This is a genomic window from Photobacterium sp. Alg240-V54 (assembly GCF_900537155.1).
In the GTDB taxonomy this organism is placed as follows: domain Bacteria; phylum Pseudomonadota; class Gammaproteobacteria; order Enterobacterales; family Vibrionaceae; genus Photobacterium.
This window is the reverse complement of sequence record NZ_UNRL01000005.1, coordinates 173014-213817: the sequence shown is the minus strand read 5'-3', so window position 1 is coordinate 213817 and position 40804 is coordinate 173014. Positions and strand designations below refer to the sequence as shown.

Below are 40804 nucleotides of genomic sequence, written 5' to 3'. Positions count from 1 at the left end.
GTCCAGGACAGTCTACGTGTGCGTAGTGACGAGTAGGAGTATCGTACTCAACGTGAGAAGTTGAGATTGTGATACCACGCTCGCGCTCTTCTGGAGCGTTATCGATAGATGCGAAGTCTTTAGCAACACCACCGTACACTTTTGCAAGTGTAGTACAGATAGCAGCAGTTAGAGTTGTTTTACCGTGGTCAACGTGACCGATAGTACCAACGTTAACGTGCGGTTTATTACGTTCAAATTTTTCTTTAGACACGATTGTGTTCCTTCCTAGTTAAGATACGCCCCCTACTAGGTCGGGGACGGCTCCGAAGTTGTGTATTTTATGCGTCAATAGCCATTGACGCAATAATGAAATTAAATACGTTCTGCAATTATTTTATCAGTAACGTTCTTTGGCATTTCAGCATACTCGCTAAACTCCATCGAATAAGACGCGCGGCCTTGTGTTGCTGATCTTAAATCAGTTGCGTATCCGAACATTGCTGATAGTGGAACTTGCGCACGAATAATTTTAATACCCGCGTTGCCTTCTTCCATACCCTCGATCATACCGCGGCGACGGTTAAGGTCACCAACGACATCACCCATCCAATCTTCTGGCGTGGTAATTTCAACTTTCATCATCGGCTCAAGCAATACTGGAGTTGCATCAAGTGCACCCTGTCGTAATGCCATTGAACCTGCGATTTTAAATGCAATTTCGCTTGAATCGGTGTCGTGGTAAGAACCATCAACTAACGTCGCTTTAACGTCAATCATTGGGTAGCCTGCAAGCACGCCACTCTTCATTTGTTCTTCGATACCTGTAGCAACAGCACTAATGTATTCTTTAGGTACGCTGCCACCGACAATTTCATCTACGAATACGAAACCTTCACCTGGCTCTGATGGTTCAAGCTTTAGCCATACATGACCATATTGGCCACGGCCGCCGGTTTCACCCGCCTGACGAATGAATTTACCTTCAACTTTAGTGGTGCCACGAATGGTTTCACGGTAAGCAACCTGAGGTTTACCTACGTTACAGTTGACGTTAAATTCGCGTTTCATACGATCGACGATGATATCTAGGTGAAGCTCACCCATGCCAGAAATTAAAATCTGACCTGATTCATCATCAGTTTCGACGCGGAAAGATGGATCTTCTGCAGCTAGTTTATCTAGCGCAATGGTCATCTTATCTTGGTCTGCTACAGAGCGTGGTTCAACCACAATCTGAATTACTGGTTCAGGGAAATCCATGCGCTCTAGAATCACTTTATGATTTTGATCGCACAGGGTATCACCTGTTGTCGCAAATTTAAGACCAATGGCTGCGGCGATATCGCCAGCACGCACTTCTTTGATCTCTTCACGTTTGTTAGCATGCATCTGAACGATACGGCCTAAACGCTCGCGTTTTTCTTTGATGGTGTTGAAAACAGTATCACCTGAATTAACAACGCCAGAGTATACGCGCATGAAAGTCAATGTACCTACGAACGGGTCGGTTGCGATTTTGAACGCTAGTGCTGAGAATGGTTCGTCATCGCTTGAATGACGCTCAACAGGGTTACCGTGTTCGTCTTCACCTGTAATAGCTTTTACTTCAGTTGGTGAAGGTAGATAATCAACAACGGCATCTAGTACGGCTTGAACACCTTTGTTCTTAAATGCAGAACCACAAGTTGCCAATACGATTTCGTTGTTTAGGGTACGTTGACGCAGACCAGCTTTAATTTCAGCTTCAGTCAGTTCACCTTCTTCAAGGTATTTATCCATTAGTTCATCATTAGCTTCTGCTGCTGATTCAACTAAGTTCATGCGCCACTCATCTGCTAACTCTTGCATGTCAGCAGGAATATCTTCATAGGTGAAACTCGTCCCTTGATCAATATCAGACCAGTTAATGGCCTTCATTTTGATCAGGTCAATTACACCTTTAAATTCATCTTCAGCACCAATATTTAATTGCAGTGGCACTGGTGTTGCACCAAGACGGTGTTTGATCTGCTCGATAACGCGGAAAAAATCTGCGCCCGTGCGATCCATCTTGTTGATAAAAACGATACGCGGAACTTCATATCGATCGGCTTGACGCCATACAGTCTCAGACTGAGGCTCTACACCTGAAGCACCACAGAACACAACTACAGCACCATCTAATACACGTAATGAACGCTCAACTTCAATGGTGAAGTCTACGTGTCCAGGAGTATCAATGATGTTGATTCGGTGCTCGTCGAACTGCTTGTCCATACCGCGCCAAAAGGTGGTCGTTGCAGCAGAGGTGATCGTGATACCACGTTCTTGCTCCTGCTCCATCCAATCCATAGTAGCAGCGCCGTCGTGTACTTCACCAATCTTATGAGATAGGCCTGTATAAAACAGGATGCGCTCAGTAGTGGTTGTTTTACCGGCGTCAACGTGAGCACAGATACCGATATTACGGTAGCGCTCGATGGGCGTTTTGCGAGCCACGATTGTATCCTCTTACTAAGGTGAACCTTAGAAAATGGTTTAGGCACAGCAGGATAACCTGCTGTGCCCAAGCGGTATTACCAGCTATATTACCAGCGGTAATGTGCGAACGCTTTGTTCGCATCTGCCATACGGTGAACGTCTTCACGTTTCTTAACAGCAGAACCTTTGTTGTCAGCCGCATCAAGCATTTCGCCTGCTAGACGCTGAGCCATAGATTTTTCACCACGCTTACGCGCAGCTTCAACTAACCAACGCATAGCTAGTGCATTACGACGTACTGGACGTACTTCTACAGGCACCTGGTAAGTTGAACCACCCACACGGCGAGATTTAACTTCTACCGCTGGACGTACATTTTCAAGAGCTTTTTCAAATACAGCTAGGTGTTCTTCACCAGAACGCTCAGCCATAGTTTCTAGTGCAGAGTAAACAATTTTTTCTGCAGTAGATTTTTTACCGTCAACCATTAGGATGTTAACGAATTTTGCCAGCAATTCTGATTTGAATTTAGGATCTGGAAGGATCTTACGCTGACCGATTACGCGACGACGTGGCATGGATTATCTCCGTTGTCTTCTTCAGGTTATCCAAAACTTTTCAGTTTCTTCAAAATTAAATAATTTTAGTGTTTGGCCTTACTTAACGGAATCCATTAAGACTTAGGACGCTTCACACCGTACTTAGAACGACCTTGTTTACGGTCATTAACGCCTGCACAGTCAAGTGCACCACGAACAGTGTGGTAACGAACACCCGGTAAGTCTTTAACACGACCACCACGGATAAGAACAACTGAGTGCTCCTGAAGGTTGTGACCTTCACCGCCGATGTATGATGTTACTTCGAAACCGTTTGTTAGACGAACACGACATACTTTACGTAATGCTGAGTTCGGTTTTTTAGGTGTAGTAGTGTAAACACGAGTACATACACCACGTTTCTGTGGGCACGCTTCTAGTGCTGGCACGTTGCTTTTTACAACTTGCTTAGCACGTGGCTTACGTACCAACTGGTTAATAGTTGCCATTAAATAGCTCCTGATTGTTACTTTCGTAAGGTGAAAAATCTGCCTCCCAACAACAGGAGGACGCGAAATTTTAGGCATCGCACCTAAAGGTGTCAAGATCTAACCAACGATCAATTAAGTGATCATTTCTTAAACAGTCACTTTTTTGTTCATATATCGTTACTAATAATGGCTTTTTATGCCCATTTCATATGTTGGGCATGTTGTTCAGTGAGAAAAACAAAACCTTTATAATCAATAACATCTAGACTTTTATCACATTTATCCTGCAAACCGCGCGCAATAATGTCAGCTTCCAGTAAATAAATTTTTACGCCAATATTTTTTATTAAATCAAAGTAAATATTTTCGCTTACGGCGACATTTACAGCATCTTCAAGCAATAAGATCTCATCGCCAGGGCAAATAAACTGTAAACATTGTGCCAATGCGTGGCTTTGAAATGGCGAACGGGTCACAGTATGTAACATCGATACCTCAAAAAGTAAGGATCTGACGACAACCATGTAATGTTGTCACCAATTCGGTACGAGGACGGATAATAGCGTCAATTAATAAGTCTTCACGGCATAATCCGCGCTCAGCTAATGACTGCTGACAGACATAAATATTTTCGATGTCGTACAATGGCAACATTTTAAAGGTCGCACTATAGTTACGGCTCAAAATCGCATTTGGCTGCTGATGTTTCACCAGCTGCAATACTCCATCACCAATAAAAAAGACACTCAGTGCTTCGGTATACGCAGAAGCGGCTAATAATGCATCAAGTCCTTCACGACCACTCGTCGTACCGTGAGGTGGTTGACGAAACACAAAGCCTAAGTCACTCACTTATTTCACCTCAAAATTGAATAACACGATCAGTGCTAAGTAAAACCTCAGCCAGACCACCTAACCCTGCTAGTTCAAACTCTGAGGCTAAGTTATGGTTTGGTAATTGATTTTGTTGCGCTTCTTGCTCACTGACAATACCACGGCGTAACGCAGCTGCGACGCAAGTATGTAATTCGACATTATGGGCCTGCGCTAACTGTTGCCATGCTGCCACTAGATCAAATTCATCGGATGCGGGTGCTGTCAATGCATTACCATTTAACACTCCGTCTTGATAAAAGAACACGCGGGTTAAAGTATGGCCGACCTCAATAAGTGTAGATGCAAATTGATAAGCAGAGCGTGCGGCTTGAGTACCATAAGCGGGGCCATTAACAACAATGGCGTAAGTTAGGCTCACTTATCACCATCCTCTGTTTTGCGCTGACGAATATAAAGATAGACAGTGTGCTTAGAAATATTCAATCGATCAGCAACACGATTAATCGCATCTTTAATGTCAAAAATACCTTTATCAAACAACTCCATCACTATCTGACGATTCTTAGCATTGTTAGATACATTTTTATCGGCATTAATTTCTTCAATGGTACGCTCAACGGTTTGATCGACCAATTCATCAACATCACTGGCAAAGTTGACTTTTGATGCGGCTTGCTTAGCTTCATCGGTTGGCATAAACGATTGCAAAATTTGGGTAAATGGCACATCAAGATTGACGTTAATACACAACAAACCAATCACTTTATTATCACCATTACGAATAGCGATAGTGATTGATTTCATCAAATCTCCCCCTTTAGCGCGGGTGAAATATGCACGCGAGAAATTACTCTCTGAATTTTGAATATCACGTAGCGAGCGTAACGCAAGATCGGTGATCGGTGAGCCAACTTTACGGCCAGTATTTTGACCATTAGCTATTTTAATTGCCGAGGTATTTAAATCAGCTAAGGAATGCAGAACAATTTCACAAAATGGTCCAATCAATGCGGCTAAACCATCAACGACAGCCTCATATGCGCGCAGAATATTATCGTCGTGCTCAGAAAAAATTCGTCTGTCAACGATGTCACTATCAACAATTATCTCTGTTCCAAAATCATCTACTGAAATCACGATATCACCTTCCATTTTGCTGCTTATCTACAATGCGATCGCCCTGATCTATCACTACAAGCATTCAATATAATTGATAAAATTTAAAATCTTCTCAGTAAGTTTATCAGATTATTGAACAAAAAAGACCCGACATATGCCGGGCCTAGATCAACTGTTACGCTTTTTTGTCACTAAAACCTGACAAATTACTGCGCTGGAGTTGCTGTCGCTGCTGCTTTTACTGCTTCAATAGCAGGCTGCTTCGCTTGCTTATCACCTTTAATGCTCAGTAATTCTACTTGGAAAACCAAGGTAGAGTTAGCTGGAATGCTTGGATTAGCTTGCGCGCCATAAGCAAGTTGTGGCGGAATAACAAATTCAAACTTAGAACCTACAGGCATTAGTTGTACGCCTTCAGTCCAACCTGGAATCACTTGATTTAGTGGGAACGTTGCTGGTTGGTTACGCTGGTATGAACTATCAAATACAGTGCCGTCTGTTAGCATGCCTTTGTACTGTACTTCAACAGTATCAGTTGCTGCAGGTTTAGGACCTGTACCTTCTTTTTCAATTTTGTACATTAAGCCTGATTTAGTGGTTACCACGCCGGCTTCTTTAGCAAATTTAGCGCGGTACTCTTCACCGACTTTAATGTTCTTTTCAGCGTCAGCTTTTGCTTTTTGCTCAACAATTTTAGCAACACGCTGATCAAGTGACTGTAGCGCTTGTTGTGTTTGCTCTTGGGTCATAAGGCTCTTGCCTGCAAACACATCTTCAACACCTTGAAGTACATCTTGGCGATTAAGGTTTAGACCTAACTCTTTTTGTTGATCAAGGTTAGCTGATAAGTATTGCGCCAGTGATGCACCAATTGCATAAGCTGCTTTTTGATCTTCAGTTTTAAATTCAACTTTAGCAGCGTCTGTTGTTGCAACTGCAGCAGAAGCGGTTGTTTGCTCAACTTTTGCAGGCTCAGCAGGCTTGTTGGTGTCTGCTTTATTATCGTCCTGACAACCCACAGCAAGGAAGATTGTTGCTGCTAATACAGACATCTTTAAAATCGGCTTCATGTATTTCTCCATCAGTCATTGAGGTCATGCCTCACTTTTACACTGTGCTTATTAGTATGAGTATGAAAACAAAATTATATCAATATACTACTACCAGTCTGATTAAGTAACTGTAAAAACTAGCACTGCAGTTATTTAATCAGATTCTTTTCTTTCATCTAGTTACCCTAAACAAGCGGAACCAGAGCTTAATGTACAAGAAATTTTTGTCGGTTAGTCTATTTTTATCTAGTTTTGCCTTAAGCGGTTGTTGGTTGTTTGATTCAGAAATCGAACGTTGGCACTTAGCTCAACAAGGTAGTACCAGTTTTAGCCTTAGTCGTGATGGCCGTTTTGCTCTTGTTAGCACCAAGCTACAAGGTATCGCGCTATGGGATTTACAGCAAAACAAAAAGTTAGCAGATTTTGGTTCTCAAGATCAATATCACAATAGTGTGATAACTAGTCAAATATCAGATAACAATCGTTATGCAATCACCGCAACAACTCAAAATTTTGCAGTCTGGGATCTGGGGTGGTCACAGGCTCAAGGTTTATGGTCAATTGATGATGCTGCCATTCAAGATGTTGCGATTGCCAATAATGGTACTGAGGTCTTGTTGGCATTATCCAACGGCAAAGCACTGTTTATTGATTTGACTGATGGTCGCCGTCTAGAATTTTTAGCTCATCGTGACAACGTCAACAGTGTGGCTCTTTCTGCTAATGGCCATTATGCGCTTTCTGGTGGTAATGATAGCCACGCCTATTTATGGGACACTCGCAGTGGCCAAATAATCTATTCTTTCAAGCATAGCAGCCGTGTTAGCCAAGTCGCATTACAACGCGATGGAAAATTGGCTTTTTCTGCTGATAGCAACAATGATCACATTATTTGGGATTTAACCACAGGCAAAAAAATCACTCAATTAGCGGTAAAATTACGTCAATCGCCACTCTCAAGCGTACGTTTTTCAAATAATGGTCAATGGTTAGTGACAGGAAGTCCCACTCGTCGAGTTGAATTATGGCGTACTGATAATGGTAAAAATATCGGCTCTTGGCGTGCAGAAATATTATCAGGGACTCGACCCGCCACAGCAGTGGTGTATGATGTCGCTATTAGCCCTACAGGTAACATCGTCGCTGGCTCATCCGCTGGTTACGCTCAAACCTGGTCAACCGACTGAAAGATATCCCATGACTGAGATACAACAATTGCAAAGCCGTCTTGATGAACTTGAGATGAAACTCGCTTTTCAAGAGCAAACCATTGATGAATTAAATGATGCGTTAACGAAGCAGCAATTCCTGATTGATCGAATGGAAGTACAACTGAAGTTTATGGTCGGTAAAGTGAAAGGCATGCAAACCTCTAATATGGCTGATGAGTCAGAAGAAACACCACCGCCGCATTATTAAGTCGAGGTTCAGTAGAACAAAAATATCAAAAACAAAAAAGGAAGCCGAGGCTTCCTTTTTTTATATCGCGTTAAGCAATATTAGTGAGAACAGCCACAGCCGCCCTTCTCTTCGCCACCACAACAACCTTCGTCATCGTGATCGCCACAGCCGCCTTCGCCGCCACAACAACCGCCACCTTGGTGTAGGTGACCGTGCTCGATTTCTTCTTCAGTTGCAGCGCGTACAGCAACAACTTCAACGTCAAAACCTAGTGTTTGGCCTGCTAGCATGTGGTTGCCATCAACAACAACTTCGTCGCCGTCAACTTCTGTTACTTCAACAGGGATTGGTCCTTGATCGGTATCAGCAAGGAAACGCATGCCAACAGTGATCTCATCAACACCTTGGAATACATTTGCAGGAACACGCTGAACCATTTCGTCCATGTGCTCACCGTAAGCTTCTTCAGGAGCAACTGTGATTTCAAACTTGTCGCCTGCCACGTGACCTTCTAGCGCTTTTTCCAGACCAGGAATAAGGTTGTTATGACCGTGTAGGTAATCAAGAGGAGCTTCAACTGTTGATTGATCAACAACGATACCTTCTTCAGTTTTCACTTGGTAAGCTAAGCTTACTACTGTGTCTTTAGCGACTTTCATGTTAACTCCAAAATTTAAGCTTGGGGTGATAGTTTTTGTTCCCATATCATACAGGATAATACCATTGAGATGCCATTATCACATTAGTCTGGTTTAAAAATCCCTATCACTTGTTGTTTGGTGGTTGAAGACAGTTGTTCACTCTCTTTCACTGCTTGTGGTAAACGTGTATCCAGATGCTGACACTTGACACACTCAATATGTTCAACATCATTTTGTTGCCACCAGCGTAAGGTATCTACAGCTTGGCAATGAGGACATATTGCTGCTGCAATAAATCGTTTTTTGATCATGCTCATCACTCCTTGATTAATCCCAACCTTGATGGCGCTGTTGCTCACCACGCATTTCACGATCAAAAATATCTTCAAGCTCTTTACGGGCTTCTTTTTGACGTGAGGCTAAGTTAACTTCTTCGCTATGTTGAGGTAGCAGATCTCGCAATGCTTGACTGTCTATTTTGCGAAAGTGTGCTTGAGCACGATTCGCTTTATAGGGATGCATACCCAAAGATATGAGGGCTTGGCGGCCTAAATCAAGGGCACCTTCAAATGTTTCACGTGAAAAGCATTCGACCCCATGGCTTAATAATTGATGCGCTTCAACACGACTGCGCGCGCGCGCCATTAATTTCAATTGCGGAAAGTGTTGCTGGCAAAGTGTTACCACCTCCATCACCTCGGTCGGATCATCGGTACAGATAATCAATGCTTCGGCATTATCGGCGCCTGCTGAACGTAATAAGTCAAGTTGGGTCGCATCACCGTAATAGACCTTATAGCCAAACTTACGTAAAAATTGAATTTGGCTCGGATCGCGTTCTAAAACCGTCACCCTAATTTTATTGGCAAACAGTAACCGCCCAACCACCTGCCCAAAACGTCCAAATCCAGTAATAATCACTCGTGGCTGACGATCAATCACACTTGATGGCGGTTGCTGAACTTGTTCCGCTTTAAAACTGCGGACATACCAACGTTTTTGTAATTGTAAAATCAATGGTGTGGTCATCATTGATAAGCTCACTACCACTAATAATAGTGGCGCTAATTCACCAGCTAATAACCCCCCCGTTTTTGCGGTAGTAAACAATACAAATGCGAATTCTCCACCTTGGCTTAAAATAGCTGCCATTTGACTTCGTGATTTTGAACTCACACCAAATACACGAGCCAATAAATACAACACCCCAGCTTTAATTGTCACGAGCGCAACAACAGCCGCTAAAATTTGTAATGGATACTGCCATAGCAAACCGAGGTTAACGGCCATGCCCACTGAGATAAAAAACAAGCCCAGTAATAAGCCTTTAAAAGGTTCTATTGCTATTTCAAGCTCATGCCGATATTCACTTTCAGCCAATAAAACACCTGCTAGAAAAGCACCTAATGCCATCGATAAACCAAGCATCTGCATGATCAATGCAATGCCGACCACCAGCAATAAAGCTGCAACATTAAATAATTCTCTAACACCACTCATCACCACATAACGAAACAGAGGTCGTAAAAGGAAATGACCGGTAACCAAGAAGGTCATTATCCCTCCTAGCATCCATACCCCATCAAGCCAACTACCGCTATTATTGCCGACCAATAATGGTAATAAGGCTAGCATCGGGATCACTGCTATATCTTGAAATAACAATACTGCAAATCCTGACTGGCCAGTTTCGCTACCACTTAATTGCTGTTCATCGATCACTCGTAATGCTATTGCCGTTGACGATAATGCCAGCCCCATTCCGATAACAATCGCATCACGCCAACTTAGATCAGGAAAAAATCGACTACAGCCTAATGCAATCGTCGCAATAACAATGCTAGTGATCACCACTTGGCTGCCACCCAAACCTAAAATCGGTTTACGCATTTGCCATAACTTTTTAGGGTTAAGCTCAAGACCAATCAAAAACAGTAACAACACCACTCCAAACTCAGAAAAATGCAAAATCGCATCAACATCAGAAATTAATCCAAGTCCCCATGGCCCAATACCGATTCCAGCAATCAAATACCCCAGCACCGAGCCTAATCCCAATCGTTGCGCTAACGGTACCGCAATAATCGCAGCGGCTAAAAAGACTACCATCACCAACAAAAAATCATTATCCATGCTTTACTCCTACGGCTAATGGTAATTGCGGAGCATGCTGATGCGGGTTGACTAACCACTGCCGATAACATGTGGCGTGCTGTTGTCGCTCAGATTCAGGGATCCGCCGCGCCCAGTGCAACACCAATGGCGATAACCATTGCATGCGACAAAGATCAGCGCACAATTCAAATGGTTTTAAAATGTCATCGATACTGCAGCGATTATAACCATCAGGGCTGTAAGCCTCCGCCGCACCACCCGTGGTGATCACTGACCGCCAATATTTGCCCTCAGTGGCTTTGCCTTCTCCATGCGCGAAGCCTTTACTTAATACTCGATCAAGCCACTCTTTAAGTAACGCTGGGCAAGAATACATATACAAGGGGTGTTGAAAAATGATCACATCATGCGCAACCACTAATGCCCGTTCAGCCTCTTCATCAATAAAAAAATCAGGGTAAGTGGCATATAAGTCATGCACTGTGACATGCGATAAATGTTTTATTTCACTTAACAGGGCCTGATTAGCAATTGACTCTTGAGGATCTGGATGCGCAAAGATAATTAATATTTTCAAATCAGTCATATTGTCCTTTGCACGTCATTTAATAAGCCGAGTAACACTAATCTAATCATTATTAGCATTAATTGTTAACTATAATACCTAATTGTTACTCAATATGGTGAGTTAGTTATAATTTCAATTTTAGACAGCTATTCATCACAGTCATGCCAACAGCGGGTTAACTTAGTGTCAGGTTAGCCACTGGTTCAAGTTTGAGTTAGACTCCCGAGCATGATTCCTGTTTAATTTTGTGGAGCGGGCACGTCCCCGGCGCTATCGATGATTATCTTTTCAGATATCCAACTTCTACGTGGTGGTAAAGTTCTGCTTGAAAATGCCACCGCTACCATTAACCCAGGGGACAAAGTTGGCCTTGTGGGTAAAAACGGTTGTGGTAAATCAACCCTGTTTGCATTACTTAAAAATGAACTCAGTTTAGATGGCGGTAATTGTCAGTTTCCAAGTAATTGGGAATTAGCATGGGTAGCCCAAGAAACGCCCGCCCTTGAACGTGCAGCAATTGAATATGTGATTGATGGCGATCGCGAGTACCGTGAACTAGAGCGTCAATTAATTGCAGCGGAACTGGCTGATGACGGCAATAAAGTTGCTGAATTACACGCAAAGATCGACACTATTGGCGGCTATAGTATTAATGCCCGTGCCGCAGAATTATTAAATGGTTTAGGTTTTTCACAACACCAAATGCAGTGGAACTTAACTCAGTTTTCTGGTGGTTGGCGGATGCGTTTAAACCTTGCCCAAGCATTGTTATGTCGCTCTGATCTGTTATTACTCGATGAACCAACCAACCACTTAGATCTTGATGCGGTAATGTGGCTTGAAAAATGGCTTCAAAGCTACCGTGGTACACTAGTGCTGATTTCCCATGACCGTGATTTCCTCGATCCAGTCATCAATCGTATTATTCATGTTGAAAACCAAACCTTAAACAGTTACACCGGCAACTACTCATCGTTTGAGGTCCAACGTGCCGAAAAACTGGTATTGCAGCAGGCGATGTTCCAAAAGCAGCAAAAGCAAATGACTCATATGCAGTCATATATCGAGCGCTTTCGTTATAAAGCCAGCAAAGCACGCCAAGCACAGAGTCGAATTAAAGCCTTAGAACGGATGGAAAAAGTGCTACCGGCACAGCTTGATAACCCATTTACGTTTGAGTTTAGAGAACCCAGCGCACTGCCAAATCCCATTTTGATGATGGATCATGTCGCTGCAGGTTATGATGATTTACTTATTCTAGAAAAAATCCGCTTAAACTTAGTACCGGGAAGCCGAATTGGATTACTGGGACGTAACGGCGCTGGTAAATCAACCTTAATAAAAATGCTTGCTGGCGACTTACCTGCTAAAGCTGGTGATATGGCATTCTCGCAAGGGGTTAAAATTGGTTACTTTGCTCAGCACCAATTAGAAACCTTATACCTTGATGATACCCCTGTGCAGCACATGGCACGTATTGCACCCAATTCTACTGAACAACAGCTGCGTGATTACTTAGGCAGTTTTGGTTTTATTGGTGATAAAGCGCTAGAGAAAGTAGGTCCGTTTTCTGGTGGTGAAAAAGCCCGCTTAGTATTAGCACTGATTGTATGGCAACGCCCTAACCTATTGTTACTCGATGAACCGACTAACCACCTTGATTTAGATATGCGTCAAGCGCTGACCTTTGCATTGCAATCTTATGAAGGCGCGATGGTTATTGTTAGTCACGACCGTTACTTGCTTCGCGCAACAACAGATGATTTGTATCTGGTTCATGATCGCCAAGTAGTGCCTTTTGATGGTGACTTAAACGATTACCACAAATGGTTAAGTGAGCAGCAACGTAATGAGCGTCGTGAGCAACAGGCTGCCAAACCGGATACCAATAAAGACAACAGCGCAGCTTCACGTAAAGAACAAAAACGTTTAGATGCTGAGTTCCGCAAACAAACGGCACCGATTCGTAAAGAAATCACCAAGCTTGAAAAGCAAATGGATAAGCTTAACGACATCATTACGGCAGCAGAAACGGCATTAAGTGATAGCACTATTTACGAGCCAGAAAACAAAGCACAAATGAATGAACAACTCAAACTCCAAGGCAATGCTAAAGCGGATCTTGAAGACATTGAAGTGGCATGGATGGAACTGCAAGAACAATTAGAAGAGATGGAAAATCAGCTTAACGCTGAGTGATCATTTAACGCCGGAGTGATATTTTATTGCTGCGGCGTTTTTATTTGAATCAAGGATATGACATGCAACCTTTCACTGCTGCGCTAGGATTAAAAAATCCGCATCTTCAAACCTTGCTGCCTCGATTTGTTCGCCGTCAGCCACTATTCACACCAGTAACCCAACGGCTGATCACGCCTGATGATGACTTCCTCGATATAGCATGGACACAAAACCCCACAGACGGTAATAAACCACTGATGGTCTTGTTTCATGGTCTAGAAGGTAGCTTTGATAGCCCTTATGCCAATGGACTACTGTATGCTGCGAAACAACAAGGTTGGCTTGGAGTAATGATGCATTTTCGAGGCTGTAGTGGTGAGCTAAATCGTCAGCCAAGAGGCTATCATTCTGGTGAAATCAATGATGCCCGCTTTTTTATCACATGGCTGCGTGAACAATTCCCTCTGCGGCCATTGATTGCAGTTGGTGTATCTCTTGGCGGTAATATGCTGATTAACTACCTTGCAAAATATGGTGATGATAGCGAGATTATCGCCGCTCAAGCAATTTCTCCACCGCTAAATTTAGCCTCGTGTTCGGCACGTATTCAACAAGGCTTTTCTAAAATTTATCAACGCTATTTACTCAATTCAATGAAGCGTACCATGGCGCAACGGATCACCCTTCACCAACATAAAATGCCAATCTCACATCAGCAATTAGACGCTATTAATACGGTATGGCAATTTGATCAGTACATTACTGCACCGTTGCATGGTTTTATTGATGCCGACGATTATTATCAACGTTGCAGTGGTCTCACTCAGCTCAGCCATATAACGACGCCACTACGGATTATTCATGCCAAAGACGATCCGTTCATGACTGCATCGGTGATCCCTTCACAGCCTTTACCGAGTAATATTGACTACAACTTATATCAACAAGGCGGCCATGTTGGTTTTGTCAGTGGCTCTATTTTAAAACCGACCTTTTGGCTTGAACACACAGTGCCGGAATGGTTTCATCACCAATTACAACCATAACCCTTGAGCACAACCAATAATGACCCCGTTTCTTTTCAGTCTATTTTAAGAATATACTGCGACTATTGTTTTATTAGTCATTTAAGAAGCTGTAATGATTATTCCTTGGCAAGACATAGCTCCAGAAACACTGACCAACCTTATTGAGCAATTTATTTTACGTGAAGGCACCGATTACGGTGAAGTAGAAATCAGCCTTAGCGATAAGGTGGCTTATGTTCGACGTCAACTACAAGCCGGTGATGCGGTGATTGTTTTCTCTGAATTACATGAATCGGTCGACATTAAACTTCGCAACCAAATGTAAAAAGCCGCACTATTTATTCATCATAAAAGTCGGCCCTTGCTAGCACTTTTATCACTCAAAACCGACATTTATGTAAACTTGTAGTAACATTCATTGCTGTGCTGTTTTTATTCTTAACATCTAGTAATCACAACAAGGTGAATTATGTCGGTAAAACACCCTATTATTGCAGTCACTGGTTCATCAGGTGCAGGAACAACCACTACATCTGAAGCCTTTCGTAAAATGTTTAATATGATGGACATTAACGCTGCATGGCTAGAGGGTGATAGCTTCCACCGTTTTACACGTCCAGAAATGGACTGTGAAATTCGTAAAGCTAAAGAGCAAGGTCGTCATATCAGCTATTTCGGCGCAGAAGCTAATGATTTTGAACAATTAGCTCACTTTTTCAAACAATATTCTCAAGATGGCAGCGGTAAGTTTCGGCGTTACTTACACACCTTTGATGAAGCGGTGCCTTATAATCAAATGCCCGGTACGTTCACTCCGTGGCAACAGCTCGCTGAAAATACTGATGTATTATTTTATGAAGGTCTACATGGTGGTGTCGTCGACGGCGATATTAATGTCGCTCAGCATGTTGATTTACTCATTGGAATGGTACCCATTGTTAACTTAGAATGGATTCAGAAAATTATTAGAGATACTCGCGATCGCGGTCATTCTCGTGAAGCAGTAATGGAATCAATTGTCCGCTCAATGGATGATTATCTTAATTACATCACCCCGCAGTTTTCTCGTACTCATATTAACTTTCAACGGGTGCCTACCGTTGATACCTCCAACCCTGTCAGTGCTAAAGGCATTCCAAGTTTAGATGAAAGCTTTGTGGTGATCCGTTTTCGCGGTTTGAAAGACGTTGATTTCCCATATTTACTCTCCATGATCCAAGGGTCATTTATGTCGCGCCATAACACGCTGGTTGTTCCTGGCGGAAAAATGAGTTTTGCGATGGAATTAATTATGCGGCCATTACTAGAGCAATTAATTGAAAACGGCAAAATCGCCTAGTGGTTGAACTTGGTATTAATTAACGGTCGCTGTTATCAGCAACCGTTAATGAAAATAGCGTTATGCCATAACAATTTCATAGCTATGACTAAGTTCGACGCCTTTACCCAGCATTAAACATACTGAACAATATTTTTCGAGAGAATCAGCAACTACTTGACTCACTTTGTCATCATTTAAATCATGACCTGTCACCACAAAATGTAACTTAGCTGCAGTAAACAATCGTGGCGCTTGCTCACGACGTTCTGCTGAAATTTGTACTTCACAACCTGTAATCTGCTGCTGTAGATCCTGTAACCCACTCACCACATCAACCGAGCTACACCCACCCGCAGCCATTAACACTAATTCCATTGGGCTCGGCGCTTTATCACCACCATTACCATCTAGGACAATACTATGTCCTGATGATGACTGACCGACAAAAGTCATATTTTCAACCCATTTTACGCGTGACTGCATTTTTATCTCCTTTAGCTATATTATTTAGATTTTAGCCCTATTTTTGTTGATAATACCATCAATGTAAACGTTATTTGTGGTGTTTAATATTAATTTCGTTGCGTATTCAAATAGGCACAATTAGCCAATAAATCCATCTTCAAACTATGCTATTGGTAACTAACTCACAACGATGTGATCACGTGCACACTTATCTCTCATAAATGAGTGAATCAGCTAGATCAATATCAAGAAAAAACCTAAAAAAAAGGATACACTCTTACTAAGTTCAAGTTAGCTTGCAGCCCAGCAGCTGAGTGAATAACCCTACCATCAAAAAGTTTTGTTGAGTTATCGTCACAGAACATATTGTTGGGCAACACATGCAGAGGAAGTTAGTAATATGGTTCCAGGTAAACCGCAGACAGATCCAACTTTAGAGTGGTTTCTTTCCCATTGTCACATTCACAAATATCCATCAAAGAGCACGTTAATTCACGCAGGTGAAAAAGCAGAAACTTTGTATTACATCGTGAAGGGTTCTGTTGCTGTATTAATCAAGGATGAAGAAGGTAAGGAGATGATCCTTTCTTACCTAAACCAGGGTGACTTTATTGGTGAACTCGGCTTGTTCGAAGAAGACCAAGAACGTACAGCTTGGGTTCGTGCTAAAAGCCCTTGTGAAGTTGCAGAAATTTCATTTAAGAAATTCCGTCAGTTAATTCAAGTTAACCCAGATATTCTAATGCGTCTATCTGCTCAAATGGCATGCCGCTTACAAGTGACAAGCCAAAAAGTAGGTGACCTTGCATTCCTTGATGTGACTGGTCGTATTGCACAGACACTACTTAATCTGGCAAAACAACCGGATGCAATGACACACCCTGATGGCATGCAAATTAAGATCACCCGTCAAGAAATTGGCCAGATCGTAGGTTGCTCTCGCGAAACAGTGGGTCGTATATTGAAAATGCTGGAAGAGCAAAATCTTATTTCTGCTCACGGCAAAACAATTGTGGTTTACGGTACACGCTAATTATTTAGTATCGCCGTTATCCTCAATGAAACCGCAGCTGATACCTGCGGTTTTTTTGATCTTAGCGTTTATCTACCAACATCGAAAAGCAATCATTGATGACGTTAATATTTCTGTTAAATTTTCATTTGTAATCGCATTCATTCATGCTACATTTCGATCACAAATGGATTTAACAATCAATGATGGTCAATATGGATATTGAACGCTTTTCAGCTAACAGTTACACCACCGTACCCGGCGTGTTAACGGGTCAGCCAACAACCATTGAAATGACAGGGTTTAGCGATAGCCGCTGCTACCTTGAGCAACAAACGGGATTACGTCGCTGCCCTGCTGATGAATCTGGCGTTTGGGCTTCACCGCTAGATAACTGATCACTTAAGCAGCACTTGCCTAAGTGCTGTTTTATTATCGCAGCTCTTTCACCACCAACACCTAGCTAGCTATTGGTACTCTCAAAGATTTTATCCGCCGACGCCGTTACAAAGCCGCTATACAATTCACCATTGGGTTGTGGGTAGCGTTTAGCGAATTCGTAAAATCCACCAGGGATGGAATGAACCCCATCTCTAAAGCTCACTCCAACCTCATCCGCCATGGTTGCTGATTGCTCTAACATTACTGTTGCATCACCTTTAATTTCACCACCAGCCTGATTAATCACAAACTGGTTATGACGTAATAAGTGATTAATCTGTTCTAAATCGGTAAATTGCTCAAGTTGATTGATACTGACCGTAAAATGATTAGCGCCAAAGCCATGCGCTGCAACCCAAGCAGCATACTCACTTTCAGCGGCTAAGAATTGATAGCTTGTAAAATCCAATTGCCATGGACGCCCACCATAAACAAAATCAGGGTTGCGAAAATAGTCATCATCGACTTGATCTAACAGACTACGCACCATAAGTTGTAACTCTGCCGAACAACTGCCTAACTGTAATTCACTAATAAAGACTTTGGGTAATTGAGGATCAGGATGCATGAAATATTCAGCGTACAGTTTTTTCGTCTCAAAATGGTATTTCGCTTGCGGCTGGTAGCCAAAAGCAATAAACGGCGCGGCGACAACCGCTAAACTACACTTAGGTACGCCAAAACTGCGCAGTGCAATATGATCATTTAACAACGCCGCATCTTCGGTTAATAAGCGCTGTATTTGCACTGCTGATGGACATAACCGTTGACTATAGTCGTGCCATAAACCATCAAAAAGTTGCGTAATTGATTCCATAATCTACCCGCTTATTTAAACCATCATCAGTGTATATATCTTAGTTCAAGCTCACACCTGGCGCTAATTGAGACGGCAATTGCACTGATACATCTTCAACAGATGCCATCGGGTAAGCACAATAATCGGCGGCATAATAAGCACTTGGGCGTAGATTTCCAGATGCTCCTGGGCCACCAAATGGCGCATCACCACTGGCGCCAGTTAATGGTCGATTTCGATTCACAATTCCCGCTCTAATATGGTCAATAAAATACTGCCATTGCTGCTCATCTGTTGATATTAATCCTGCAGCTAATCCATAACGGGTTTGATTTGCACTGACCACTGCTTGACTAAAGTCATCATAACGACTGACTTGCAATAACGGTCCAAAGTACTCTTCATCTGCAGGCTCACTAACGGCACTGACTTCAATAATCGCAGGAGTAACGATTGCACCTTGGCCACGTGTCGCTGCTAACAAGGCTATGCCACCAGCCGCGATTAATTGCTGCTGATTGTCCAGCTGCTGATCGGCTGCGGTATTAGATATCAATGGCCCCATAAAAACGGCAGGCGTGGCAAATGGATCACCCACTGTCAATTGCGAGCTCACGGTTACCAAACGCGCTAATAGCTCATCACCAGCTTTTCCTGCCGCAATATATAATCGCCTCGCACAGGTACAACGCTGTCCGGCACTTAAAAAAGCAGACTGAATAATGGTATACACCGCCGCATCAAGATCGCCATATTGTTGGCCAATAACCAGTGGATTATTACCGCCCATTTCTAATGCCAGCATTTTTTGTGGCTGACCTGCAAATTGCTGGTGCAATAGATGCCCAGTATGAGCGCTACCGGTAAACAGAACGCCATCCACGTTCGCGGCAGCCAAAGCCGCTCCTGTCGAGCGCCCTCCCTGAACTAAATTAATCACACCAGCGCTTATGCCTGCTTGCTGCCACAATTGACACATCAACTGCGCAGTATTGGGCGTCAGCTCTGAAGGTTTAAACACCACTGTATTTCCGGCCAATAGTGCCGGAATAATATGACCATTAGGCAAATGTGCGGGAAAATTATACGGCCCAAACACAGCCATAACCCCTAATGGACGGTGTCTTACCACCATGGTTGTTTGCGCCTGTTGACGTTGTCGAGTACCAGTGCGTTCATGATAAGCCTGAAGCGACAATGCCACCTTGGCAATCATGGCAGCAACCTCTGTGGTGCTTTCCCATAACGGCTTACCTGTTTCTGCTGCAATAACACCAGCTAACTGTGATTGATGCTGTTGCACTAATTGCCCAAAACGCTCGATGATCTGGACTCGATGATTAAGGGGAGTATTGCGCCAGGTTACAAACGCAGCCGATGCCGCAATAACCGCCGCTTCAACTTGTGCAATCGTTGCTGCCTGACCTTGCCAAACCACACTGTCATCATAAGGATTGAGTGATTGAAATTGCTCACCAGCACCGTCTAACCACTGATTATTGATCCATAAGCTCATGCGACTCTCCTATTATGATTGCGCGACTAACCGCACTTCATCACCAGTATCAACATTAAGCGCAGCGGCAACGTCAGCGGTCATCACCACTTGCCCTTGCGCATTGACTGCTAACGGCGCTGCAACCGCACGAAATCCTGCTAACTGACAATTAGAAACCAAATAGCATTGATCACTGGTGTGTTGACCTATTTCAACTTGGCATCGCTGTGAATGACGCACGGTTTCAATATTACGCACATCACATTCAACACTGGGGCCAGCATCAAAAATATCGACATAGCCACGGCAGCAAAACCCTTCTTGCTCAAGTAATTGTAATGCTGGACGTGTATTCACATGCACTTGACCAATCACTACTTGCGCTTCTTTACTGAGTAAGTTGACGTAAATCGGTAATTTCGGCATTAAATCAGCAATAAAGCCTTTGCGGCCAATACCTGTTAGGTAATCTGCATGAGTAAAATCAATCGAAAAAAAATGTTCTTTCAGCCATTGCCAAAACGGAGAATTCCCCTGCTCATCAGACACACCACGCATTTCAGCAAAAGCAACCTCAGCAAAGCGTTGTTGATGATCAGCCATCAATAAAAACCGCGATTTAGACAATAACCGCCCGTTAAGACCTTGACGCCATTCAGGTAATAGAAACAAGCTACACAGCTCAGTCTCACCGGTATATTGGTTACCTAATGTCAGCACCTTAACAATATTGTGCACCCCTAACTGACGCGAGGCATGGGTCACGGTACTTAAATGGTAATTATAAAAAGGCACATCGAGCCCAACCGTGGCTTCAATCGCGGTTGTACCAACCACTTGATCAGTATCGCTATCAACAGCGACTAGCAGATAGCTTTCTTGTCCTGGCGAGGTAACACGAGTATTAAAGCTGGCTTGAGAGTGTTGAATGCGGCCACGGAGTAAATCTTCATTAATGGGTAATGATGTAAAACCATGGCCAGAGGCTTCTGCACATTGCATCAGTGCAGGGTAATCAGCGCAAGTAATAGGACGAATAATGAGCATCGCATTCCCTCCTAAATATAGGCAATGACGGCAGCCATTGCCTCGCTTGAAATCAGCGTTAGAATGGGGCTATTGGTATTAACTAACCCCGCAATTACAAGTTAATCACAGCTAACAATTGGCGTTATATAACGTTGCAATCGCCGCTTCTAAGCGTTGCATTCCTTCATCAATATCTTTTTGCTCAATCACTAACGACGGCGTAAAGCGCACCACATCAGTACCAGCGACAAGTACCATTAGTCCCTCATTACCTGCAGCAACTAAAATATCTCGCGCCCGTCCTTGCCACTCTGGCGTTAATACCGCCCCTAGTAATAAGCCTTTACCTCGTATCTCGCTAAAAATAGGATAACGGCTATTAATTTGCAGTAGCGCTTCACGGAACCATACTTCACGTTGCTTAACACCTGCTAAGAGTGCCGGTTGACTGATTTCATCGACCACGGCTTCTGCAACAGCACACGCTAGCGGATTACCGCCATAAGTCGAACCATGTGTACCGACTTTTAGATGACTGGCGAGAGCGGCGGTAGTTAACATTGCCGCGACCGGAAAGCCACCACCTAATGATTTAGCGGTAGTTAAAATATCAGGTGTCACCCCTAAGCCTTGATAAGCAAACAAATCTCCCGTACGGCCGTTACCAGTTTGAACTTCATCAAAAATTAATAGCGCCTGATGCTGATCACACAGTTGACGTACGCGCTGCACAAACTCAAGGCTTGGGCTAATCACTCCGCCTTCTCCTTGCAATGGTTCCATCATAACGGCACAGGTTTTATCACCAATTAATGCCTCAATGGCTGCGATATCATTGTAAGGAATATGGGTTACGGCTTGTGGTTTAGGACCAAAGCCATCGGAATAGCTACTTTGGCCACCAACGGTAACCGTAAAAAAGGTTCGGCCATGAAAACCATGGTTGAAGGCAATGATTTGATCTTTCTCTGCACTAAAATTATCAACCGCATAGCGACGGGCTAATTTCAATGCAGCTTCATTAGCTTCTGCGCCAGAGTTAGCCAAGAAGACTTTATCGGCAAAGGTTAATTGAGTCAGTTTATCCGCTAGCCGCAATGCTGGCTCATTGGTCATAACATTACTTAAATGCCACAATTGCTGTGCTTGTTCTGTTAATGCTGCCACCATTTTAGGATGACAATGTCCTAAACAACTGACTGCAATGCCACCTGCAAAATCAATATACTCACGTTGCTGTTGATCCCACAGCAGTGAGCCTTGTCCACGAACAGGTATAATATCCATTGGCGCATAACAAGGTACCATCACCTCATCAAATAACGACCGTTGTAATTTATCTTCAGTTGCCATCACACTATCCTTCTGTGCTTTATAGCTTACTATTAGTATTTACATTTTATTAACCTTTGCCAATAAAGACAGTAGTTTTTATTCAAACCAAGGTGTTAACTAATAAATACACCACAAATAGTTATGCATTACTTGCGGAATATTATTAACCACCACCAATGACAGATAGCCGTTCCCGCTAGGAAATAATCATTCCTCAGCGCATAGAATTCCACTATCACCAATAAAGGGAAAATTGTTAACAATAGTAAATCAGTAGCGTTAATAAGATATTGAAACAGCAACAGCGAGGATAACAACAACAGTAACGTACTTATCACCAACGCAATAAGTACGTAAAAATAGCAGTAATAGTGGAATTAACGCTGCAGAAAGTTAGCTAATAGTGCATGACCTTGTTCAGTCAAAATACTTTCAGGATGGAATTGCACCCCTTCAAGGGCTAAGGTTTTATGACGGATCCCCATAATTTCATCGATTTCACCGTTTAACTCTGTCCAAGCAGTGATCTCAAAACACTCAGGCAATGTCGCCGCTTTCACTACTAATGAATGATAGCGAGTAACGGTTAACGGATTATTTAGCCCTTTAAATACGCCACAATCAGTATGGGTGATCGCAGAGGTTTTACCATGCATGACTTGTCGAGCCCGCACCACATCACCACCAAACACTTGCGCTAATGATTGATGACCAAGGCACACCCCAAGAATTGGTAATTTACCGGCAAAATACTCAATCGCTTGCAAAGATATACCGGCCTCATTAGGCGTACAAGGACCTGGAGAGATAACTAAATGGGTCGGTGCTAACGCTTCAATTGCCGCAATATCAATCTCATCATTACGAATAACAACGACATCTGCGCCTAATTCACAGAAATATTGATAAAGGTTGTAAGTAAATGAATCGTAGTTATCAATAATTAACAACATACTACAACTAAGCTCTTATTGGTCACTGTCAGCGACAGCGATTAGTGGCGATAAAAAAGCAGAGCCTAAGCCCTGCTTTTTTAGAATGATAATGACTAACGCTTATGGGCGCGCAACAAAACCTACAGCATGGTAAGCTTGTTTCAACACTTCAGCAGCACGCGCTGATGCTTTATCTGCACCCGCTTTCATCACGCTATCAAGGTAAGCTCGATCACCACGAATACGATGATATTCAGCTTGTACTGGCTCTAGCATTGCCACTAACGCTTCACCAACATCTTTCTTAAATGGGCCATACATATCAACGCCAGCATACTGGGCTTCAATCTCAGCAAATGTTTTGCCTGTTGCGCCAGAATACAAACCCATTAGATTTGAAATACCCGCTTTTTGCTCAATATCGTGCGCAATACGTGGCGGCATTTCTGCATCGGTTTGGGCTTTATTAATTTTCTTTAGAATCGACTTAGGATCTTCTAACAGTGTAATCACGTTCTTGCGATTATCATCTGATTTAGACATTTTTTTAGTCGCATCTTGTAAGCTCATCACTCGCGCACCAACCGTTGGAATATACGGTTCTGGTACTTGGAAGATTGGGCTTTCAGGGGTGCTGTAAAGATTATTAAAACGAGTTGCGATATCACGTGCTAACTCTAAATGTTGCTTTTGATCGCTACCGACAGGCACTTGATGGGCACCATACAATAGAATATCGGCCGCCATTAGTACTGGGTAGCCAAACAAACCGGCGTTAACATCATTGGCATGACGGGCTGATTTGTCTTTAAATTGCGTCATACGACTTAACTCACCCATTTGGGTATAGCAATTTAATAACCAACCAAGTTGAGCATGTTCTGGTACATGAGACTGTACAAACAAAGTGCTTTTGTTTGGATCTACACCCACAGCTAAACAGATAGATAAAGCATCTAAAGTTGCTTCATGAAGCGCTTTAGGATCTTGTCGTACCGTAATGGCATGTAAATCAACCACACAATACTGACAATCATAATCATCCTGCATCTGTTCCCACTGACGCAGCGCACCAAGGTAGTTGCCGATACTCAATTCACCAGAAGGCTGTACGCCACTTAATACAATGGGTTTACTCATGATCAGGCTGTCCTGTTAATATCTTTAATTGTATTGACGAAAGGTACTAATAACACCGTTATCAGTACCTCAATTGTTGGTTTTTTTAGTGTACACCTTAATGTACTAGCAGCCTAGTTTAACCACATCAAGTAGTTGCTTGAAGTGATCACAAACAACATCAGGCTCACTGTCACTGATTGGCTGACCATAGTTATAGCCATAAGTCAGTCCTAGTGAACGGCAATTTGCTGCATTGGCTGCCAAAATATCATTGCGCGAATCGCCGACCATTAACAGTTCAGCAGCGGCAATATGATGTTTTTCCATCAGCCAATGTAATGCGAACGGATCCGGTTTTTTTAATGGAAAGGTATCGCCGCCAATAACATCCACAAAATAATCACTCAAACCGTGCTCTTCTAGCAAGTGAGGAACAAATTGTGACGGCTTATTGGTCACGATAGCCATAGCGACACCCGCTTGATGTAAGTTGGCTAAGGTTGTTTTTACATCCGCATACAAGGCACTTTTTTGATGGCCACCAGCGGCATAATAATGATCAAACAGTTCACGGGCTTGACGATGCAACGCAGGATCTAACTGTGGATCGACATCAATGCTACGACTTAACGCACGGCCAATCAAAATGTCAGCGCCGTTGCCAATCCAAGTTGTTACCTGTTCAACCGTTACCCCTTCACGACCAAGATGACGCATGGTCAAATCAGCAGCATCGGCTAAATCAGGTACGCTATCAAGTAAAGTACCGTCTAAGTCAAACGCGATAAATTTTATGTTCTCAATCAAATTACTAGCAATCATTAACGCTTAGCCTCAGCTAACTGTACGCGCATTTTATCAATCGCGACTTTATAATCTGGCTCATTAAAAATAGCAGAGCCGGCAACAAACATATCAGCACCAGCTGCGGCAATTTCAGCAATATTGTCAACATTAACACCGCCATCAACTTCTAAGCGAATATCACGGCCTGAAGCATCAATACGCTGACGCACTTGGCGTAGTTTATCAAGTGTGCTTGGAATAAATGACTGACCACCAAAGCCAGGATTGACTGACATGATCAAAATCATATCAATTTTATCCATAATATAATCAAGGTGGTGTAATGGTGTCGCTGGATTAAATACAACACCCGCTTTACAGCCATGTTCTTTGATTAATTGCAAAGTGCGATCAATATGGTCTGTTGCTTCAACATGAAACGTGATCATGCTGGCGCCAGCTTTAGCAAAATCAGGAATAATACGATCGACAGGTTTTACCATTAAATGCACATCAATCGGTGCAGTAATGCCGTAGTCGCGTAATGCTTTACAGATCGGCGCACCAAACGACAGGTTTGGCACAAAGTGATTATCCATAACATCAAAATGGATAACATCAGCACCTGCTGCCAAGACATTTGCGACATCTTCACCTAAACGGGCAAAATCAGCAGACAAAATAGATGGAGCGATCAAAAAGTCCTTCATGTTTAGCCTCTCTACACTAGCGATAAAAATAACAAGCTCGACCAACCAAGCCTATAAACTGCTGCCAGTCTACCCGATCCCCTAAGTGTTGTCTTACTGGATTTATTTATTGCTGCAGTTAACCATAGTTATCAATTCGGCGACCGATAGAGGAACTACAATCAACAAAGACTGCAGCAGATATACAAAGGAAGGAGATGCATGTATTCACGCGCTAACGCAATATGGCAAATAGTAAAAAGTGTTTTAGCGGCATTGTTTGGAGTGCAATCACAACAACAGCGTCGTCAAGACTTCAACCAATCAAGTCCGTGGCCGTTTATCATTATTGGAGGGATGGTTATTGTTGGTTTAGTGGTGATATTAATTGCCATTGCCCGTCAGGCAACAGCAATCTAAATATTGGCTTTATTGGTGATCACTATCGGTTGCAGGCGCTGTTTTAAATAATGCCAACAATTCATCGACTTTATTACGACCACCACCATTACGACTAATGGTGCGTTTAACCCTTACCACCGACAAATCAGCGCCAGTATATAAACGCCGAGTTAATGGCGTATCATGATTAGAGATTAACACCGCAATATCACGCTCTGTAGCGGCTTTCTCTGCTACATTCGCTAAGGTTGCTTGATCGTCTAAACTAAAGCCATTGCCTGAATAAGAGGTAAAGTTAGCCGTGGTCGATAATGGCGCATAAGGTGGATCACAATAAATCACACTGCCTTTACGAGCTCGTGAAAATGTCTGGCTATAGCCTTCACATACAAAAGTCGCGCGTTTGGCTTTTTCCGAAAAGTAATACATCTCAGCTTCTGGAAAGTACGGTTTTTTGTACGAACCAAAGGGAACATTAAAACCGCCCTTTTTATTGTAACGGCACAGGCCGTTAAAACCATGGCGATTTAAATAAAGAAAATAAATCGAACGCTGATAAGGATCAGTACTGTTATTAAACTCTTCTCGAATACTTAAATACGCAGCTTTAGTATTATATTCAGGCGTAAATAATCGGCGAACATCTTCAATGTATCGCTCAGGCTCTTGCTTGATAATATTATATAAATTAATCAGATCAGGATTAATATCTGCTAATAAGTAGTGCTCATAATCAGTGTTTAAAAATACTGAACCAGCACCCACAAAGGGCTCTACCAATTTACGCGCGGGCGGTAGGTGTCGTTTAATATCCTCGACCAGAGAGTACTTACCTCCAGCCCATTTCAGGAATGCACGATGCTTTTTCATTAAGCTGACCCACCACCACTTACAAGAATGCCACGAAAGGTCGCGGATTGTACCTCATTTACACCCAATGCTGATACCAATTAGCATAAATAACTATGATTAATGGCTTTATTTTAAGCGATTCATTTCTTGTTGAATATGTCGATAAGGTTTCAACCACGGTTTTAGCTGTTGCAACGTGGTCGGCAATTGACTTTTTTCCGTGCGGGCTTGAGCTGCTGTCGCATAATTCCCTGTCACTACGATAAACCATGGTCGTTGATTACGTTCAGTCTGATAAATCATTGCTGCAGTCATGTTGTGGGTGTTAATAAATTCTGCGGCAGCGGCAAGGCTTTGAGTGGCTGCAAGTTGTAATGCGTAATGACTTGGCTTTACTGCCGCTAATTTTTGCTGATCAGCGGCTAATTTAAGCGTCCAATCAAGTGTCGAGGTTGAGGCTAATGGTGCGGTTACAGCCGCAGGTAGTGATGGTGTATCTGTTACATCAGCTGCGGCGACAGTTGGAGTGGCAACCGCCGCCGAGGTGACAGGGATCGCTTCTGTAACGATAGGATGCCCCTCCAACGCTTGATCGTCAATCATGGCATCAATTTGTTGCTCTGAAATAACAATCCGCTCATGGGTGTTTTCTTCTTTGCGTCCAACCGTTAAACCTTGAGTATGCACTTGTGGCGGTAATGGCGCATCATCAAATGTTACCGTGGCAGTCACAGCAGGTATAGTCGTTGGCGCTTGAGTGCTGGTTTCAGTGTGAGAACTAATGGTCATTAAACCATATCCTGCAATCGCCACAGCGATCACCGCTAATACTATCACTAGCGCTAACAAGGGTTTTTTAGAAGCCTTTGAGGTCATATTCACACCTTCAGATTGAGGAAGATCATGCAGCGCACCCGGCTGCGAAATAACAGTCAACAAACGCTGTTTTAGTGTTCGTCGACAAGCCGTGGTTAAGTCATCATTACCAACTAACATTTCGGTAAATAAAACCGCTTCTTGATGGCTAAAATCATCAATATCTAACGCTAACGGAATAATACCAGAGCCATGGCTAACCTGAGCTAAAGTCTGGTTTAACTCACTATGATTAGCAAATAATACAATATTAAGCTGCAGCTGGGGCTGTTGTTTTGCATGCAGGGATAATGCCCATAGTTCAGCAATCAAATTGGCACTCAATAAATGTGCGTCATCAATAACCACCATCAGTTTCTGTGGTTGATTAACCAATAAATGCTCAACACTTTGACATAACGAATCATGTTCGTTAAACATCGCATGGCTAACAAATTGCTGCAGCAATAGAGTGCGATGCTGAGTATCAGTTTGCCCAGGCTGACACATCAATAAAACGTGATGACAGTCAGTGGCATAATGTTCAAGGAAAGAGTGTGCAAGCCAAGTTTTACCTGAGCCTTGGGCACCTGAAAGGTGAAGAAGGTGAGAGCCAAACCGAGTAATAAATCGAACTCGAGTCAGCAACTGGATCTGACTTTCCAGATCCAGATTTTTTGCTTTCGTCATGCTGGTCATCAATGTGCTACAACTTAGCGGCCAATAACATCCTGAAGCACATTAAAAGGTACATCAGCCACAACCTCAGCAGCACCAATTGCTGTCGGTAATACTAAGCGTAGCTGACCTGACAATACTTTTTTATCTCGCATCATGTGCTTGATAAAATCGTCAAAAACCATAGTATCAGGCGCAACAACGGGCAAATTTGCTCGCTGATGTAACGTGATAATTCGCATCACATCGGCATCACTGAGCAATCCCTGCTTTGCGGCAGTATGTGCTGCGAGAACTGTACCTGCTGACACCGCTTCGCCATGCAGCCAGTTACCATAGCCCATCTCTGCCTCAATAGCGTGACCAAAAGTATGGCCAAGATTGAGTAACGCCCTTACACCGGATTCTTTTTCATCGGCAGCAACAACATCAGCTTTAATCTGACAACAACGGCTAATGGCGTAACATAACGCATCATTATCCAGTGCATGTAAGCGCTCAATGTTATTTTCTAACCAAACAAAAAAATCATAATCGGCAATAATGCCGTACTTGATAACTTCAGCCAACCCTGCAGCTAACTCACGTGGTGGTAATGTCTGCAAACAATGATTATCAATAATCACGGCTTTAGGTTGATAAAAAGCACCAATCATGTTTTTACCCAAACGGTGATTAACCGCAGTTTTTCCACCTACAGATGAATCAACTTGTGCTAACAATGTTGTCGGCACTTGAATAAAATCAACCCCTCGTTGGTAACTTGCCGCCGCAAAGCCAACAAGATCACCAATTACGCCGCCACCTAAAGCAACTAAAATCACATCGCGCCCATAATTACCTTCCAGTAAAAATGTCATGATGTGATTAAACGTATCGAGGGTTTTGTATTGTTCACCATCAGGCAGAGAAAGTAGTGCCACTTGGCACGATAATGAACTGATGGTAGCCATTACCTGATCCGCATATAGCGGGGCAATGGTGTCATTGCTGACCACAACTACTCGTTTACCTGCAGATATCGCAGATGCAAACAACGCCGAGTTGTCGAACAACTCGGCGCCAATTGAAATAGGGTAGCTTCTGTCATCTAGATTGACATTGATCCGTTCCATGGTCAGCTTCTCTTTTTTATTAATTAACGCTCTTCCAGCATCTTGATGATTTGGTTAGCAACTACTTTCGCACTTTGATCATCAGTACGAACAACGTAGTCAGCAACCTCTTCATACAATGGGTTACGCTCTGCTGCTAATTCTTCAAGAACTTCACGAGGTGTGTCAGTTTGAAGTAATGGGCGTTTTTTATCACGTTGAGTACGAGCTAATTGCTTTTCAATAGTCGTCTCTAGATAAACAACGATACCACGAGCAGACAGGCGATTACGGTTCTCTTTATTAATAACAGAGCCGCCACCCGTTGCAAGAACAATACCTTGTTCTTGGGTTAGATCATCAATAACAGTTTCTTCGCGAACACGGAAGCCGTCTTCACCTTCAACATCAAACACCCAACTAATATCAGCGCCAGTACGTTCTTCGATTACAGTATCTGAATCAAAGAATTCCATATGCAGCTGTTGTGCAAGGTGTCTACCAATTGTGCTTTTGCCGGCACCCATAGGGCCAACCAAGAAAATATTTCGTTTTTCAGCCATTTTAGCAATTTACGCGCGGTTAATAAAACGACACCACCCGCAGGCTCTATTAAAATAAGCCCGAGGCGCCAAGTTCCTCACATATAATTCGTGATAAGACAGAAAATTATCTCAGGACTGACTACTATTTTGCAATAGCTAGTCGACATCAATCGATATTTTATTGAGCCTGTCTTACCCACAGAGGCTGCCATAATGGCTCACCAAAGGTCTGAGGTCAATCGTATTAAGCTCGTAAATATCCAGTTAACGGCTCAACAACATACTTCACACCCAACGTGTAACTTCATTCAACCCCAAGAAATATAACACTTTTAACGCTTACCTACCCTGCTACAACATTGATTAGAGCCGCTATCAGCAGGGCGGTTCAATAAGTGAAAAATTATTGCATCACGATTTTTGGTGTCACAAAAATCAATAATTCACGTTTCCCAAGTTCTTCCATTTTATGTCTAAATAATGCACCAAGCACCGGAATATCACCAAGGATCGGCACCTTACGAACGCTGTTGTTAATTTGATTTTGATAAATACCGCCCAAGACAACCGTTTCACCGTTATTGACTAGCACCTGAGTACCAATACGCTGAGTTTTAATCGCCACTGCAGTACCGACCCCAGTTGGCACTTCTTCACCTTTGCTGTCTTGGGTCACTTCTAAGTCTAATACCAGCTTATTATCCGGTGTGATTTGCGGTGTTACCATCAAACTAAGGACTGCCTTCTTAAAATCAACCGATACCGCTCCACTTGATGATGCTTCTAGGTATGGAATCTCAGTGCCTTGTTCGATATAGGCGGTTTTTTTGTTGGTCGTCATAAGACGCGGACTTGAGATAATTTCCGCTTTACGCTCTGACTGTAACGCTGACAATTCAAGATCTAATAACACATTACCTAACTTTGCCACTTGAAATGCAATACTTGCCGCCCCTGCTTGAGTTGCACCCAAGTTAACATTAAGAAAATCATCAACGGTGGTGTCATCTAACAAACCGGAGCTACCAAGGTTGCCTTCAATCGAACCGCCGATAGTGGTATCGCCATCGATACTTGATACCCCCCAACGTACGCCAAGCTCATCGATATTACCTTCATCAATGGTGACAATACGCGCTTCGATTTGAACCTGCTTCACCGGAATATCCAGTGCTAACACGATATCTTTGATGCTAGCGATACTGTCGGGTGTATCTTTTATTATCAATGCGTTAGTTCGTTCATCGACATGCAATGAACCACGCTCAGATAGCATTCCAATCCCATCACTTGAACCACTCAATAACTCAGAAATATCCGTCGCTTTGGCGTAATTAATCTGAATCAATTCAGAGCGTAGACTGGCTAATTCTTGTTGCTTGCGTGCCGTTTCCATTACTTGGTGCTCATTGGCTGCCAATTCAGCTTTGGGCGCGACCAATAACACCGAACCACGGACACGTTTATCTAAACCTTTGGCTTGCAGAATAATATCCAGCACTTGTGGCCACGGCACGTTATCTAATCGCAGTGTAACGTTGCCACTAACTGTATCTGCCACCACTAGGTTGAAATCGTTATAATCGGCAATAAGCTGTAAAACGTTACGCACCGGTATATCTTGAAAGTTGATCGAGATTGGCTTGCCTTTATAGGAAACATTAGCTTTGGTTGCAGTTGACGCAGCTTTAGGTTGCACCCGTTTAGTTAACGTCACTTCAAGGGTATTGCCTCGAATACGATAATCGTAGTCATAGCCACCAGTTAGATTAAAAACAAATCGTGCTCCACGAGGAATGTTGCTGGTATCAATGCTATTAACGACAGTCGCGAAATCAACCACATCAAGTGTATGAATTTGTTCATTGGTCAATTGGGTATCAAAAATATCCAATTGCAACTGTTTACCTTGGCGACGAAAATCAACCAGTGACTGCGGCTGCTTTAACTTGATGCTTAATACACCTCGGCCCTTGTTATCACGACGAAATTCAATATCTTGAACCTGATTAGTGATTCCACTCGCTGGCGCAGCAGTGACGCTGGTAATAGTAAATAACCCCCAGCACATTAACCATACACTGACGAAAATCTGGCGGCTAAGCCCCCATGTATTCCCTTTCATAACTCATCCTTGATTAATGCTGAACTAAAGCCAGCTTTGCAGGCCGTGTTAGCCAACAACCTTTGCCATCGGGTAATGTTTCTTCTATTTCAATGAGCTTATCACTCACTTTTATTACTTTGCCGCGATTAAGCCCAACAAACTGTCCCGGCTTAATTCTGACTAATTCACCTTTTGGGGTATAAACCAACCCCCATAATTGACGTTGATGGCCAATTGCTCCTTTCATGGTTAACTGTTCTAACGGAAACGTTTCTAATGCTGTTGGTTGATGAGCTGTTTCTGGCTGCCAACAACTAATATCGGCCTGTTTAGCTAATAATATTTCTGGCTGTGGCCTTAAAAATGGCACTCGTTTACTGGTCATTACAAACGATTCAGCAACAAAAATATAAGGATCTGCTAATGGCTTGACCTTTGCCTTAGCATGGGTATGTGTTTTGGCTATAAACTGCTCAACTGAATCGGTATTGGCCTGACACCCCATTAACCCAAACCCTAACGGTAACAGCCATAATAATGTTCTCATCGTATCCTCATTATTGCGGGGTTTTAAAACGGTAAGTGGTGGCTGATACCGTTAACGATAGCAACTCATCAACGCCTTGATTATCCACTCGCGCTAATGCCACATTGCGTAAATTAACAATGCGAGGCAGCCTTGCAATTGCCTCTGCGAATTGGCCTATTTGTTGATAAGAACCTGTTAGTTGCATGTTCAGCGGCAGCTCATAATAAAGATCATGCTCTATGCGTGAAGCCCATTTAATCGATTGAAATATCAACCCATTTTTAACACCAATATCATTAATACTTGCGAGTAAGCTTGCCAGCTCTTGTTCTTCTGGTAATTGCTCAACCACTTCTTGATAACGACGATTAAGTTCGACCACTTGTTCTTTAACCCGTGGCAGTGCGGCAACTTGTGCAGCGCGGGTCACTAATTGACTGCGTAAGGTGATTTCCTGCTGTTTTTGCTGCTCTAAAGCTTCAGTTAACGGTGTTAACCAATACCAATAACCAAATGCCGATAACAGTAACGTCACCACAAAAGCAATCACACACTGCGGCAATAATGGCCACTCAGTGATTTCATCCAATTCTAATTCACGCCAATCAATCATTGGTTTTCTCCGCGATTGCAGTCGCATAAGTTGCCTTAAGTGGCTGCTTATTAATAATTGGTGCGGTTAAATCAAACGACGCATTAAATTGTGATTTTTGCTTTTTATCACTGCTTTTAGTCGTCACCAATGAATGCATTTCAACATTGTTAAACCATGGTGATTGCTCTGCCTTACCGAGTAATGCTGCTAAGTGACCATTGGTATCGCCAAAACCATCAACTTTCACTCGTTGTGAGGCTAAATTGACACCATCAAGATACACTCCAGCAGGCACCACTTCTGGTAACTGATTAAGTAACTGCGTCACTCGATTGCGCGATAACTGTATATCAGCGATCACTTTTAACCGCATCTCAATCGCCTCACGCTGCTTATCTAATTTAGGCAAGAAAGCCAGCCGTTGCTCTAAACTGGCTAATTCTTGCTGCAGTTGATGATTACGGCTTTGTTGTTGAAGCTGCTGATTTTCAATATATTCACCAATAGCACCATTACCCACAACAGCCAGAGCAACACTTGCTGCAAGCAGTCCAATAAAGCGTTGTTTATGCTGTTTACGCCGCTGCTCACGCCACGGCAATAAATTGAGTTTATCAATCATAATAACCCTCGCAATGCCAATCCGGTGGCAACGGCATATTGACTCGACATTGACTGTGGTAATTCAACTTTATTGGCACAACTAAAGTGTTGAAAAGGATTTACCCACACTACATCAAGTCCAATCAAGCGTTGTAGCAATGACACCGACACCACATCTTGCCCACCACCACACAGCCACAACCCTTTGATACCACTACGTGGATGAGTCGAGTTATACAATTGAATTTGACGCTTTAATTGTTCGGCTAACTGTTTAGTAAATTGCTCAGCATTATTAGCGCCTAGTGGGCTAATGCCGTCCTGATCATCTAACATGCTAGTACCAAAACGAATTTCACGATGGTAAGCCGCACTACCTTGTGGCTTCATGCAAAACTCGGTATGCCGCTTACCTACATCCACTACGCCCCATTGATTATAATGACTGCCCATCTCAGCTAAGTGCTCTGCCAGCCATAATAAAGCATGGGTTTGTAACTCCATTATTTTAGGTTTGAAGCCTAATTTAGTGAGCGTATTAACTCGGTTGTCGATGGTTTCTCTGCGCGAGGCAAATACTTGAAACGGTGTGGTCGCAACAGCATCACTAAAACGGTCACTATTTAGTGGAAAATAATCAAACCACAACTCCTCAACGGGAAACGGCGATGCCGCACCTAAGGCTTGCACGATCGCGAATTCAGCCTCTTCTTCACTAAGGCTGGTACCTAATTGAACAACTTTGCTGATCACAGCACTATCGGGTAAGGCTAAGGTAACGGCTTTGGCTTGCCACGGTAATTGCTTTTTAATTTGACGCATTGCTGACAACAGCTCAGCATTATTCACGCTATGCTGATCGTTTATAACCGATTTCGTCAACTCAACTTCAACAAATGCAGCTAACTCAAACTGCTCTTTTTTTTGTTGCAGAACCACAGCTTTTATACTGTGATTGCCAATATCTACCCCAACACTTAATGGGTTCCGAAACATCCGTGTTATGCTCCCATGTGGCGAAAAAACAAACTATTTCGAATAAACACCATCAACGGCATTAATTAATTTTTTGTTATCTTTATACTTGAAGGTAAAAGATAATAGATAATGACCGTCAGAACGATGGCGTAACGGGAAATCTCAAGTGAAGTTCATAAAGCGATTACTAATACTTGCAATAATTTGCATCATTCTTGGAGTGGGTACAATTTTTGGTTTTTATTTATACCTAAAACCAGACCTGCCTGATGTTGCTAAATTAAAAGATGTCGAGCTCCAAACACCATTAAGGGTGTACAGTGCCGATGGCGAACTGATCTCGCAGTTTGGTGAGAAACGTCGTATACCATTAACACTTAAACAAATGCCACCACTATTGGTCGATGGTTTTATTGCGACCGAAGACAGTCGTTTTTATGAACATCATGGCGTTGATCCAATTGGTATCGCACGTGCAGCTTTTGTGATGCTAACCACGGGCCATGCGCGCCAAGGTGCGAGTACGATCACTCAGCAGCTGGCACGAAACTTCTTCCTCTCCAATAAAAAAACCTTTTCACGTAAAATTCGAGAAGCGTTTATTGCGATCCATATCGAGCAAATTTTAACGAAGGATCAAATTCTTGATCTTTACTTAAATAAAATTTACCTCGGCTATCGCGCTTATGGTGTCGGCGCTGCGGCACAAGTTTACTTTGGTAAAAGTGTTGACCAGTTAACCTTGAGTGAAATGGCTGTGATTGCCGGCTTGCCAAAAGCACCATCAACCATGAACCCAATTTATTCGATTGATCGCGCCACAACACGTCGTAATGTAGTGTTAGATCGTATGTATAAAGAAGGTTACATCACTAAAGCGCAAATGGACCAAGCCCGTTCTGAACCTATCGTTTCTCATTATCATGGTGCTGAAATTCAACTTTATGCACCGTATGTAGCAGAACGAGCACGGGCGTGGATGGTTCATCGTTACGGGGAAGATGCTTACACTAAAGGCATGGATGTTTACACCACCATTAATGCCAAGTTACAGCATGCGGCGCAGCAATCAGCGGTTGATAACCTGCTAAACTACGATGAGCGTCATGGCTACCGTGGTCCAACAGCGGTGCTATGGAAGCCAGGCCAAACACCACTTAACGCTAACCAAATTGTTGGAAAACTCAGTAACCAACCGACTTATGGTGAATTGATTCCAGCGGTCGTTACTAACGTTAATCAGCAAAGCGTCGTCGTTGTTACTAAGCAAGGTCAGACAGTAACGCTAAATTGGAATGGAATTAAATGGGCGCGTAAATTCTTAACCGATAAAGCGCAAGGCCCAGCACCAACAACTGCAGCGCAAATTGTCACTGCTGGTCAACAAATTTGGGTGCAAAATAAAGCAACCACCGTCGCTGCAACAGCTGATACTGCCGCTGTAACCACAGATCACTGGGTGTTAAGCCAAGTGCCAGGAGCCAACACCTCATTTGTCGCCATGTCGCCAAATGATGGCGCTATATTGGCAATGGTAGGTGGCTTTAACTACACCCAAAGTAAATTTAACCGTGCGACCCAGTCAATCCGTCAGGTAGGTTCAGGGATCAAACCGTTTATTTATTCTGCTGCGATTCAAAAAGGGCTAACACTGGCCACCTTGATCAATGATGCTCCAATCACTAAGTGGGACAAATGGCAAGGCACCGCATGGCGACCAAAAAATGCTGATGGCCGTTATGGTGGTCCAACACGCGCACGTATTGGCTTAGCACGTTCAATCAACGTAATGGCTATTCGTGTGTTAAGAATGGCAGGTTTAGATTACACCATTAACTACCTCACCCGCTTTGGCTTTAAACGTGCGGATCTTCCTCACGCAGAACCATTAGCACTTGGTGCGGGCAGCTTAACGCCATTAGAGTTAGCACAAGGTTACGCTGTATTTGCTAACGGTGGTTATGCAGTCACACCGTTTTTAATCAATAAAGTTGATAATAATGATGGTGAATTGATCTACACCGCCAATCCAAAAATTGTCTGTAATGATGTCTGCCAAAGTCAGAACCCACAGGCGGAAATGCAAGTCGCATTGGCAACAGCAGCAGCCACGGCGGCTGAAAATGCGCCAGCAGATCAAAAACCGGTTGCAGCTGTCACTGAGAAACCAACCTTAGCGCAACTCGAACAAGTGATCACACCACCACCGGTACGTTATGCTCCGGAAGTGATCAGTGAGCAAAATGCATTCCTTGTTCGTCAAATGCTAACCAGCAACATTTGGGGTGAACCCGGTCATCTTTACGGTACTGGCTTTAGAGCGCGAGTATTAGGTCGTCATGATATTGGTGGTAAAACCGGTACGACTAACGATTCAAAAGATGCTTGGTATACTGGCTTTGGTCCTAATATTGTCGCTACAACTTGGGTCGGTTTTGATGATCACCGTCATGCTCTTGGACGTACTAGCTTTAATAAAAACTTAGGTAAAAACCAAGTAACAGGCGGCGAATACGGCGGTAATGCAGCTCAACCAGCGTGGATTAGTTTCATGAATACAGCGCTGAAAAACACGCCAGAGCAGTCATTACAAATTCCAGCGGATATCGTTAAGGTACGTATTGACCGTGCCACGGGTAAGCTTTCAGATCGTGATGATGCAAGTTCAATGTATGAATACTTCATCAAAGGGACTGAACCTACCCAGTCAGCGAGTCAGGTTAACTCAGAACAGCAGTTTGATGCAGAAACAGCTGAAGAATTGTTCTAATTGTTACCCCTAAATAAAAAAGAGCGCTAATCCGCGCTCTTTTTTTTAAGTGGCATTTCACCGCCCTCTTACCAGCAAGGGTTATTTCTGAATGTGATTAGCAAATATCTGTGGCATTTTAGCTTTAATCACTGCGGCTAATTTTTCATAACGCGATTTCAACGGTGATCCCGGACGGTAAGCTAACGTAATCAATCGCGTCGGCTGTGGATGCTCAGCTGCGATATAACACACGCCATCTCGACAATGCTCTTTAGGCGTCGCTAACTGAGGTAATAATGTGATCCCACTGCCCGCAGCAACCATGTTACGTAGCGTTTCAAGGCTGGTTGCTTTAAAACGGCCATCATCACGCGCACCAGCAGCAAAACAAAAACCTAATGCTTGATTACGTAAACAGTGACCATCCTCAAGCATTAACAGAGTTTCACCATGCAAACGCGACATATCAATTTCTTTATCCTGCGCCCATTGATGCGTTTCAGGTACGGCGAGCATCATCGGTTCATCATACAGTGGCAATTCAATAAAGGGTTCGCTTTCTTTTACTGCCGCTAAGATCATGCAGTCTAATTTACCTTCTTCAAGCTGTTGAACCAGTTGATGGGTTTGCGCTTCATGTAAAAACAGCTCTAACTCTGGAAAGGCTTCTTTTAATGTCGGAATAATTTGTGGCAATAAATATGGACCGACAGTCGGTATAAAACCAATATGTAATGGCCCAGCCATGCTTTCTCCTTGCAAACTAGCAAGTTCGGTCAATATTTTGACCTCGAGCAACACTTTCTGAGCTTGGGCGACTAAACTCAATCCCGCGTCGGTAAAAAGAACACGGCGACTGGTTCGCTCTAACAGTGAGACTCCCAGCTCATCTTCTAATTTACGAATTTGCCCACTGAGAGTAGGCTGACTGACGTAACACGCTTCAGCTGCTTTACGAAAATGTTTATGCTCAGAGAGAGCGACAAGGTACTCAAGATCTCGAATATTCATAGCTGTAGGTTACCAATAGGAATTAACTATCAAAACCATAGCAGTAAACGATTAGAACTATCAAGAGTAAAGTCGTATAATTTCTTCATTACATAGAGAGTATGTTTTTACAAAGCTCCGATTGCAGTAAATTAATTAGTATTTATTTTTAAGGAATCACATTATGTTCGCATCTAAAGAAGGTCAGCCAGTTCCTCAAGTTACTTTCCACACTCGTCAAGGTGATCAGTGGGTAGACGTAACAACCAACGAGTTATTTGCTAATAAAACTGTGGTTGTATTTAGCCTACCGGGCGCATTTACACCAACATGTTCTTCAAGCCACCTACCGCGTTATAACGAATTGGCATCAGTATTTGCAGATAACGGTGTTGACGATATTTTATGTGTATCAGTTAACGATACGTTCGTAATGAATGCATGGAAAGCAGATCAAGAAGCAGAAAATATTACTTTCATTCCAGATGGTAATGGTGAGTTTACTAATGGCATGGGCATGCTAGTTGGAAAAGATGACCTTGGCTTTGGTGCACGTTCATGGCGTTACAGCATGTTAGTGAAAAATGGTATTGTTGAAAAAATGTTTGTTGAAAACGAAGAACCAGGCGACCCGTTCAAAGTATCTGATGCAGATACAATGTTGAACTACATCGCACCAGAGCAAAAACTACAAGAATCAATCACTGTATTCTCAAAGCCTGGTTGTCCTTTCTGTGTTAAAGCAAAACAGAATTTGATCGACAAAGGCCTACTGTATGAAGAAATCATTCTAGGTAAAGACGCGACGACTGTTTCTTTGCGTGCAATTACTGGCCGCAGTACTGTTCCTCAAGTATTCATTGGTGGTAAGCACATTGGTGGTAGCGAAGAATTAGAAATTTTCTTAGGCTAAGACGCCACGATTAAAGCGTTAACAAATTAACAAAAAGCCCTCACTTCGCGAGAACTGAGGGCTTTTACTATTGCAACCGCTGTAATTACGACGGATTAAGCGACATTAATGGTCGCTATCCGTTGTGCTTGATCAAGCCATACTTCTAACGCAACCTCATCACAAGCATGCTGACGCGGGCAACGATCACAATCTTTCATGACTTTTTCAGGCAGTAATGCTTTTGATGTTGGCGTAAAGCCACGCTTCATAAAAAACTCTGGCACACGGGTTAACACAAACACTTTTTTAATTGCCATTTGGGCAGCTTTCTCAAGTAAATGATCAACGATCGCTTTTCCCTGCCCTTGCTGTTGCCAGCCCGCCTCAACCCCTAATGAGCGAATTTCCGCCAAACCGGAATCATAAACATACAATGATGCACACCCAGTAACCACGCCATGATTTTCAGCCACCGCAAATGAGCCAATATCACGTACTAATTCATTACGGTTACGCGGTAAATTTTCACCAAGTCCGGCCCAATACACCACCATGCCTTCAATAGCATCGAGATCTGTTAGCCTTGCGCCACGTACTTTGACATCGGGTGAGTAACGCTTATCAAGCCGCTTTTCAGCTTGCCCAATCGCGTAATCTACTTGGTTCGGTGCCACACCACCAAGTGCACAACGCTTATCTAAACACGATTCAATAGTGAGGATTGGATAAACATCGGCATCAATAACGTCTGAAAATTGTTTCATTTCATCAAGTGATAACTGCTCTAACGCGCAACCTTTGGCAATTGCCGCCACCACAGCCACACCAACAATATGGTGCGCTTCACGAAAAGGGATCCCCTTAGCAACTAAGTAATCGGCTAACTCGGTCGCATTAGAATAACCTTGCATCGCGGCTTCTAAAGTACGATCTTGATTAACCTTGATCCCCTCAAAACACAATGCAGCCATTTCCATGCAGTCATGCCAGCTATCTAGCGCATCAAACAGCCCTTCTTTATCTTCTTGCATGTCTTTGTTATAAGCCAGCGGCAACGCTTTCACCGTCATCATCATCGCGGTC

At 43.1% G+C, this 40804-nt stretch carries 44 protein-coding genes (1 of these 44 cut by a window edge); 11 read left to right on the top strand and 33 right to left on the bottom strand.

The features are described from left to right. The 9 genes from G6R09_RS14490 to fkpA form a co-directional block, all read right to left on the bottom strand. On the bottom strand, window positions 1–253 hold a 253-nt coding region (locus tag G6R09_RS14490; protein WP_240345758.1), incomplete at its 3' end, for a GTP-binding protein. A 101-nt stretch (window positions 254–354) separates the two neighbouring features. Next, on the bottom strand, window positions 355–2460 hold the full coding sequence (gene fusA / locus G6R09_RS14485) for an elongation factor G (RefSeq protein ID WP_163923221.1): 2106 nt from the start codon (window positions 2458–2460) through the stop codon (window positions 355–357). 89 nt (window positions 2461–2549) lie between these two features. Further along, entirely contained in the window at window positions 2550–3020 is a 471-nt protein-coding gene (gene rpsG, locus G6R09_RS14480; RefSeq protein WP_005371760.1) for a 30S ribosomal protein S7, read from the bottom strand. A 95-nt stretch (window positions 3021–3115) separates the two neighbouring features. Next, complete coding sequence (gene rpsL, locus G6R09_RS14475) at window positions 3116–3490, bottom strand: 30S ribosomal protein S12 (protein WP_004399892.1); 375 nt, start codon at window positions 3488–3490, stop codon at window positions 3116–3118. A gap of 176 nt (window positions 3491–3666) precedes the next feature. After that, window positions 3667–3960, bottom strand: coding sequence for a sulfurtransferase complex subunit TusB (gene tusB, locus G6R09_RS14470; RefSeq protein ID WP_087854430.1), 294 nt, complete (start codon window positions 3958–3960; stop codon window positions 3667–3669). A 7-nt stretch (window positions 3961–3967) separates the two neighbouring features. Beyond that, window positions 3968–4324 (bottom strand): sulfurtransferase complex subunit TusC, encoded by a 357-nt coding sequence (tusC, locus tag G6R09_RS14465; RefSeq protein ID WP_065169345.1) that lies wholly within the window; start codon window positions 4322–4324, stop codon window positions 3968–3970. Window positions 4325–4334: 10 nt separating this feature from the next. Continuing rightward, window positions 4335–4727, bottom strand: a complete 393-nt coding sequence (gene tusD / locus G6R09_RS14460; protein ID WP_163923218.1) for a sulfurtransferase complex subunit TusD — start codon at window positions 4725–4727, stop codon at window positions 4335–4337. Then, the gene (locus tag G6R09_RS14455; protein WP_065169358.1) at window positions 4724–5446 is read right to left on the bottom strand and encodes a transcriptional regulator; all 723 of its coding nucleotides are present in this window, start codon (window positions 5444–5446) and stop codon (window positions 4724–4726) included. Before G6R09_RS14455 ends, tusD begins: the two co-directional genes overlap by 4 nt. Before the next feature lie 188 nt (window positions 5447–5634). Further along, entirely contained in the window at window positions 5635–6498 is an 864-nt protein-coding gene (gene fkpA, locus G6R09_RS14450) for an FKBP-type peptidyl-prolyl cis-trans isomerase (protein WP_163923216.1), read from the bottom strand. 191 nt (window positions 6499–6689) lie between these two features. Between fkpA and G6R09_RS14445 the strand changes: the two genes are divergently transcribed. Together G6R09_RS14445 and G6R09_RS14440 are read left to right on the top strand one after the other, a co-directional pair. Then, window positions 6690–7667, top strand: a complete 978-nt coding sequence (locus G6R09_RS14445; RefSeq protein WP_163923213.1) for a WD40 repeat domain-containing protein — start codon at window positions 6690–6692, stop codon at window positions 7665–7667. 10 nt (window positions 7668–7677) lie between these two features. Then, the gene (locus G6R09_RS14440; RefSeq protein WP_087845635.1) at window positions 7678–7899 is read left to right on the top strand and encodes a SlyX family protein; all 222 of its coding nucleotides are present in this window, start codon (window positions 7678–7680) and stop codon (window positions 7897–7899) included. An 80-nt stretch (window positions 7900–7979) separates the two neighbouring features. Here G6R09_RS14440 and slyD read toward each other — a convergent pair whose 3' ends face one another. The 4 genes from slyD to kefG all read right to left on the bottom strand — a co-directional run bounded on the left by slyD (window position 7980) and on the right by kefG (window position 11223). Continuing rightward, window positions 7980–8540 (bottom strand): peptidylprolyl isomerase, encoded by a 561-nt coding sequence (gene slyD, locus G6R09_RS14435; protein WP_060997842.1) that lies wholly within the window; start codon window positions 8538–8540, stop codon window positions 7980–7982. Window positions 8541–8623: 83 nt separating this feature from the next. Continuing rightward, window positions 8624–8833: a YheV family putative zinc ribbon protein gene (locus tag G6R09_RS14430; protein WP_065169340.1), complete on the bottom strand. Its 210-nt coding sequence runs from the start codon at window positions 8831–8833 to the stop codon at window positions 8624–8626. A 16-nt stretch (window positions 8834–8849) separates the two neighbouring features. After that, a complete protein-coding gene (kefB, locus tag G6R09_RS14425) occupies window positions 8850–10655 on the bottom strand; it encodes a glutathione-regulated potassium-efflux system protein KefB (RefSeq protein WP_163923210.1) in 1806 nt (601 codons plus the stop codon). Continuing rightward, a complete protein-coding gene (gene kefG, locus G6R09_RS14420) occupies window positions 10648–11223 on the bottom strand; it encodes a glutathione-regulated potassium-efflux system ancillary protein KefG (protein WP_163923207.1) in 576 nt (191 codons plus the stop codon). The genes kefB and kefG overlap by 8 nt, the downstream gene beginning before the upstream one ends. 258 nt (window positions 11224–11481) lie before the next feature. On the opposite strand from kefG, the gene G6R09_RS14415 reads away from it, so the two are divergent. The 4 genes from G6R09_RS14415 to G6R09_RS14400 all read left to right on the top strand — a co-directional run bounded on the left by G6R09_RS14415 (window position 11482) and on the right by G6R09_RS14400 (window position 15753). Continuing rightward, window positions 11482–13404: an ABC transporter ATP-binding protein gene (locus G6R09_RS14415; protein WP_163923205.1), complete on the top strand. Its 1923-nt coding sequence runs from the start codon at window positions 11482–11484 to the stop codon at window positions 13402–13404. A 62-nt stretch (window positions 13405–13466) separates the two neighbouring features. Beyond that, window positions 13467–14432, top strand: coding sequence for a hydrolase (locus G6R09_RS14410; RefSeq protein WP_065169336.1), 966 nt, complete (start codon window positions 13467–13469; stop codon window positions 14430–14432). A gap of 94 nt (window positions 14433–14526) precedes the next feature. After that, window positions 14527–14739 (top strand): YheU family protein, encoded by a 213-nt coding sequence (locus G6R09_RS14405; protein WP_065169335.1) that lies wholly within the window; start codon window positions 14527–14529, stop codon window positions 14737–14739. Between the two features lie 144 nt (window positions 14740–14883). Then, complete coding sequence (locus tag G6R09_RS14400; RefSeq protein ID WP_065169334.1) at window positions 14884–15753, top strand: phosphoribulokinase; 870 nt, start codon at window positions 14884–14886, stop codon at window positions 15751–15753. Between the two features lie 60 nt (window positions 15754–15813). Here G6R09_RS14400 and G6R09_RS14395 read toward each other — a convergent pair whose 3' ends face one another. Further along, window positions 15814–16218, bottom strand: coding sequence for an OsmC family protein (locus tag G6R09_RS14395; RefSeq protein ID WP_163923202.1), 405 nt, complete (start codon window positions 16216–16218; stop codon window positions 15814–15816). A gap of 382 nt (window positions 16219–16600) precedes the next feature. On the opposite strand from G6R09_RS14395, the gene crp reads away from it, so the two are divergent. After that, window positions 16601–17233 (top strand): cAMP-activated global transcriptional regulator CRP, encoded by a 633-nt coding sequence (crp, locus tag G6R09_RS14390; RefSeq protein WP_036789513.1) that lies wholly within the window; start codon window positions 16601–16603, stop codon window positions 17231–17233. Window positions 17234–17415: 182 nt separating this feature from the next. Beyond that, window positions 17416–17610, top strand: coding sequence for a hypothetical protein (locus tag G6R09_RS14385; RefSeq protein ID WP_234999159.1), 195 nt, complete (start codon window positions 17416–17418; stop codon window positions 17608–17610). A 65-nt stretch (window positions 17611–17675) separates the two neighbouring features. Here the strand turns inward: G6R09_RS14385 and G6R09_RS14380 are convergent, their stop codons facing one another. The 8 genes from G6R09_RS14380 to rpe form a co-directional block, all read right to left on the bottom strand. Beyond that, complete coding sequence (locus tag G6R09_RS14380; RefSeq protein WP_163923199.1) at window positions 17676–18470, bottom strand: DUF1338 domain-containing protein; 795 nt, start codon at window positions 18468–18470, stop codon at window positions 17676–17678. Window positions 18471–18510: 40 nt separating this feature from the next. Continuing rightward, the gene (gene astD, locus G6R09_RS14375; protein ID WP_163923196.1) at window positions 18511–19968 is read right to left on the bottom strand and encodes a succinylglutamate-semialdehyde dehydrogenase; all 1458 of its coding nucleotides are present in this window, start codon (window positions 19966–19968) and stop codon (window positions 18511–18513) included. A gap of 12 nt (window positions 19969–19980) precedes the next feature. Further along, a complete protein-coding gene (astA, locus tag G6R09_RS14370; protein WP_163923193.1) occupies window positions 19981–20997 on the bottom strand; it encodes an arginine N-succinyltransferase in 1017 nt (338 codons plus the stop codon). A gap of 111 nt (window positions 20998–21108) precedes the next feature. Next, window positions 21109–22332 (bottom strand): aspartate aminotransferase family protein, encoded by a 1224-nt coding sequence (locus G6R09_RS14365; RefSeq protein WP_163923190.1) that lies wholly within the window; start codon window positions 22330–22332, stop codon window positions 21109–21111. 359 nt (window positions 22333–22691) lie between these two features. Then, on the bottom strand, window positions 22692–23267 hold the full coding sequence (locus tag G6R09_RS14360; protein WP_060997829.1) for an aminodeoxychorismate/anthranilate synthase component II: 576 nt from the start codon (window positions 23265–23267) through the stop codon (window positions 22692–22694). Window positions 23268–23369: 102 nt separating this feature from the next. Then, window positions 23370–24389: a tryptophan--tRNA ligase gene (gene trpS / locus G6R09_RS14355; RefSeq protein WP_065169327.1), complete on the bottom strand. Its 1020-nt coding sequence runs from the start codon at window positions 24387–24389 to the stop codon at window positions 23370–23372. A 105-nt stretch (window positions 24390–24494) separates the two neighbouring features. Then, window positions 24495–25193 (bottom strand): phosphoglycolate phosphatase, encoded by a 699-nt coding sequence (locus G6R09_RS14350; RefSeq protein WP_163923187.1) that lies wholly within the window; start codon window positions 25191–25193, stop codon window positions 24495–24497. After that, a complete protein-coding gene (gene rpe, locus G6R09_RS14345; RefSeq protein ID WP_065169325.1) occupies window positions 25193–25867 on the bottom strand; it encodes a ribulose-phosphate 3-epimerase in 675 nt (224 codons plus the stop codon). The genes G6R09_RS14350 and rpe overlap by 1 nt, the downstream gene beginning before the upstream one ends. A 201-nt stretch (window positions 25868–26068) precedes the next feature. Between rpe and G6R09_RS14340 the strand changes: the two genes are divergently transcribed. After that, entirely contained in the window at window positions 26069–26266 is a 198-nt protein-coding gene (locus G6R09_RS14340; protein WP_065169324.1) for a DUF2970 domain-containing protein, read from the top strand. Window positions 26267–26275: 9 nt separating this feature from the next. Here the strand turns inward: G6R09_RS14340 and dam are convergent, their stop codons facing one another. From dam to pilM, 9 genes are all read right to left on the bottom strand, one after another. Further along, a complete protein-coding gene (gene dam, locus G6R09_RS14335; protein WP_065169323.1) occupies window positions 26276–27118 on the bottom strand; it encodes an adenine-specific DNA-methyltransferase in 843 nt (280 codons plus the stop codon). Window positions 27119–27226: 108 nt separating this feature from the next. Continuing rightward, window positions 27227–28645, bottom strand: a complete 1419-nt coding sequence (locus G6R09_RS14330; protein ID WP_163923184.1) for an SPOR domain-containing protein — start codon at window positions 28643–28645, stop codon at window positions 27227–27229. Between the two features lie 23 nt (window positions 28646–28668). Continuing rightward, complete coding sequence (gene aroB / locus G6R09_RS14325) at window positions 28669–29748, bottom strand: 3-dehydroquinate synthase (RefSeq protein WP_065169321.1); 1080 nt, start codon at window positions 29746–29748, stop codon at window positions 28669–28671. A gap of 23 nt (window positions 29749–29771) precedes the next feature. Next, on the bottom strand, window positions 29772–30290 hold the full coding sequence (aroK, locus tag G6R09_RS14320) for a shikimate kinase AroK (protein ID WP_036789489.1): 519 nt from the start codon (window positions 30288–30290) through the stop codon (window positions 29772–29774). Between the two features lie 385 nt (window positions 30291–30675). Beyond that, window positions 30676–32397 (bottom strand): type IV pilus secretin PilQ family protein, encoded by a 1722-nt coding sequence (locus tag G6R09_RS14315; protein ID WP_163923181.1) that lies wholly within the window; start codon window positions 32395–32397, stop codon window positions 30676–30678. A 13-nt stretch (window positions 32398–32410) separates the two neighbouring features. After that, a complete protein-coding gene (locus tag G6R09_RS14310; protein WP_065169320.1) occupies window positions 32411–32926 on the bottom strand; it encodes a pilus assembly protein PilP in 516 nt (171 codons plus the stop codon). A gap of 10 nt (window positions 32927–32936) precedes the next feature. After that, window positions 32937–33521: a type 4a pilus biogenesis protein PilO gene (locus G6R09_RS14305; protein WP_065169319.1), complete on the bottom strand. Its 585-nt coding sequence runs from the start codon at window positions 33519–33521 to the stop codon at window positions 32937–32939. Beyond that, the gene (locus tag G6R09_RS14300) at window positions 33514–34125 is read right to left on the bottom strand and encodes a PilN domain-containing protein (RefSeq protein WP_163923178.1); all 612 of its coding nucleotides are present in this window, start codon (window positions 34123–34125) and stop codon (window positions 33514–33516) included. The genes G6R09_RS14305 and G6R09_RS14300 overlap by 8 nt, the downstream gene beginning before the upstream one ends. After that, complete coding sequence (pilM, locus tag G6R09_RS14295) at window positions 34122–35102, bottom strand: type IV pilus biogenesis protein PilM (protein ID WP_065169317.1); 981 nt, start codon at window positions 35100–35102, stop codon at window positions 34122–34124. Before pilM ends, G6R09_RS14300 begins: the two co-directional genes overlap by 4 nt. A 148-nt stretch (window positions 35103–35250) precedes the next feature. On the opposite strand from pilM, the gene G6R09_RS14290 reads away from it, so the two are divergent. Beyond that, window positions 35251–37854, top strand: a complete 2604-nt coding sequence (locus G6R09_RS14290) for a penicillin-binding protein 1A (RefSeq protein WP_065169316.1) — start codon at window positions 35251–35253, stop codon at window positions 37852–37854. A gap of 81 nt (window positions 37855–37935) precedes the next feature. Here the strand turns inward: G6R09_RS14290 and oxyR are convergent, their stop codons facing one another. Then, window positions 37936–38847, bottom strand: a complete 912-nt coding sequence (gene oxyR / locus G6R09_RS14285) for a DNA-binding transcriptional regulator OxyR (RefSeq protein WP_065177351.1) — start codon at window positions 38845–38847, stop codon at window positions 37936–37938. 163 nt (window positions 38848–39010) lie between these two features. On the opposite strand from oxyR, the gene G6R09_RS14280 reads away from it, so the two are divergent. After that, window positions 39011–39739: a glutathione peroxidase gene (locus G6R09_RS14280; RefSeq protein WP_065177350.1), complete on the top strand. Its 729-nt coding sequence runs from the start codon at window positions 39011–39013 to the stop codon at window positions 39737–39739. 95 nt (window positions 39740–39834) lie between these two features. On the opposite strand, the gene argH is transcribed toward G6R09_RS14280, so the two are convergent. Continuing rightward, window positions 39835–40804, bottom strand: the 3' portion of a protein-coding gene (gene argH, locus G6R09_RS14275; protein ID WP_065177349.1) for an argininosuccinate lyase. The gene runs 908 nt beyond the window's last position; the window shows 970 of its 1878 coding nt (coding positions 909–1878); its start codon lies beyond the right edge, outside the window — the gene reads right to left on this strand; it ends in the stop codon at window positions 39835–39837.

What these genes read in the sequence shown, in the direction of transcription:
- rpsG (WP_005371760.1), bottom strand. Translation starts at nt 3,020, where the DNA reads ATGCCACGTCGTCGCGTAATCGGTCAGCGTAAGATCCTTCCAGATCCT.
- rpsL (WP_004399892.1), bottom strand. Translation starts at nt 3,490, where the DNA reads ATGGCAACTATTAACCAGTTGGTACGTAAGCCACGTGCTAAGCAAGTT.
- tusB (WP_087854430.1), bottom strand. Translation starts at nt 3,960, where the DNA reads ATGTTACATACTGTGACCCGTTCGCCATTTCAAAGCCACGCATTGGCA.
- fkpA (WP_163923216.1), bottom strand. Translation starts at nt 6,498, where the DNA reads ATGAAGCCGATTTTAAAGATGTCTGTATTAGCAGCAACAATCTTCCTT.
- G6R09_RS14445 (WP_163923213.1), top strand. Translation starts at nt 6,690, where the DNA reads ATGTACAAGAAATTTTTGTCGGTTAGTCTATTTTTATCTAGTTTTGCC.
- G6R09_RS14440 (WP_087845635.1), top strand. Translation starts at nt 7,678, where the DNA reads ATGACTGAGATACAACAATTGCAAAGCCGTCTTGATGAACTTGAGATG.
- slyD (WP_060997842.1), bottom strand. Translation starts at nt 8,540, where the DNA reads ATGAAAGTCGCTAAAGACACAGTAGTAAGCTTAGCTTACCAAGTGAAA.
- G6R09_RS14430 (WP_065169340.1), bottom strand. Translation starts at nt 8,833, where the DNA reads ATGATCAAAAAACGATTTATTGCAGCAGCAATATGTCCTCATTGCCAA.
- kefB (WP_163923210.1), bottom strand. Translation starts at nt 10,655, where the DNA reads ATGGATAATGATTTTTTGTTGGTGATGGTAGTCTTTTTAGCCGCTGCG.
- kefG (WP_163923207.1), bottom strand. Translation starts at nt 11,223, where the DNA reads ATGACTGATTTGAAAATATTAATTATCTTTGCGCATCCAGATCCTCAA.
- G6R09_RS14415 (WP_163923205.1), top strand. Translation starts at nt 11,482, where the DNA reads ATGATTATCTTTTCAGATATCCAACTTCTACGTGGTGGTAAAGTTCTG.
- G6R09_RS14410 (WP_065169336.1), top strand. Translation starts at nt 13,467, where the DNA reads ATGCAACCTTTCACTGCTGCGCTAGGATTAAAAAATCCGCATCTTCAA.
- G6R09_RS14405 (WP_065169335.1), top strand. Translation starts at nt 14,527, where the DNA reads ATGATTATTCCTTGGCAAGACATAGCTCCAGAAACACTGACCAACCTT.
- G6R09_RS14400 (WP_065169334.1), top strand. Translation starts at nt 14,884, where the DNA reads ATGTCGGTAAAACACCCTATTATTGCAGTCACTGGTTCATCAGGTGCA.
- G6R09_RS14395 (WP_163923202.1), bottom strand. Translation starts at nt 16,218, where the DNA reads ATGCAGTCACGCGTAAAATGGGTTGAAAATATGACTTTTGTCGGTCAG.
- crp (WP_036789513.1), top strand. Translation starts at nt 16,601, where the DNA reads ATGGTTCCAGGTAAACCGCAGACAGATCCAACTTTAGAGTGGTTTCTT.
- G6R09_RS14385 (WP_234999159.1), top strand. Translation starts at nt 17,416, where the DNA reads ATGATGGTCAATATGGATATTGAACGCTTTTCAGCTAACAGTTACACC.
- G6R09_RS14380 (WP_163923199.1), bottom strand. Translation starts at nt 18,470, where the DNA reads ATGGAATCAATTACGCAACTTTTTGATGGTTTATGGCACGACTATAGT.
- astD (WP_163923196.1), bottom strand. Translation starts at nt 19,968, where the DNA reads ATGAGCTTATGGATCAATAATCAGTGGTTAGACGGTGCTGGTGAGCAA.
- astA (WP_163923193.1), bottom strand. Translation starts at nt 20,997, where the DNA reads ATGCTCATTATTCGTCCTATTACTTGCGCTGATTACCCTGCACTGATG.
- G6R09_RS14365 (WP_163923190.1), bottom strand. Translation starts at nt 22,332, where the DNA reads ATGGCAACTGAAGATAAATTACAACGGTCGTTATTTGATGAGGTGATG.
- G6R09_RS14360 (WP_060997829.1), bottom strand. Translation starts at nt 23,267, where the DNA reads ATGTTGTTAATTATTGATAACTACGATTCATTTACTTACAACCTTTAT.
- trpS (WP_065169327.1), bottom strand. Translation starts at nt 24,389, where the DNA reads ATGAGTAAACCCATTGTATTAAGTGGCGTACAGCCTTCTGGTGAATTG.
- G6R09_RS14350 (WP_163923187.1), bottom strand. Translation starts at nt 25,193, where the DNA reads ATGATTGCTAGTAATTTGATTGAGAACATAAAATTTATCGCGTTTGAC.
- rpe (WP_065169325.1), bottom strand. Translation starts at nt 25,867, where the DNA reads ATGAAGGACTTTTTGATCGCTCCATCTATTTTGTCTGCTGATTTTGCC.
- G6R09_RS14340 (WP_065169324.1), top strand. Translation starts at nt 26,069, where the DNA reads ATGTATTCACGCGCTAACGCAATATGGCAAATAGTAAAAAGTGTTTTA.
- dam (WP_065169323.1), bottom strand. Translation starts at nt 27,118, where the DNA reads ATGAAAAAGCATCGTGCATTCCTGAAATGGGCTGGAGGTAAGTACTCT.
- G6R09_RS14330 (WP_163923184.1), bottom strand. Translation starts at nt 28,645, where the DNA reads ATGACGAAAGCAAAAAATCTGGATCTGGAAAGTCAGATCCAGTTGCTG.
- aroB (WP_065169321.1), bottom strand. Translation starts at nt 29,748, where the DNA reads ATGGAACGGATCAATGTCAATCTAGATGACAGAAGCTACCCTATTTCA.
- aroK (WP_036789489.1), bottom strand. Translation starts at nt 30,290, where the DNA reads ATGGCTGAAAAACGAAATATTTTCTTGGTTGGCCCTATGGGTGCCGGC.
- G6R09_RS14315 (WP_163923181.1), bottom strand. Translation starts at nt 32,397, where the DNA reads ATGAAAGGGAATACATGGGGGCTTAGCCGCCAGATTTTCGTCAGTGTA.
- G6R09_RS14310 (WP_065169320.1), bottom strand. Translation starts at nt 32,926, where the DNA reads ATGAGAACATTATTATGGCTGTTACCGTTAGGGTTTGGGTTAATGGGG.
- G6R09_RS14305 (WP_065169319.1), bottom strand. Translation starts at nt 33,521, where the DNA reads ATGATTGATTGGCGTGAATTAGAATTGGATGAAATCACTGAGTGGCCA.
- G6R09_RS14300 (WP_163923178.1), bottom strand. Translation starts at nt 34,125, where the DNA reads ATGATTGATAAACTCAATTTATTGCCGTGGCGTGAGCAGCGGCGTAAA.
- pilM (WP_065169317.1), bottom strand. Translation starts at nt 35,102, where the DNA reads ATGTTTCGGAACCCATTAAGTGTTGGGGTAGATATTGGCAATCACAGT.
- oxyR (WP_065177351.1), bottom strand. Translation starts at nt 38,847, where the DNA reads ATGAATATTCGAGATCTTGAGTACCTTGTCGCTCTCTCTGAGCATAAA.
- G6R09_RS14280 (WP_065177350.1), top strand. Translation starts at nt 39,011, where the DNA reads ATGTTCGCATCTAAAGAAGGTCAGCCAGTTCCTCAAGTTACTTTCCAC.